This window comes from Lachnospira multipara LB2003 (assembly GCF_000702205.1).
Taxonomy (GTDB): Bacteria; Bacillota; Clostridia; order Lachnospirales; family Lachnospiraceae; genus Lachnospira; species Lachnospira multipara_A.
The window spans coordinates 1-57671 of sequence record NZ_JNKW01000004.1; the positions used below are offsets into that span (position 1 = coordinate 1).

At 33.6% G+C, this 57671-nt stretch carries 50 protein-coding genes, 1 tRNA gene, 1 rRNA gene and 1 riboswitch (1 of these 53 running past the window's edge); of the genes, 4 read left to right on the top strand and 48 right to left on the bottom strand.

The genetic code is table 11. The annotated features are described in order from the left end of the window. The 24 genes from T537_RS0102645 to hpf all read right to left on the bottom strand — a co-directional run. Positions 1-255: ribosomal RNA gene (locus T537_RS0102645) — 16S ribosomal RNA — on the bottom strand; the annotation flags it as partial. A gap of 232 nt (positions 256-487) precedes the next feature. Beyond that, positions 488-573: transfer RNA gene (locus T537_RS0102650), tRNA-Ser, on the bottom strand. Positions 574-996: 423 nt separating this feature from the next. Next, the gene (locus T537_RS0102655) at positions 997-1686 is read right to left on the bottom strand and encodes an LrgB family protein (RefSeq protein ID WP_330372420.1); all 690 of its coding nucleotides are present in this window, start codon (positions 1684-1686) and stop codon (positions 997-999) included. Positions 1687-1689: 3 nt separating this feature from the next. Continuing rightward, positions 1690-2040, bottom strand: coding sequence for a CidA/LrgA family protein (locus T537_RS0102660; protein WP_027438509.1), 351 nt, complete (start codon positions 2038-2040; stop codon positions 1690-1692). A 281-nt stretch (positions 2041-2321) separates the two neighbouring features. Further along, positions 2322-2570, bottom strand: coding sequence for a hypothetical protein (locus T537_RS0102665; protein ID WP_031556191.1), 249 nt, complete (start codon positions 2568-2570; stop codon positions 2322-2324). Then, a complete protein-coding gene (locus T537_RS0102670; RefSeq protein WP_031556193.1) occupies positions 2539-3231 on the bottom strand; it encodes a hypothetical protein in 693 nt (230 codons plus the stop codon). Before T537_RS0102670 ends, T537_RS0102665 begins: the two co-directional genes overlap by 32 nt. 69 nt (positions 3232-3300) lie before the next feature. Further along, a complete protein-coding gene (gene ispD, locus T537_RS0102675) occupies positions 3301-4002 on the bottom strand; it encodes a 2-C-methyl-D-erythritol 4-phosphate cytidylyltransferase (RefSeq protein ID WP_027437105.1) in 702 nt (233 codons plus the stop codon). A gap of 51 nt (positions 4003-4053) precedes the next feature. After that, the gene (gene tsaD / locus T537_RS0102680; RefSeq protein WP_051554848.1) at positions 4054-5121 is read right to left on the bottom strand and encodes a tRNA (adenosine(37)-N6)-threonylcarbamoyltransferase complex transferase subunit TsaD; all 1068 of its coding nucleotides are present in this window, start codon (positions 5119-5121) and stop codon (positions 4054-4056) included. Between the two features lie 78 nt (positions 5122-5199). Beyond that, entirely contained in the window at positions 5200-5775 is a 576-nt protein-coding gene (locus T537_RS0102685; RefSeq protein ID WP_027437103.1) for a DUF6715 family protein, read from the bottom strand. Between the two features lie 65 nt (positions 5776-5840). Continuing rightward, on the bottom strand, positions 5841-6752 hold the full coding sequence (locus T537_RS0102690) for a ribonuclease Z (protein ID WP_027437102.1): 912 nt from the start codon (positions 6750-6752) through the stop codon (positions 5841-5843). A gap of 13 nt (positions 6753-6765) precedes the next feature. After that, positions 6766-7218: a ribosomal protein S18-alanine N-acetyltransferase gene (rimI, locus tag T537_RS0102695; RefSeq protein ID WP_027437101.1), complete on the bottom strand. Its 453-nt coding sequence runs from the start codon at positions 7216-7218 to the stop codon at positions 6766-6768. 34 nt (positions 7219-7252) lie between these two features. Continuing rightward, the gene (gene tsaB, locus T537_RS0102700) at positions 7253-7960 is read right to left on the bottom strand and encodes a tRNA (adenosine(37)-N6)-threonylcarbamoyltransferase complex dimerization subunit type 1 TsaB (protein WP_031556196.1); all 708 of its coding nucleotides are present in this window, start codon (positions 7958-7960) and stop codon (positions 7253-7255) included. A 5-nt stretch (positions 7961-7965) separates the two neighbouring features. Continuing rightward, a complete protein-coding gene (tsaE, locus tag T537_RS0102705) occupies positions 7966-8397 on the bottom strand; it encodes a tRNA (adenosine(37)-N6)-threonylcarbamoyltransferase complex ATPase subunit type 1 TsaE (protein ID WP_027437099.1) in 432 nt (143 codons plus the stop codon). Continuing rightward, entirely contained in the window at positions 8378-8926 is a 549-nt protein-coding gene (locus T537_RS0102710) for a YcxB family protein (RefSeq protein ID WP_027437098.1), read from the bottom strand. Before T537_RS0102710 ends, tsaE begins: the two co-directional genes overlap by 20 nt. A gap of 162 nt (positions 8927-9088) precedes the next feature. Further along, entirely contained in the window at positions 9089-11386 is a 2298-nt protein-coding gene (locus T537_RS0102715) for a Tex family protein (protein WP_031556199.1), read from the bottom strand. Positions 11387-11635: 249 nt separating this feature from the next. Continuing rightward, entirely contained in the window at positions 11636-12955 is a 1320-nt protein-coding gene (locus T537_RS0102720) for an aspartate kinase (RefSeq protein ID WP_027437097.1), read from the bottom strand. A 26-nt stretch (positions 12956-12981) separates the two neighbouring features. After that, positions 12982-14202, bottom strand: coding sequence for a homoserine dehydrogenase (locus tag T537_RS0102725; protein ID WP_031556201.1), 1221 nt, complete (start codon positions 14200-14202; stop codon positions 12982-12984). Between the two features lie 71 nt (positions 14203-14273). Further along, positions 14274-14723, bottom strand: a complete 450-nt coding sequence (locus T537_RS0102730) for an ACT domain-containing protein (RefSeq protein ID WP_027437095.1) — start codon at positions 14721-14723, stop codon at positions 14274-14276. A 627-nt stretch (positions 14724-15350) separates the two neighbouring features. Next, on the bottom strand, positions 15351-16352 hold the full coding sequence (locus T537_RS0102735; RefSeq protein WP_031556203.1) for a CAP domain-containing protein: 1002 nt from the start codon (positions 16350-16352) through the stop codon (positions 15351-15353). 289 nt (positions 16353-16641) lie between these two features. Then, a riboswitch (cyclic di-GMP riboswitch) is annotated at positions 16642-16730 on the bottom strand. Between the two features lie 137 nt (positions 16731-16867). Beyond that, complete coding sequence (malQ, locus tag T537_RS0102740) at positions 16868-18454, bottom strand: 4-alpha-glucanotransferase (RefSeq protein ID WP_031556205.1); 1587 nt, start codon at positions 18452-18454, stop codon at positions 16868-16870. Between the two features lie 198 nt (positions 18455-18652). Beyond that, on the bottom strand, positions 18653-19141 hold the full coding sequence (locus tag T537_RS0102745; protein ID WP_031556206.1) for a chemotaxis protein CheW: 489 nt from the start codon (positions 19139-19141) through the stop codon (positions 18653-18655). 131 nt (positions 19142-19272) lie between these two features. Continuing rightward, positions 19273-20400: a peptide chain release factor 2 gene (gene prfB / locus T537_RS0102750; RefSeq protein ID WP_027437091.1), complete on the bottom strand. Its 1128-nt coding sequence runs from the start codon at positions 20398-20400 to the stop codon at positions 19273-19275. Positions 20401-20529: 129 nt separating this feature from the next. Beyond that, entirely contained in the window at positions 20530-23094 is a 2565-nt protein-coding gene (gene secA / locus T537_RS0102755; RefSeq protein ID WP_027437090.1) for a preprotein translocase subunit SecA, read from the bottom strand. 261 nt (positions 23095-23355) lie between these two features. Next, positions 23356-23886: a ribosome hibernation-promoting factor, HPF/YfiA family gene (gene hpf / locus T537_RS0102760; protein ID WP_027437089.1), complete on the bottom strand. Its 531-nt coding sequence runs from the start codon at positions 23884-23886 to the stop codon at positions 23356-23358. An 857-nt stretch (positions 23887-24743) separates the two neighbouring features. Here hpf and ymfI point away from each other — a divergent pair. Further along, positions 24744-25469: an elongation factor P 5-aminopentanone reductase gene (gene ymfI, locus T537_RS0102765; RefSeq protein ID WP_031556207.1), complete on the top strand. Its 726-nt coding sequence runs from the start codon at positions 24744-24746 to the stop codon at positions 25467-25469. Here ymfI and T537_RS0102770 read toward each other — a convergent pair. Next, a complete protein-coding gene (locus tag T537_RS0102770; RefSeq protein WP_051637144.1) occupies positions 25466-26398 on the bottom strand; it encodes a cation diffusion facilitator family transporter in 933 nt (310 codons plus the stop codon). The two genes, ymfI and T537_RS0102770, sit on opposite strands and share 4 nt — an antisense overlap. 145 nt (positions 26399-26543) lie before the next feature. Here T537_RS0102770 and T537_RS0102775 point away from each other — a divergent pair, with 145 nt between their 5' ends. Next, positions 26544-28016, top strand: a complete 1473-nt coding sequence (locus tag T537_RS0102775; protein ID WP_051637145.1) for a serine hydrolase domain-containing protein — start codon at positions 26544-26546, stop codon at positions 28014-28016. 64 nt (positions 28017-28080) lie between these two features. On the opposite strand, the gene T537_RS0102780 is transcribed toward T537_RS0102775, so the two are convergent. The 5 genes from T537_RS0102780 to T537_RS0102800 all read right to left on the bottom strand — a co-directional run bounded on the left by T537_RS0102780 (position 28081) and on the right by T537_RS0102800 (position 35120). Then, on the bottom strand, positions 28081-29289 hold the full coding sequence (locus tag T537_RS0102780) for a CgeB family protein (RefSeq protein WP_031556212.1): 1209 nt from the start codon (positions 29287-29289) through the stop codon (positions 28081-28083). Between the two features lie 41 nt (positions 29290-29330). Continuing rightward, a complete protein-coding gene (locus T537_RS0102785) occupies positions 29331-31295 on the bottom strand; it encodes an EAL domain-containing protein (RefSeq protein WP_031556215.1) in 1965 nt (654 codons plus the stop codon). Between the two features lie 197 nt (positions 31296-31492). Continuing rightward, positions 31493-32788 carry a 3-phosphoshikimate 1-carboxyvinyltransferase gene (gene aroA / locus T537_RS0102790; RefSeq protein WP_031556217.1) on the bottom strand — a complete coding sequence of 432 codons (1296 nt, stop codon included), beginning with the start codon at positions 32786-32788 and terminating at the stop codon, positions 31493-31495. A gap of 50 nt (positions 32789-32838) precedes the next feature. After that, the gene (locus tag T537_RS0102795) at positions 32839-34212 is read right to left on the bottom strand and encodes a citrate/2-methylcitrate synthase (protein ID WP_027437084.1); all 1374 of its coding nucleotides are present in this window, start codon (positions 34210-34212) and stop codon (positions 32839-32841) included. 251 nt (positions 34213-34463) lie between these two features. After that, a complete protein-coding gene (locus tag T537_RS0102800) occupies positions 34464-35120 on the bottom strand; it encodes a YcxB family protein (protein ID WP_027437083.1) in 657 nt (218 codons plus the stop codon). A 115-nt stretch (positions 35121-35235) separates the two neighbouring features. Between T537_RS0102800 and T537_RS0102805 the strand changes: the two genes are divergently transcribed. Beyond that, complete coding sequence (locus T537_RS0102805; RefSeq protein ID WP_155895222.1) at positions 35236-35997, top strand: SDR family NAD(P)-dependent oxidoreductase; 762 nt, start codon at positions 35236-35238, stop codon at positions 35995-35997. Here the strand turns inward: T537_RS0102805 and T537_RS0102810 are convergent. The 4 genes from T537_RS0102810 to T537_RS0102825 all read right to left on the bottom strand — a co-directional run bounded on the left by T537_RS0102810 (position 35994) and on the right by T537_RS0102825 (position 42668). Further along, complete coding sequence (locus T537_RS0102810) at positions 35994-37007, bottom strand: tRNA-dihydrouridine synthase family protein (RefSeq protein ID WP_027437081.1); 1014 nt, start codon at positions 37005-37007, stop codon at positions 35994-35996. The two genes, T537_RS0102805 and T537_RS0102810, sit on opposite strands and share 4 nt — an antisense overlap. Before the next feature lie 44 nt (positions 37008-37051). Continuing rightward, positions 37052-38389, bottom strand: coding sequence for a M18 family aminopeptidase (locus T537_RS0102815; RefSeq protein WP_031556219.1), 1338 nt, complete (start codon positions 38387-38389; stop codon positions 37052-37054). Positions 38390-38400: 11 nt separating this feature from the next. Then, positions 38401-39945 (bottom strand): hypothetical protein, encoded by a 1545-nt coding sequence (locus T537_RS0102820; protein ID WP_031556221.1) that lies wholly within the window; start codon positions 39943-39945, stop codon positions 38401-38403. A gap of 209 nt (positions 39946-40154) precedes the next feature. Beyond that, positions 40155-42668, bottom strand: coding sequence for an EAL domain-containing protein (locus tag T537_RS0102825; protein ID WP_031556222.1), 2514 nt, complete (start codon positions 42666-42668; stop codon positions 40155-40157). 212 nt (positions 42669-42880) lie between these two features. Here T537_RS0102825 and T537_RS0102830 point away from each other — a divergent pair, with 212 nt between their 5' ends. Continuing rightward, positions 42881-44158 carry a dihydroorotase gene (locus T537_RS0102830; RefSeq protein ID WP_027437078.1) on the top strand — a complete coding sequence of 426 codons (1278 nt, stop codon included), beginning with the start codon at positions 42881-42883 and terminating at the stop codon, positions 44156-44158. Between the two features lie 183 nt (positions 44159-44341). Here the strand turns inward: T537_RS0102830 and T537_RS0102835 are convergent, their stop codons facing one another. From T537_RS0102835 to rpsD, 14 genes are all read right to left on the bottom strand, one after another. Next, positions 44342-46147, bottom strand: coding sequence for a peptide ABC transporter substrate-binding protein (locus tag T537_RS0102835; protein WP_027437077.1), 1806 nt, complete (start codon positions 46145-46147; stop codon positions 44342-44344). 258 nt (positions 46148-46405) lie between these two features. Then, positions 46406-47392, bottom strand: a complete 987-nt coding sequence (locus T537_RS0102840; protein WP_027437076.1) for an ABC transporter ATP-binding protein — start codon at positions 47390-47392, stop codon at positions 46406-46408. After that, positions 47385-48377 carry an ABC transporter ATP-binding protein gene (locus T537_RS0102845; protein WP_027437075.1) on the bottom strand — a complete coding sequence of 331 codons (993 nt, stop codon included), beginning with the start codon at positions 48375-48377 and terminating at the stop codon, positions 47385-47387. The genes T537_RS0102840 and T537_RS0102845 overlap by 8 nt, the downstream gene beginning before the upstream one ends. Before the next feature lie 16 nt (positions 48378-48393). Beyond that, positions 48394-49467, bottom strand: a complete 1074-nt coding sequence (locus T537_RS0102850; RefSeq protein ID WP_027437074.1) for an ABC transporter permease — start codon at positions 49465-49467, stop codon at positions 48394-48396. 28 nt (positions 49468-49495) lie between these two features. Further along, entirely contained in the window at positions 49496-50425 is a 930-nt protein-coding gene (locus tag T537_RS0102855; protein WP_027437073.1) for an ABC transporter permease, read from the bottom strand. A gap of 537 nt (positions 50426-50962) precedes the next feature. Beyond that, positions 50963-51367 carry a 30S ribosomal protein S9 gene (rpsI, locus tag T537_RS0102860; protein ID WP_027437072.1) on the bottom strand — a complete coding sequence of 135 codons (405 nt, stop codon included), beginning with the start codon at positions 51365-51367 and terminating at the stop codon, positions 50963-50965. Between the two features lie 27 nt (positions 51368-51394). Further along, entirely contained in the window at positions 51395-51829 is a 435-nt protein-coding gene (gene rplM / locus T537_RS0102865; RefSeq protein ID WP_027437071.1) for a 50S ribosomal protein L13, read from the bottom strand. 193 nt (positions 51830-52022) lie between these two features. Next, the gene (gene truA, locus T537_RS0102870) at positions 52023-52778 is read right to left on the bottom strand and encodes a tRNA pseudouridine(38-40) synthase TruA (RefSeq protein ID WP_031556223.1); all 756 of its coding nucleotides are present in this window, start codon (positions 52776-52778) and stop codon (positions 52023-52025) included. Between the two features lie 9 nt (positions 52779-52787). Next, on the bottom strand, positions 52788-53588 hold the full coding sequence (locus T537_RS0102875; protein WP_031556224.1) for an energy-coupling factor transporter transmembrane component T family protein: 801 nt from the start codon (positions 53586-53588) through the stop codon (positions 52788-52790). After that, complete coding sequence (locus T537_RS0102880; protein ID WP_027437068.1) at positions 53585-54427, bottom strand: energy-coupling factor transporter ATPase; 843 nt, start codon at positions 54425-54427, stop codon at positions 53585-53587. The genes T537_RS0102875 and T537_RS0102880 overlap by 4 nt, the downstream gene beginning before the upstream one ends. Then, complete coding sequence (locus T537_RS0102885) at positions 54408-55286, bottom strand: energy-coupling factor transporter ATPase (protein ID WP_027437067.1); 879 nt, start codon at positions 55284-55286, stop codon at positions 54408-54410. The genes T537_RS0102880 and T537_RS0102885 overlap by 20 nt, the downstream gene beginning before the upstream one ends. Positions 55287-55512: 226 nt before the next feature. Further along, complete coding sequence (locus T537_RS0102890) at positions 55513-56049, bottom strand: bL17 family ribosomal protein (protein ID WP_027437066.1); 537 nt, start codon at positions 56047-56049, stop codon at positions 55513-55515. Positions 56050-56229: 180 nt separating this feature from the next. Then, positions 56230-57198, bottom strand: coding sequence for a DNA-directed RNA polymerase subunit alpha (locus T537_RS0102895; protein WP_027437065.1), 969 nt, complete (start codon positions 57196-57198; stop codon positions 56230-56232). Positions 57199-57414: 216 nt separating this feature from the next. Further along, positions 57415-57671, bottom strand: partial view of a 30S ribosomal protein S4 gene (rpsD, locus tag T537_RS0102900; protein ID WP_027437064.1) — the end only. The gene runs 337 nt beyond the window's last position; 257 of the gene's 594 nt are visible here — the last part of the coding sequence; its start codon lies off the right edge, out of view; the stop codon is at positions 57415-57417.

Genomic DNA, 57671 nt, shown 5'->3' on the forward strand with positions numbered 1-57671 from the left:
GACGCGGGTCCATCTTATACCACCGGAGTTTTTCACACTGTATCATGCGATACTGTGCGCTTATGCGGTATTATCAGCCGTTTCCAGCTGCTATCCCCCTGTATAAGGCAGGTTACCCACGCGTTACTCACCCGTCCGCCACTCAGTCAACAAATCGTCACCCCGAAGGAATCGTGATAAGTTGCTTCGTTCGACTTGCATGTGTTAAGCACGCCGCCAGCGTTCATCCTGAGCCAGGATCAAACTCTCATAAAAAGTTTTACCTTAGCTTAGTTCTGAACGAACTAGCTTATAGTTCCGTTTCCGTTTAACATTACTGTTATTAAGGATAATCATTTTTAAACTTATGTTTAACGATTGATTAACTCGCTTGAATTTTTTTCAAAGAATTTTCAAGGTTGTCATTCTGTTCAGTTGTCAAGGTTCTTATTGTTTATCAGAAGCAATCTTCCGACTTAGCAAAATCATTAAATCTAATGATTTTGAGCGGAGAGGATGGGATTCGAACCCATGCGCCCGTGAAGACAAACGGTTTTCAAGACCGCCCCGTTATGACCACTTCGGTACCTCTCCAGAACTTTTATTTTGTTTCTGTGTCGTTGCTGTATCGCAGCGACTCGTATATAATAACATCATCCATATTTTTTGTCAACACATTTTTCGTAATTTTTTTCGATTTTTTCGCATAATTTCTATACTTTACAAACTATTCTAATAAGCTATTTACTAGCGATATGTTTGTTTTTCTATAGATATATCACAAGAATGTGCCTGAAATGCTGATGAATACTGGCTTTGATGGCTTTTTCTTCTCTTTTTAGCCTTCTCTTCGTGTTTAGTTCCTATTTATTTTTTGTTCTATCCATATGTTTTATAAATATTAAAAAAGAAGGTGAAATTCTTATGTTTTCGCCTTCTTTTTGGAATTATTTTTTACTTTTTTCTATTTATTTTTCATTCTTATCTTATGTGCTATATAGGATTATTTACTCTTTATTATAGAATATTTGAGAAGATTGGGGCGATGATTACTGTTAATAGTCCTGCTATGGCTAGTGAAAGACTGCTTATTGCTCCTTCTACTTCTCCCATTTCCATTGCCTTTGATGTTCCCATGGCATGGGATGATGTTCCTATGGCAACGCCTTTTGCTATTGGATCCTCTATTTTAAAGAGTTTACATATCATTTCTGCAAAGATATTTCCAAATATACCTGTTATTATGATTGAAGCTATTGTTATTGTTATTATTCCGTTCATCTCTTCTGAAACACCTATTCCTATTGCTGTTGTTATGGATTTTGGCAATAGTGTTACATATGTTTCATGATTCATCTTAAATAATAGGCTGCAAACTAATACACATAGCATGCTTGTTACTGTTCCCGATAACACGCCTATTAAAATTGCTAAGCCATTCTTTTTTAAGCTTTCCATTTGCTCATACATAGGTACCGCCAAGCATACTGTTGCTGGTGTTAATAAGTAGGATATAAAATCCGCTCCTTCTGAATATGTCTGATAACTCATTCCTGAAAATGCCAAGAATACTATTATTAGCATTATTGATATTAAAAGCGGGTTAAATATTGCCACTTTTAGTTTTTTCTTTATTATTACTCCTATTGCATAGGCTACTAATGTTATTGTTACTCCAAAAAATAAGGATTCTTCTAATACTTCCATTATCTATTTATTGCCTTTCTTTATTATTAGCTGAGATACACTTCCTGATATAACCATTACTATTATTGTCGATGCTATTATTGTTACGCTTAGTGGTAACCAAATTCCTTTTATTAATCCCCATTTTTCTAATAGGCCTACTCCCGATGGTATAAACATTAATGGCATTACTTCTATTAGAAAGGTTGATACTTCCTTTACTTGATGCACTTTTATAATTTTGCTTTGTAATAAGATAAATAATATTATCATTCCGTATATGCTTCCTGGTATTGGCAAATCCACATAATAGTGTATTAATTCACCTACAAATGAAATTAAAATGACTATTAAGAACTGCTTTACATATTTCATTTTTATTTCCTTTCTTGTTATTCATATATATATTTACTAAGTAACTTATTGAAATTACGCTACACATATAGGCTTTTATGGTCCTTACTACATATGTTGCTATCATTATTTTAGTTACTTTTATGTTAAGCCAAAGAATTATAGTACTTATATTTATTAAATTCTAGATTAATTTTTTACAAAAATAAAAAAAGAATTGCCTACTTATCTTATGAAGTAAACAATTCTTTTTATTTATCATATACAATTTTAAAATTTACTGATTATACAGAGTTTGTTAATTACTGCTGTGTATTATTCTGATTAAATCCGCCAAATGTCTGCTGATTTGCCTGTGTATTAGGCTGCTGTGGCTGACTTGGCTGTGCATTAAACTGCTGTGGCTGGCCTGGCTGTGCATTAAACTGCTGTGGCTGACCTGGCTGTGCACCAAACTGCTGTGGCTGACCTGGCTGTGCACCAAACTGCTGTGGCTGCTGTGGCTGGCCTGGCTGTGCACTAAACTGCTGTGGCTGGCCCTGGCTGTGCATTAAACTGCTGTGGCTGGCCTGGCTGTGCATTAAACTGCTGTGGCTGACTGCCCTGGAGATTTGGATTGTACTGTGCATTAGCTGCGCCGTATCCTCTGTTGCTATTAATCATATCTGCAAATGGATTAAGATTAGGATTAGCTGGCATCTTATATACCATTGGCTTAATTACTAATTCGTTAATCCAGTATGATGCTGCTATTACTAATGTTAGGATGATTTCAAAAATCATTCCTACACCTACTTTGAATTTTACAAATTCTGACATATCAATGCCTAACCATGATGCTGTGCCATTATATGCTTCAATATATTCCTTAGCTTCTTTAACATCTGAATTTCCTACAATTATTGTTAATAGGATTAATACAAAACTTGCTAGGCATAATCCTGTTGCTACTATAGAAATCACTGGTGTTGCTTTTCCTAATGCTTCAAGAATAAATAACACAATTATTGCTACTAAAACTAAAAGTAATAATGCTCCGAAGAAATTATACTTTATTAAGCTATATGATTTTGATTCTAAACTACTGCTAGCATAAGACTTTAACATACCGCTTGGTACTACCTGATAAAACGGTACAAAAGAAAATAGTACTGCCAATACCGCTGCACACAAACCTACGATATTGGTTTTTTTAATATTAAATTGATTCATGAGACCTCCTCAAAACTTTATATTTTTCAATTAAATTATAGTGGCTATTATTTTTCACGTCAAGCATTCTTACTTTCTTCTAAGAAAGCATTCTGCTATCTTTAAGTCTTCTGGCGTTGTTACCTTGATGTTCTTATAACTTGACTTTGTTAAATATGGTTCTACCTTTCCAAAGGCTGATACTACCATTGCATCATCTGTAACGCCTTCTGTCTTACCTTCTTTATACATTTGTGTATAGGAATCATATACTAATTTTATTGTAAAACTTTGTGGTGTCTGCACCTGATATAATTTGCTTCTATCTGGTGTTTCTATTGCAAAGCCCTTATCGTCTGATACTTTTATTGTATCTTTTACTGCTACTGCTGCTATACTTGCCTTATATTTCTTGCAAGACTCCACACATGACTCTATGATTTCATTATCTAGCATTGGTCTTGCTCCATCATGTATCAAACATATATTAGTATCTGTAATGTCCTCAGTTGGTATCTTTTTTAAACCACTATACACCGAATCATAACGTTCTTTCCCAGCATAGGCTATTGCATATGCTTTTGTTATGTCGTTTTTATTCATTAGTTCTTTAATATAGTCCTCATATTCTCTTGATACTACTACTATTATTCTATCTATTAGTGGGCTTTCTTGCATTGCTTTTAAGGAATAATATATTACTGGTTGTCCTAAAATTTCTAAATACTGTTTAGGTACCTTGGCTCCCATTCTTGTTCCTTTACCACCTGATAGCACTATTGCATAGTTCATATTGTCCCCTTTTTAGATTCGTTCTTCTAATTTTAGATTAATTCTCCTAATCTAGATTCGTTCTCCTAATTTTAGATTTGGTACTGCATTTAGATCTAGGCCATGTCTTGTTCCCTTTATATATTCATAATATGCTGCTGCCCCTATCATTGCTGCATTATCTGTACAAAGAGCTGGTGTTGGCGAATAAAATTTAATTCCATTGGCCTCACATTCTTTCTCTAATGTTTCCTTTAGGCATGAATTTGCTGCTACTCCTCCTGCTATTGCTAGATTATTATAGCCGCTTTCCTTTGCTAGCTTTACTGCTCTTGATACTAAAGCATCTACTACTGCCTTCTGGAAGGATGCTACTAAATCTGCTTTATTTATTGTCTCACCCTTCATCTCTGCCTGATTTATATAATTTAGGACTGCTGACTTGATTCCACTAAATGAAAAATCATATGGTGCATCATCTACATGTGCTCTTGGGAACTGTACTGCATCTGGATTTCCTTCTTTGCTTAATTTATCTATCTTTGGTCCTCCTGGATATCCTAATCCTACTGCACGAGCTACTTTATCAAAAGCTTCTCCTGCCGCATCATCTCTTGTTCTTCCTACAATTTCGTATTCACCATAGTCTAATACCTTTATTAGATGTGTATGTCCACCTGATACTACTAATCCTGCAAATGGTGGTTCTAGCTCTTTATGCTGTATAAAGTTAGCTGAAATATGTCCTTCTATGTGATGTACTCCTACTAATGGCTTCTTTAGTGCCCACGCTAGTGCTTTTGCCTCTGCTACTCCTACTAAGAGTGCTCCTACTAAACCTGGTCCATATGTTACTGCTATTGCATCTATATCATCCCATGTCATATTAGCATCAGTTAATGCTTTCTTTATTACTGGATTTATATTCTCAATATGCTTTCTTGAAGCTATTTCTGGTACTACTCCACCGTATTGTGTATGGATTGCTATCTGTGTATTTATTACATTACTTATTACTTCACGTCCATTTCTTACAATTGCACATGCTGTTTCATCACATGAACTTTCTATTGCTAAAATAGTTATGTCTTTTTTATTCAATTCGTTTTGTTCTATATTTGTTTTTACTTCTTCGCTCATAATTTCTCCTAATTAATGGCATATTTTAGGCTTAGCCATTATTTATGGCTAAGCCTTTGTTATCTAAGTATTTTATTACTATTCCGTTTGATTATCAAGTTCCCAAAATAGTATCTTCCATTGTCCTAATTCATTTTTCCTTAGGGTATACTTATAATACGAACTTCTAAGGGTTGAGCCTTCTCTAAAATAATACAATACATGAAGGGATGCATATTGCTTATCTCCTATGGTTGCATATTTTAGTCCCTGGGCTGACTGTACTGTATAACTATTTATAAATATATCCGATGACTTAAATTCCTTTACTTCTTGCTTTAAGGATGTTAAAAATTCGTTATAAGTATTTTTCCCGTTCAATTCATCATCAAGTAGTATTCTTGCTTGTTTAGCCAAGCTATCCAGCTGCTCTTCTGTTGTGTCCTTGGCATAATAGCACTTACTTATTTCAGCATAGTTTTTTAATACTTCCCTTGGTGTATCTGGGTAATTTTTTACAAAATCCTTATTTATTAGCACTGTAGCTATATCATTTTTTGCTGTTTTTTCTATTGCCTGTTGTGTTATATCTTTATTGGCCAAATAAAAGTAATATCCCACTGCTGCTATAGCTAAAACGCCAACTATTATAAACGTTCTAAGATATTTTTTCATATATTCGCCCCTTTTTAGGATCTTCACGAAGTTATTCTAAAAATATAATATCACGTTTTTTATTATTAGTCATCCTCAAAATTCAATTCTATGCTTTGTTTATCTTTAGCTGCTATTACGTTAGGGAATATGTTCTTTATTGAATCTACATAGTCCCATGGTCTTACTAGGGATGGAGAATAATGGGTTAGCCACATTCTTTCAACATTGGCTTCTTTAGCTAACTTTGCTGCCTCTCTAAAGGTCATGTGCTTATATTCTCTTGCCTTATTATCTTTATCATTCTCTCCATACATTCCTTCACATATAAAGAGATCTGAATTTTGAGCATTTTTTACTATTGATGGTACTGGTCTTGTATCTGTACAATATGTGACTTTTATGCCCTTTCTTGCTCCTCCCATTACCATATCTGATGTATATGTCTTATCATCTATTACTACTTCTTCACCATGCTGTAGCTTGTTCCAGTAATGTACTGGAATTTCTAATTCTCTTGCCTTTACTGGATCAAATTTACCTATTCTTGGGATGTTTATTGTATATCCATAACATGCTACTGTATGGTTTACTTTAAATGCATCTATCTCATATCCATTTATTGAAAAATGTACCTGTGGCTCTGTTAACTCTATACATTTTATTTCAAATGGTAATTCTGGTGCTATTACTCTTAAAGAATTTACTACTCTTTGTAGCCCCTTTGGTCCTATTAATGTCAATGGTGCTGTTCTTTCTGAATTTCCTATTGTTAGTAATAGTCCTGGTAAGCCACTGATATGATCTGCATGATAATGCGTAAAGCAGATTATATCTATTGGATTGTAACTCCATCCTTTTTCTTTGATTGCTATCTGTGTTCCTTCTCCACAGTCTATTAATAAACTGCTGCCATTATATCTTGTCATCATGGATGTCAACCATCTTCCAGGCAATGGTAACATTCCACTTGTTCCTAGCAAACATACGTCTAACATCTTTATACCTTTCTTATCTTTCTTTTATTATTTTGGACATTATTATGGCATTTTCCACTGGTTTTTCATAGAAATTCTTTCTCATTCCTAAGGTCTTATATCCTATCTTAGTATAGAGATTTCTGGCATTATCATTACTTTCTCTTACTTCTAGTAAAAATGCATTAATTCCTCTTTCATGTCCTTTTTGTTCAAGCCATTTCATTAAGCTTATTCCTATTCCTTGATGTCTATACTTTGGATTAACGGCTACGTTGGTTATTTCTCCTTCATCAAAACTTTGCCATAGTCCTGCATATCCTGCAACTTCTCCGTCTTTATGAGCTACTATGTATAGTGTATTTTCGTTATTAATGGCTTCTAAAAATGAATTTCTAGACCAGGGTGTGCTAAATGTATTCTGCTCTATTTGGCTCACTTCATCTATGTCTTTTTCTTTCATAAATGCTATATCGATTAATTCCATTATAACTCCTATTCTACATATCTATATAAAGGGATTAACTTCTTTTTTTCTTGGCTTCTAATTCTCTTTCTGCCTGTGATGGTCTTAAATAATCTGGGCTTATATTATCCCCTGATTCTAATTTACCTTCTTTAGCTAAATCTAGAGCTCTTAGTGCTACTGAGCTTGCCTTATGTTTCCTATTTACTATACTTGCTTCTGTGTAGTTAATTTTTAAATTCTCTTTAAAGTAGTCTCTTGCGACTTCTATTCCATCACCTAAAAATACCACATCTTCATAATTATCGTTTAATTCCTTAGCCAAATCCTCTATTGCTATTAGATTTGTCTTTCTTAATTCCTTAAACTGTCCATTCTCAAATGTATATATTCCGCTATACACATGCTTTCTCTTGGCATCCATTATTGGGACTATAACTTTACTAGTTCCCACTAGGTTATAAGCTAATCCTTCTAATGTTGGCACTGCTATCATTGGCTTATCTTTAGATAAAGCTATTCCCTTAGCTGTAGCTACTCCTATTCTTAAACCTGTAAAAGAGCCTGGCCCTACTGAAACTGCTATTGCGTCTATATCATCTACTTCTGTTTCTGTCATTGCGCATATTTCATCTATCATTGGTAATAATGTCTGCGAATGTGTCTTCTTATGATTTATTGTATATTCTGCTATTACATTCTCCTCATCTACTATTGCAGTTGATGCTGTAATTGCTGAACTTTCTATTGCTAATATCTTCATTGTTATTACATGACCTTTCCATCAATTTGAATTAATCGATAATCGAAACCTTTACTTAAGTCTTTCTTGATGCTTATATAAATTGCATCCTCTGGCATTATTTCTTCTACTAGACTTGCCCATTCTATTAAGCAAACCCCATCTGAGAAAAAATATTCTTCATAGCCTATTTCATCCATTTCGTCCACATCTGCTATTCTATAAACATCAAAATGATATAAAGGAATTCTTCCTTCGTTATATTCTTGAACTATTGTAAATGTTGGGCTATTTATTGGTTCTTCTATTCCTAAGCCTTTAGCAAAACCTTGAGTAAATACTGTCTTACCTACTCCTAGGTCTCCTTCTAATCTATAGATTTCGCCAGCTTTGGCTTTTTTTCCTAATTCATAGCCTAACTCAAATGTTTCCTTTGAATTATATGTTTCCCTTGTCATGATTATTTACTACTTTCTTTAACTTTGATTCGTTAACTTTTATTTGAAATGGTTTTAATTTTGTCTTTGCTATATTTACGAATTCAAGAGACTTCTCATTCATTGTATCCACTGTTAATATATTAGCTCTTGTTGTATTTATATATATCAAAAGATTCTTGCCACTAAACTTTATCTTATAGATATTATCCCATGTTAAGTCTTCAGTCAACTGACCCTGACTTAGGGTTAGTTTTTCTGTTGTTACTTTATAGTGCATTGGATTTGCAAAAACTTCCATTTTACTTTGTTTATTAGCGCTTAAAATCATATTTAATATTGGATATAATCCAAACATTACTGCAAATAAATATAACATTAATGTATATGTTGTTGTTGTCTTATTAATTGATATGGTTCCAAACACCAAGAAAACTATACCTGCCACCACTCCAAACCAGCCATTAAAGCTATGGAAATTGTGATATAGCTTAAAATCTATCAAGTCTTTTTTGCTAACTTTACTGTCAAACTCTAATGCGTTAGTCACTTATTTGTCCTCCTTATGACTTTATACATGCTGTTAATATACTAGCATATTTTTAATTCCAATCGTATTAATTTTTACTAAAAAAGAGTAGAACTTATGTCCTACTCTTTCTTAATGTTTAGTTATTTGTTTACGTAGGAATCTTCCTCTTTATCAAATATCTTACTTATTCATAAACTTTGCTAAGCCGCTTAAGTTTAGGCCACCATTTTTATTAGATTTCTTTTTGAAATTTTTATTGTATGGCTTTTTAGCTTGATTATTCTTAGCTTTTTCTTTAAATTCAGCCTTTGCTTTTGCTTCGTTCTCATCTAGAATCATTGAAAGAGCTATTCTTTCCTTAACTGTATCTATTTCCATAACTCTTACATCTATTACGTCTCCTACTGATACTACATCAAGTGGGTGATTAACTCTCTTAGTTGCACTCATCTGCGAAATATGTACTAAGCCATCCTGGTGAACACCAATATCAACGAACACACCAAAGTCTATTACGTTTCTTACTGTTCCCTTTAAAATCATGCCTGGCTTTAAGTCATTAATATCCATAATATCCTTTCGAAGGATTGGCGCTGGCATCTCATCTCTTGGATCACGACCTGGCTTCTCAAGTTCCTTAATAATATCTTCAAGGGTAATTTCACCTACACCTAACTTGTCTGCCATTTCCTTAAGATTAGAAACCTTACTCTTAAGGTTTGTTAATTCGCCCTTTGTTATTGAGTTCACATCATAGCCTAAATACTCTAAGAACTTTGTTGCTGCTTCATAACTTTCTGGGTGAACACTTGTTGCATCAAGTGGATTATCTCCATCTGTTATTCTCATGAAGCCGGCACACTGCTGGAACGCCTTAGGTCCTAGTTTAGATACCTTAAGTAACTGCTTTCTGTTAGTAAACTTACCATTAGTCTCTCTGAAATCTACAATATTCTTGGCTACTGTCTTAGAAACACCTGAAATATATTCTAATAAAGATGCTGATGCTGTATTAAGATCTACACCTACTTTATTAACTGAATCTTCTACAACTCCTGATAGTGTTTCTCCTAACTTCTTCTGGTTCATATCATGCTGATACTGACCTACACCAATAGCCTTAGGTTCAATCTTTACTAATTCTGCTAATGGATCTTGTACACGTCTTGCAATTGAAATTGCACCACGTGCTGCCACATCATAATCAGGGAATTCTTCTGATGCAAGCTTTGATGCTGAATAAACAGAAGCACCTGCTTCGTTTGTAATTATGTAGTCTACATTAAAGCCATTTTCCTTAATAATATCTGAAATAATCTGCTCTGATTCACGAGAAGCTGTACCATTACCGCAAGAGATAAGATTAACATTATACTTCTTAATTAAATCTACTACTATCTCTTTAGCCTTATCTACCTGATTTCTTGGCTCAGTTGGATAAATTACCTTATTATCAAGTACCTTTCCTGTTGGATCTACTACTGCTAGCTTACATCCATGAGCATAACCTGGATCCCAGCCAAGTACAGTCTTACCTGCGATTGGTGGTTGTAATAGGAGCTGCTCTAAGTTCTTACCAAAGACCTTAATAGCGCCATCTTCAGCCTTTTCTGTTAAGTTAGATCTAATTTCTCTTTCAATTGATGGTGCAATTAATCTCTGGTATGCATCTTCGATAGCCTTCTTTAAATATTCTGTTGTATATTCGTTATTCTCAGTAATAATCTGCTTTTCAAGGTATCTTAAAATTCTATCCTCTGGAGCTTCAATCTTAACTGTAATAAACTTTTCTGCTTCACCTCTATTAATAGCTAAAATTCTATGACCTGGCATTGTTGCTACTGCCTCATTATAATCATAGTAATTCTCATATACAGACTCTGCGTCCTTATCCTTAGCAGCACATACAATCTTACCTTCTTTAGAAGTAATATCTCTTATATAAGTTCTATAATCTGCCACATCTGAAATAGATTCAGCAATAATATCAAGCGCACCAGCAATAGCCTCAGAAGTGCTCTTAACTTCCTTGCCTTCTTCTTCAGATAAATAATTAGCTGCCTCTTCTTCTACTGAGTGACTAGCCTTCTGTTCATAGATAAATGTAGCAAGTGGCTCAAGACCTTTTTCCTTAGCCTGTGTTGCTCTTGTTCTTCTCTTCTGCTTATATGGTCTATATAAATCTTCAACAAGCACTAAAGTTTCTGCTGCAAGAATGGCGTTCTTTAACTCTTCTGTTAATTTACCCTGTTCTTCAATGCTTGAAATAACAGATGCTTTTCTATCTTCAAGTCCTCTTAAATACTTAAGTCTCTCATCTAAAACTCTTAACTGTTCATCATCAAGAGAGCCTGTTACTTCCTTACGGTATCTTGCGATAAATGGAATTGTATTACCTTCATCAATTAAAGATACTGCAGCTTCAACCTGCGATACTTTAATTTCCAATTCTTCTGCAATCTTCTTATTAATATCCATGCTGTAATAATCCTCTTTTCAAATTGTCTTAGACATAAGTTTAAGCTTTTAAACTCAATATTAATAATATGTCAACTCGTATAATTATATCAATATATAAAATTTCTGGCAATAAAATTATCTTAATTTAAAAAGGCGAACCCCTAAAGGGGTCCGCCCATTTAACACATACTATTTAGGTTTTTCACTTTTTATTGTTAAGAAGCTAAAGCCACTAAGCTTCCCTTTGAGGTGTGCAATTAGTCTAAATTACGCTTCCTCTGGTACAAACACTCCATAAATAGTTCTAATTGCGTCCTCAAAATACTTGTTTCTAACACCAATTATGATATTAAGTTCTGAAGAACCCTGATCTATCATCTTAATGTTAATTTTTTCCTTAGCAAGCGCAGAGAAAATAGCACCTGCAATACCTGAATTATTCTTCATTCCTCGACCAACAACTGCAATTAAGCTTAGGTCTGACTCTAATTCTATTGTATCAGGATTAACTGCTCTATGAAGACCAGCAAGCACTTTCTGCTCTTTTTCAATAAACTCGTCCTGATGAACAAATACTGTCATTGTATCAATTCCTGAAGGCATGTGTTCAAAGGATATTCCGTTATCTTCAAATACCTGCAATACTTTACGACCAAAACCTATTTCTGAATTCATTAACTCTTTATCGATGCTAATGGAAACAAATCCCTTTTTACCTGCGATACCTGTGATCTTATAACTTGGGACATTACAAGTTGTTCCTACGATCATTGTACCTTTGTCTTGTGGTGCATTAGTATTACGTATATTTATTGGAATTCCTTCTTTACGTACAGGGAATATTGCTGACTCGTGAAGTACTGAAGCTCCCATATATGAAAGCTCTCTTAATTCTCTGTATGTAATTACATCAATTGACTTTGGATTCTTTACTATTCTAGGATCAGCAGCCATAAATCCAGAAACATCTGTCCAGTTCTCGTAAATATCTGCCTTTACGGCACGCGCAACAATCGAGCCTGTAACATCTGATCCACCTCTTGAAAATGTCTTGATTTTGCCATTAGATAAAGCACCGTAGAATCCCGGAATAACGGCTCTTTCTATCTTAGATAGCTTTTTAGATAAGTTATCATTAGTCTTTTCTGAATCAAATTCGCCATTCTTATCAAAAAAGATTACTGTTGCTGCATCAATAAATTCATAACCTAAGTATTCAGCCATAATAATACCATTGAGATACTCACCTCTTGATGCTGCATAATCACTACCTGCAAGATTTTCAAAATTTTTCTTTATAGTCTTGAACTGGTCTGATAGATTTAGCTTAAGACCAAGTCCCTTGATGATTTCGTCATATCTCTCCTTTATTGCCTGAAGAGACTTATCAAAATTCTTACCATTCTCTGCTTCTGCATAACACTTATAAAGCATATCTGTTACTTTAATATCATCAGAGAATCTTTTTCCTGGTGCAGAAGGTACTACATATCTTCTATCTTCTTCTGCCTTAATTATATTTCCAACTTTCTTAAACTGCTCTGCGCTAGCAAGTGAACTTCCGCCAAATTTAACTACTTTTACCATACTACTCCTTTTGTATACAGATTATCCTAATTTAAAACTGTATCATCTATCCTTATTCTTGAAATTACATCTAACTTAGCTGCTGCCTCGTTAAATTCCTTTTCTGTCATTTTTTCTGTAAAGAAGGCGAATTCATTATCTATTCCCTTCACTCTTATAACATTAATTTCATCATTAAATGCCTCTTTAGCCTTAGTTATATCTGTGCCTTTAACTCTAACAAAGAAGGCTCTTACTTCATCATCTGTCTTACCTAATTCTAGTTCTTCTTCTGACCAGAATACTGGTAATGCTCTATCTAGATTTCTTACACAATCAACTACATCTGCACATACAGCTGCTGCTGTTGGTAACTTACCTGCTCCTGAACCAAAAAACATTAAATCGCCTACCATATTACCATTAACATATATTCCGTTAAGTACTCCATTCACATTATATAGTGGATGATTCTTATCTATCATAAATGGTGCTGTTATGGCATAAATCTTTCCATCTTTTTCATAGCTGCTTGCAAGTAATTTAATAACACAACCTAATTCCTTAGCATATGCAAAATCTTCATTAGATACCTCTGTGATTCCTTCGCATGTTATATTGCTATACTTTACTGTCTTTCCTGAATAAAGAGATGTTAGTATTGCAATCTTTCTACATGCATCGTGTCCCTTAACATCTGCTTCTGGATTTCTTTCTGCATAACCAAGTTCCTGTGCTTCCTTTAAAACATCTTCATAAGAAGCCCCTTCAGTACTCATCTTAGTTAAGATAAAATTAGTTGTTCCATTCATAATTCCTGTTACCTTTAATATCTTATCTGCTGTAAGACTTGTATTAAGTGGTCTTATTATTGGAATTCCGCCGCCTACTGATGCTTCAAACTGGAAATTTACGTTTTTCTCTTTAGCAAGGGCTAAGAGTTGTGGTCCCTTAGCTTCAACTAATGCCTTATTTGATGTACATACGCTCTTACCTGCTTCTAAACATTTACTAACAAATTTAAAAGGTACATCAACTCCACCCATTACCTCGACTACTACATCGATTTCAGGGTCATTAACAATTAAATCAATATCATGTACTATCTTTTCTTGTATTGGATCTCCTTCAAAATCTCTTAAGTCCAATACACTCTTTACTTCGACCTCTTGACCTGCCTTTAATTTAATTGCTTCTGCATTTTTTTCTAAGACTTCAACAACACCTGATCCTACTGTGCCGTATCCTAGTACCGCAACCTTTGCCATTTACTTTTCCTCCTAATTTACAAATACTACATATCTATCTTATCTATAACTTAATGTTATCTTTACTACAATTATAAATTAGCTTCTGAACTTAATATCTTAAGATATCTTACTCCAGAAATTTTCTCTATCTCCTCAATCATCTTTGATGGATCTAATGTGTCTTCAAGAATTTCAACGCTTAGTGTTAAAGAAGCAACTCCGTTAACTGGAATTGTCTGGTGAATTGTTAATAAATTAGCCTTAAACTCTGCCACTGTTCTTAGTACAGTTGATAGGATTCCTGGTTCATCATTCATTGATAATACAAAGGTTACTGTCTTTCCCTTCACACTATCTCTAAATGGGAATATATCGTCCTTATATTTATAAAAAGAACTTCGGCTTATTCCTACTTTCTCTGTGGCATCCGCTACACTAATATTATTAGATTCTATTAGCTTATTAGCTTCTGCTACTTTAAGTAGTACTTCTGGTAAGGCTTTCTGTTTAACAACATAATATTTTATATTTTCATCCATAAACATCTACCCTATTTTTGTTTTTCTACGAAAGACAGTTGTCTTTCGTAGAAAGAATATAACATATTAATTTAAAGAATGCAAGGGAAATAGTTGAAAATAGCAAAAAAAATAAATATTCAAGACATAAATAATCCCCTCATGAAACGGGAGAAAAACATGAGGGGGAAAATTATATTTAAAAATAAAGGCTTACTTTATTTTTAAAACGTATTTAGTTATCCCCTAATCTCCTCTTTTTAATATATCCGGGGCTTATAGGGATGCCCCGGATCCTTAGGGGAGAGGGAGGCAATGAATGCTTAGGGGGACATTCATTGCTATATTCTATGTAGATCAAAGCGAGGGAGGGTGCTAAGACCTACATCTATCAAGCCTTTTTAGACTAAATAGCTAGTTAGTTGCCAAGCGACAGATTGTCTAATCAACGTTTGGGGACAAGAACAATTACTGCCGCTTATGCATTTTTAAAAATATTACTCAGTCTTTAATCCGCATATATTCTGATTAAAGCTTTATCTTATCGATGACTTTAGCTCTCCATTATGTGCGAACTAAGTTTCACCTTGTAGTCTTACAACATAACTGTTTATAGATAAAACCTAATTTTTAAACTTGGTTTATATGCTAATTCATAAATATTGCTACCCAATATCTCTTACCATCTGAGCCATCTGCTACACCTATACCTACTCTTGTATATGATGAGCTTACCATACAGTTGTAGTGTGCCTGTGAATTATGCCATCCTGATACAATTCCCTGTGGTGTTCTCTGACCCTTGCCCATTACTTCACCAAAGCTTCCATACTGTCCGTAGTAATAGCAGATTGTCTTAGCTTCTTTGTATGTATTTTCTGCTACTTCGAATGGTCTTCTATGATGTCCACCTGCTACTAAGAAGAATGTGCTATCTGCATTCTCTGCTGCTCTATGACTTGCCATTACTGTAAGAGTTGGATCGTATGCTACGCTTGCAACTCCTACGTTAGCTCTTTCTTGATTAATTAAGTCATATACCTGTGATATCTCTGAAGCATAAATGCCTGCATTACTTTGTGCCATTGCATAGTAATCATCATCTGTTTTTCCTGTTATTGATACTTCGCCTGTGTACTGTGCTTCCTCTACTACTGGCTCTGGAGCTGGTTCTGGTGCTGGTTCTGGCTCTGGTGCTGGTTGTGCTTCCTGTGCCTGTGGTGCTTCATATGCTGGCTGTGGTGCTTCATATGCTGGCTGTGGTGCTTCATATGCTGGTGCTTGTGTTTCCTGTGTTTGTGTGCTTACTGTTGGAGCTTGTGTTGTTTCTTCGATTGTTGGTGCCTGTGTTGTTTCTTCCTTACGTTCACTAGCAATTCCTGTTGAGCCTACGATTGCTCCATATCCAAGATTTGTCTCTGGCTCTGTGCTAAATGTTACATTACCAGTTCCTGTTGCTAGTTCACTCTCACCTGCTACCTTTTCAGAAATAGAGCCATCCATTGCTCCTGCAGCGGCTACATTAATTGATACGCTGTCCTTAGAATTGTTGCTTCCTGCAAACTTACTTGCGAATACGGCACCTGTGCCGATAATTGCAATACCTGTGAATAAAGATATCATTTTAATTTTTCCTCTAGAATTTCCCATAATAAACTCTCCCATTCTCTCCTAACCTAATACAAAAGTTACTTATGAGTCCTAGATAAACACATGTATGTGATAATATTAAGTTTTGCTTATCGGACTTCCATGTCTATTAGACCTCCATGTCTTTACATCCTGTAAAATCCCTACCTCCTTGTAAGGATTAGAAAACTTATACCCTACTCTTTAACCTTAGCTTTTGATGAATAAAAAAAGCACCCTTGCCGGGTGCTTAAACTTCACATCTAAAAATAACTAATTAACCTTCTAAGATTAGTCATTAGATTAAATAAAGTGCAACCGGCTGCCATTCCTTTGTTAAAAGGAGAAGACCCTTTGGCTTTGCGTCCCTAGCTTTCGCTAGGTTTGCTAAAGTATTTAGTTCTCTATCTGACTTTATTATATCATCTATATATTATAAGTAAATAGTACTTTAGTACTATTTTTATAAAATTCTATTATTTTCGGGTGTGAATTTATTATTTTTAAATATTATTGCACTAATATTAGTACAATTTCTATTTTTCTCTATCAAATACGCTTGCGTAATAGCGCATGGTATTTATGTGGCTTTCATTTAGCTGTCCTTTGGTTAATCGCCATTTCCAGTTGCTTCCTGTACTTGATGGCATATTCATCCTTGCATGATTATCAAGTCCTAGGATATCCCATACTGCAAAAATTGTCAAAACTGAAACACTACTATAGGCTGCTCTAAATACCTTATCTAGTATTTCATTTCTATCTCTTGTTCCTAAATAATCAAAGGCATAAGCTAATTCCTCATCTGATCTTTCTTTAAAAAATCCCATTATTGTTTCATTATCATGGGTTCCTCCGTATACCACACAATTTTTTTCATAATTATATGGCAGATGTGGATTGTCTCTACTTCCACCAAAGGCAAACTCTAGAACTTTCATTCCTGGATAGGCATTTTTGGTTAATAACTCATCTACTTCTGGAACATAAACTCCTAAGTCTTCTGCTATTAACTTCTTACTCCCTAGTTCTTCATTGATTGCATCTAATAGGGCTTGCTTTGGGCCTTCCCTATACTCTCCATTTATTGCTGTCTTATCTTTTTCTGGTACTGCGTAGTATTTTACTATGCCTAAAAAATGATCTATTCTTATTACATCATATAGATTTGTCTGCCATTTTATTCTATTTCTCCACCATGTGTAGTTATCTTTCTTCATCCTATCCCAATCATATAAAGGATTTCCCCACTTCTGACCATCTGCGCTAAAGTCATCTGGTGGTACTCCCGCTACCTTTGTTGCTACTAGGTCTTTATCTAGCTGGAACTGTTCTTGGTTAGCCCATACATCTACACTATCATAGCCCATATAAATTGGTATGTCGCCTATTATCCCTATTCCTTTATTATTGGCATATTCCTTTAGCTTATCCCACTGCTCGTAGAATTTAAACTGAATAAATTTCCAAAAATCTATTTCATCCTCAAGTTCTTTGGTCTTCTTGTCTAATGCTTCTGGCTTTCTCCTTCTTAAATCTTCTTCCCAGTCTGCCCATGATTTAAAATTATTATCTACCTTTAATGCCATAAATAATGCATAATCTGTTAGCCATTTACTTTTGTCTAAAAATTTTTCATAAGCGGTCTTTATCTTATCTTCTTTAACTTTTTCCTTAAATCTATTATAGGCTAGTCGCAAAATATCAAATCTATTCAGATACATTTTTTCATAGCTTACGTATCTTCTATCTCCTATAGTTGGATCTATATTTAGCTGATAGCGATTATTTAATGCATCTTCTTCGCTAAGTTTAATAGGTACAATCCCATCGCCCCAATCACGCGCAAGCACTTCTGATTTTAACAATAGTTTTTCTTCAATTAGCTTGTCTAAGTCTATAAAATATGGATTCCCTGCATTAGCAGAATATGACTGATATGGGCTATCGCCATAGGTTGTTGGACCTAGTGGAAGCACTTGCCAATACTTATGATTTGTCTTATCTACAAAATCTACAAATTCATACGCTTCCTTACCAAAGGTTCCTATTCCATAAGGGGATGGTAGAGAACTTACAGGCATTAGTATTCCTGCACTTCTAGTGAATTTACTCTTTATCATGTTTCACCTCTAACTCTAACTTCATTAAAGCTTGCGCAATCTAGTGCCCATACCTTTGTGATGCCACACTTCAATTGCCTTGGTTTATAAAGTTACAAAACAAAAGGACGAGACCAAAGCCTCGTCCCTTTTATGCCTCGAATTTAAGCTTCTCCTAACTTTCGTTAGACCAATATGAAACTTTTCTTGATTATGCACTCATTCCTTGGCTTCATTACTTGCCTTCTCCTTTACTTGATTGATTCTTGTTACCTCTTCTTTAGTAAGTAACTTATCTGTATCAAGTAATATTACAAGTTTCCCATTCATATTAGCTACCCTATCAAGGTAATCGGCTTCCTCACACTTGGCTAATTCTGGCATTGTTACTATATTTTCACTATCTACATCGCCTATTTGATGAACTGCATCTACTACGAAAGCTAACAAAGTGTCCTTTGTGCTTACTACAATGCTGCTAATTTCATCATTTTTTCCATAGCTTTTTTTGGGAAAGCCAAATTTTTTTCTTAGATCGTAGGATGGTATTACATCTCCTCTTAGGTTGATGATTCCATCTACATATTCCGTTGCATTGGGTATACTAACTACTTCCAATTGTTTTTCAATTGATTGAACGAGTTCAATATCGACGCCAAAGAGCTGCTCATTTACCGAGAACACAACTGGTCTTGTATAGCTTGCCATTGTTTTTCCTCCTAGCACTTGTGCAAAAGCTAAGGTTAACACCCTAACTTCCATCAATATTTAATTCTCCCGTTTCATATCAGTTAAATTATAACATATTTTTTTAGTAGTGAAAACATTGTGATAATAGTTTATTCTGTATCTCCTGCCTTGGCTCCTGTGCTTAAATATATCAAGTATGCATTAATAAATGGGTCTATTCCCCCATCTAATACCATCTGGGCATTTCCTATGTCTTTACCTGTTCTGTGGTCTTTAACCATTGTATATGGCTGCAATATATAACTTCTTATCTGGCTACCAAAATTAATATCTTTAACATCACCTCTTATTTGGGCTGCGTTCTTAGCATTGGCTTCCTGTGCCTGTAGATATAATTTAGCCTTTAACATCTGCATAGCTTTTTCTTTATTTTGATGCTGTGATCTTTCATTCTGGCACTGTACTACTATTCCTGTTGGCAAATGTGTAATTCTTATGGCTGAACTTGTCTTATTAATATGCTGTCCACCGGCACCACTTGCTCTATATGTATCTATTCTTAAGTCATCTTCATTTATTTCAATGTCAATATCTGTATCTATATCTGGCATTACATCGCAGGATACAAATGATGTCTGTCTCTTTCCTGCTGCATTAAATGGTGATATTCTTACTAATCTATGTATTCCGTGCTCTGACTTTAAATGTCCATAGACATTATCTCCCTTTATTTCTATTGTAACTGACTTTATTCCTGCCTCATCGCCATCTAAATAATCAATTACTTCGTAACTGCAGTCATGTCTTTCTGCCCATCTTGTATACATTCTAAATAGCATCTGGCACCAATCGCAACTTTCTGTTCCACCTGCTCCTGCATGTAGTGTAAGAATTGCATTACAATCATCATATTCTCCTGATAATAGTGTCTCTACGCGTAATTCATCCATTTTATCGCTTAAGCTATTTACTTCATCTGTTACTTCATCTACTAGGGATGCATCATCTTCTTCCTCTGCCATCTCTATTAGTGTCTTAGTATCTTCTAATTTTCTTTGTAATTCATCATATTTTTCAAAGCTTGACTTTAAGGTCTTTAGCTCTTTCATTGCCATATTGGATTTTTCTGGATTATCCCAAAATCCTGGAGATTCCATATCTGCTTCTAATTCTTCTATTCTCTTAGTCTTAGAATCCAAATCAAGAGATTCTTTTATTCTTTCTAATGGTTTCTCTAAGGATTCTAGCTTAAATTTTAATTGATCATATTCAACCATATTGTCTCCTTTCTTGTGCACTTTTATTGTAACAAACATATGAAAATAAAACAGAGGAATACTCAATCTAATTAAAAAGAATAATCCTCTGTCTTTATTAGTAAATCCTATTGGACTTAAATTTATTTCTTAAGCTCTACCGCAGCAATTTTTATATTTCTTACCGCTTCCACATGGGCATGGATCATTAGGGTAAATCTTCTTATCTACTCTCTTAACAGGTCCCTTTACTGATGGTCCTTCATCCTTATTAGTTCCTGTTACCTTAGCTACCTGCTCTCTTTCTACTTTCTGTTCAACCTTAACATGCATAAGGAGTCTTACTGTATCCTCTGTTATGCCCTCTGTCATCTCGTTAAACATATCGTAGCCCATCATCTTATACTGAACTACTGGATCCTTCTGACCATATGCCTGTAAACCAATACCCTGCTTTAACTGATCCATATCATCAATATGATCCATCCACTTTCTATCAATTACCTTAAGTAAGATTACTCGCTCAAATTCACGAATCTGTTCTGGTTCTGGGAACTGTGCTTCTTTCTCTTCATAAAGCTTTACAGCTTTTTCCTTAAGGTCCTGAATAAGTTCATTCTTAGTCTTTATATTCTCATCTGGATAAACCTTAGGCAATGGAATTGTAGGAAGTAATAATTCATTAATTCCTTCATAATCCCATTCTGTATATGCTTGATCTTCATTAACTGTACGATTTATCACACTTTCTACGAAGTTAGTAATCATGTTAATGATTGACTTACGCATGTTCTCTCCATCAAGAACTTTTCTTCTTTCAGCATACATTATTTCACGCTGTTCATTCATTACCTGATCATATTCAAGTAAGTGACTTCTTATACCATAGTTGTTAACTTCAATCTTCTTTTGAGCTGATTCGATTGCCTTACTTAACATCTTATGTTCAAGCTGCTCATATTCATCTACACCTAATCTATTAAATGTATTAATTAAAGTCTCTTGTGCAAAAAGTCTCATTAAATCATCTTCAAGTGAAAGATAGAATCTAGATTCACCTGGGTCACCCTGACGACCAGCACGACCACGAAGCTGATTATCTATTCGTCTTGAATCATGTCTTTCTGTACCAATAATTTTAAGTCCACCAGCTGCTCTTGCTTCATCATCAAGCTTAATATCAGTACCACGACCAGCCATGTTTGTTGCAATTGTTACTGCTCCATGTTGACCTGCCTGTGCTACGATTTCAGCTTCCTTCTCGTGGAATTTAGCATTAAGTACATTATGTGGAATGCCTTCTTTTGTAAGCATTCTACTTAGTAATTCTGATGTCTCAATTGTTATTGTACCTACTAAGACTGGCTGTCCCTTAGCATGTGCTTCCTTAACTGCTTTAACTACTGCTGCAAACTTACCCTTCTTAGTCTTAAATACTGCATCATTTAAATCTACTCTTGCTATTGGCTTATTAGTTGGAACTTCTACTACATCAAGACCATAAATGTCTCTAAATTCCTTCTCTTCTGTAATAGCTGTACCTGTCATACCAGCCTTCTTCTTGAATTTATTAAAGAAGTTCTGGAATGTAATTGTAGCAAGTGTCTTACTTTCTCTCTTTACCTTTACCTTTTCCTTAGCTTCAATTGCCTGGTGAAGTCCATCTGAATAACGACGTCCTGGCATAATACGTCCTGTAAATTCATCTACGATTAATACTTCATCATCCTTAACTACATAATCCTTATCTCTATGCATAAGATAATTGGCACGAAGGGCAAGGGTTACATTATGCTGAATCTCTAAGTTCTCTGGATCTGCATAATTATCAATATGGAAGAATTGTTCTACCTTATGAACACCCTGTTCTGTTAAGTTAACAACCTTATCCTTCTCATTAACAATAAAGTCGCCATCTTCTTCTATCTCTTCCTGCATCATATACTGCATCTGAGTTAATTCACCCTTATATTCACCTTGCTTTAACTGTCTTGCAAGTACATCGCAAAGTTCATAAATCTTAGTTGATTTACCTGACTGACCTGAAATAATAAGTGGTGTTCTAGCCTCATCAATAAGAATTGAATCCACCTCATCGATAATACAATAATTAAGGTCACGAAGAACTAACTGTTCCTTATAAATTGCCATATTATCACGAAGGTAATCAAAACCTAATTCGTTATTAGTAACGTATGTAATATCACATGCATATGCTGCTTTTCTTTCTTCTGGTGTAAGGTCATGTAATACAATACCTACCTTTAATCCAAGGAATTCATGTATCTTACCCATCCACTCAGCATCACGCTTAGCTAAGTAATCATTAACTGTTACTACTAAAACACCTTTCTCTGTAAGGGCATTAAGGTATGATGGAAGTGTACAAACAAGTGTCTTACCTTCACCTGTACGCATCTCTGCAATACGTCCCTGATGGAGGATAATACCACCAATAATCTGTACTCTATAATGTTCCATTCCTAAAACTCTTCTAGATGCCTCTCTTACTGTTGCATATGCCTCTGGTAAAATATCATCAAGAGTTTCGCCTTTAGCTAATCTATCCTTAAATTCTCTTGTCTTAGCCTGTAATTGTGCATCTGATAATTTGCCGTATTCTTCTTTATAAGATTCGACTTTATCAGCTATAGGTGAAATTCTTTTAAGCTCACGTTCACTGTGAGTACCAAAAATTTTCTGAGCTAATCCCATTTTTATACGCTCCTTATTAAATCCTCTAATACTCCGTTTCATTATAAAAATAACAAAACTAATATGGGAATTATATTATTAAAAAAATTCCCAACATGCTTGTAATTGTACCATTTTGTTGATTAGTACGCAAGGCATTTAGCTTGCTTGCTAAAACTGCCTTAACTACAATGTATGTCTTACAATGTAGTCTATTCATCAAAGAAAGGGCACGCCTTAGCGTGCCCTCATTAATCACCTTTATTAGTTAATAAAAAAATCCTAATCAAGTTCTGGTTCAATAAGACCGTATGTGTTACCCTTTCTTTTATAAACAACATTAACTTCTTCTGTTTCTGAATTAAAGAATACAAAGAAATCATGTCCTAAAAGTTCCATCTGAACACAAGCTTCTTCTGGATCCATTGGCTTAATACCAAATCTCTTAGTACGAATAATCTTTACTTCATCTTCATCTTCGATTTCCTTCTCAATGAATTCCTTAGTGAAGCTAGCACGATTATTCTGCTTATCAACAATCTTATTCTTATACTTCTTTAACTGACGTTCAATAACCTCTTCCACAAGATCAATTGAAACGTACATATCACTACTTACCTCTTCAGCTCTAATAATATTGCCCTTTACTGGTATAGTGACCTCAATTTTCTGTCTTTCTTTCTCAACACTTAATGTAACATTGACTTCTGTCTCAGGAGCAAAGAATCTGTCCAACTTTCCAAGTTTTTCCTCTACTGCTGACTTTAGACCTTCTGTGATATCAATATTTCTTCCTGTTATAATAAAACGCATGATGTCCAACTCCTTTACATTAGATTGTCGTGGGAAAAACAACTTCACATATCTTATTACTTTCTAGAACATCTTATAATTTATTCAATTGTAGGAAAACTCCTTATTATGTGAATAAATGCTACTATTGTGTTCTATAAAAACCTCCTTAACACAAATCCCATATGTAAGTTTCACGACTATTAGATACCTTTAGTATCTTTATGTGTATATTATATCATATTTATAACATTAAACAAGTTTATATATGTGAAGTTTATATAAAAGTTATTTTTTCTTATCAACATATTTTTCCCCACAGTGTTGATAACTTTTCAAAAATATTAGTACTAAAGTAATGCTATATTTTAATAAATATGACCATCGTCTTATATTGTTAAAAGTCAACTTTTTATTATATTTTCTCTACTTTTTACAATTTTTTGTTCCCTCTTTTTGGGGGATAAATGTAGGTTTAATATTGTGTAAAAGCATTGTGGATAAGGTGGATAACTTTGTGGTTAACTATAAAAAGCCTTGAAATAGCGGTGTTTCGGCTGTGGATAAGTCGAAAGTTTCCACATTGACTCTGTCAACATTTTTCTTAATTTTTTTACTAGTTAAGAGTTTTTTTGTTAAAGATGCACAAAAAAATAAAATTCAATAGTATATTTTGATAGTTTTAGTAGTTAAAATAAACTGCTAATAAATATTTTTCATATCTAAAGTCATATTTATCAACAAAAACTATCTTGATAAGTGTGGATAAGTTATCAACAATCATTATTGATATATATTTTTATGGCTATTATTTAAGCTTTTTGTTATAATCATGTGGAAATTTTATCTGAATTTATTCTAGAAAGGATTGAGTATATATGCATAATATCATTATCACAGGTGCTTCTAGGGGAATTGGCTTTGCAATTGCAAAGGAACTTGCAAGTGCTAATACAAATATTCTTATTAGCAGTTTTCACAATTCTAAGCTATTAGATGAGGCTAGGGATATATTAGCTAGCAAATCTAACAAAGTTATTTCTTTTGTTGGTGATATGGGAAATTACGAAGATGTTTCTGCTATGTTTGACTTAGCTATTAAAGAATTTGGCAGTGTTGATATTGTTATCAACAACGCTGGTATCTCTATTGTGGGTCTTTTTCAGGATATGACTCCAAATGAATGGCAGGAAATTGTAAACACTAATCTTACTTCTGTTTATAACTGCTGCCATTTTGCCGTTAAGGACATGCTTAAAAGACACTGTGGAAAAATCATTAATATCTCCTCAGTATGGGGTCTTTATGGTGCTAGTTGTGAGGTCGCTTATAGCGCTACTAAAGGTGGAATTAATGCCTTTACTAAAGCTCTTGCTAAAGAACTTGCTCCTAGTAATATTAGCGTTAACGCTATTGCCTGCGGCGCTATTAATACTACAATGAACGGACATTTATCAGATGAAGAGATTAAGGAGCTTTCCTTAGAAATCCCTGCAGGTAGATTTGCTGAGCCAGAAGAAGTTGCTATTCTTGTTAGAAAAATCATTGAATCCCCAAATTACCTAACAGGTCAAGTTATTCAATTTGATGGTGCTTGGATTTAATTTTTAAATTCCTCTATGTCTACTGGATCTACGTGAATACTTATATAGCAATTATATTCTGATGCTATTTTTTGCTCTATTTCATCTACACACTTATGTGCCTGAACTAGGGGTGTATTCTTATCTATTTCAGCATGAAGGGATACAAATTTTCTTCCTGGGCCATAGTCATGTACTATTAAATCGTGGAAACCATATACCATTTCCTCTGATAGTACAATTTTTCTTATTCGTGCTACCATACAGTAGTCTGGAGCCTGGCCAAGTAGTGGAGAAATTGTATCCTTTGTTGTTGATACTCCTGCTATTATTACTAAAACTGCCACAAAGGCACCTGCATATCCATCTAAGTTAAATCCACATATATCACTAAAAAGTAAGGATATTAAAACCACACTTGTGGATAATACATCACTTAGGGAATCCTTTGATGTGGCAATCATTACTGTTGAGTCAAATTTCTTTCCTAATCTTCCATTTATTACCGATAAGAATACCTTGAAAAAAATAGACACCACTAAGATTAATATTGATATATAACTAAATTTGATTGTCCTTGGATTTATTATCTTATTAACTGAAGTGTGAAGTAATTCTATACCCATTACCACTATTAACTCTGCCACAAATAGACCTGCTATATATTCTATTCTGCCATGTCCATATGGATGCTCTTTATCTGCTGGCTTACATGCTAATTTAAAGCCCACTAGGGTTATTACTGATGATGCAGCATCTGAAAAATTATTAATTGCATCTGCCATTATTGATACTGCACCTGTTAATAATCCTGCAACTAGCTTTAGTACCACCAAAAGTATATTAACTCCTATTCCTATAAATCCTATTAGTGATCCTACCTTGGTTCTTTTTTGTATTTCATCTAAATTATCATAATCCTTTATGAATATTTTCAAAAAATTGTACATTACCCACCTCTAATTAATTAAAAAGTTATTTAAAATATAATATAAGAATCCTTGAAATTCAAGGCTCAAAACTTGATTTATGTATAGTTAACTTATATAATTTACTTATGTAATGCGGGATTTTTATATATTGGAGGACTTTACAATGACTGATTTTTTTACTCATTCTACAAATGAAGATACTGATATTCCTAAAAAACTAATTATGAATTTTCAAAAACGTTTAGAAAAAGCTCATCTTCCTATGCATTCTATTATGATTATGAGACATGACAAATTAATATATGAATCGCACTATGCTCCATATACTAGGGATTCTCTTCATAGAATGTTCTCTGTAACTAAGTCTTTTGTTTCTCTTGGTATTGGTTTACTTGCTGATGAAGGTAAACTCTCCCTTGATGATAAAATTATTGATTATTTTCCTGACAAACTTCCACAGGGTGAAATTCATCCTTTCCTTAAAATGATGACAATTAGGGATATGTTACAAATGAAGTCTTGTCACAGATTTACAACATACAAAGCTAGTGGCTGTAATGACTGGTTAGGTTCTTTTTTTACAACTACTCCTACTCACGTTCCTGGAACTAATTTTGCCTATGATACTTCTGCTACACATACTCTAGGCATTCTTATTGAACGTTTAACTGGAATGAATTTTCTTGACTATTTAAGGCATAAATTTCTTGATGAACTTGAATTTAGTAAAGATGCTTATGTATTAAAGGATCCTTCTGGTTTAAGTATGGGTGGTTCTGGCCTTAACTGTTCACCTTACGACTTACTTAAGGTTATGTACTTGGTTGTTAAAAAGGGTAACTGGTTTGGTAAACAATTACTTCCTGAATGGTATATAAAAGAGGCTACTTCTTTTCATTCAGACAACTGGGCAAAATCTGATGTTATTGAGGAAATGCAGGGTTATGGTTACCAATTTTGGCTAACTACACATAATGGTTTTGCTATGTATGGCATGGGTGGACAGCTCTCCGTCTATATTCCAAAATACGACATTATCCTTATAACAACTGCAGATGCACAAGGACGTAAAGGTGGTGTTCAGCTTATATACGATTCTTTCTATGATGAACTAATTGATAGGCTTGATTCCTACGATTATGCAAAAGACCCCGTATCATATGATGAACTAATGGCTTATGCTAGTTCTAGAAAACTTGAAGTTATGCCAAAATTTACTGATAGATCTAGTAATTGTTATAATGATATCCTTGATAAAATTAATGGGCGTAAATACGAGGCTATTGGTGATAATGTGTGCACTGTTAAAAACTTTTCTATTGAGATTTCTGATGATAAGGAAAGTGGTATTTTTCATTACAGCAATTCTTTCGGAGACTTTTCTCTTCCCTTTGGTCTTGGAAAAAATATTATTAGTAAATTCGCTAATTACAATTTAAGAATAGCTGCTTGTGCTTCTCTTAGAACTTGTGATTTACTTGATATTAAGATTCAGGTTATAGATGAGGTTCTTGGAAATCTTTACTTTGCCCTTAATTTCAAAGACCCCTTTATTACTGTTATGATGAGAAAAATCGAAGAACACACCTTTAATGAATACGACGGTGTATTCTCAGCAAAAATAATCGAAGAATAATAAAAGACATACAATTATTTGTGTCAAATGCAAAGCGTTTCACTTATAATTGTATGTCTTATTTTTACATATACTTATTTTGTTTTTCCTTCTTAACTATATCTAAGATTTCCTCTATTCTTCTATCATAGCTATGTTCTTTCTCTACTTTCTCAAGTCCATTTTGTGCTATCTTTATTCTTTCTTCATCGTGTTCTAAATAGTAAAGCGTCTTTGTCACTGCCTCTTCTATTGTTGAATAACACTCTATTTCCTTACCTTCTATAAAGTAATCTCTTATTTCTATCTGTCTATTACTAAGCAAAAAGCCTCCGCTTCCAAGTACATCCCAAACTCTAAGGGGGATTCCACTTCTAATATTCCTTAAGGATATATTTAAGTTTATCTTAGAATTATTAAATACCTTAGGCATTGTTTTCTTATAATCCACAAAATCTTTAACTCTTACACCTCTTAATTTATCATCTGCATTATCTGTGTATAAATCCATAGTATATCTATCTTTAATAGCTGATGCTAATGCATTAATTGTTACTACTCTTTCCATATTGGCTAATTTAAAGCCTAAAAAGGTATTAGTAAACACTAATGCTAAATCAGAAAATGAACCTTCACTTTGAACAAAGCTTGTTGCCTCTAATAATTCTTCTAATATCTTTGGACTAAGACTTTCATCTATCAACTCCATCCCTGGAATAAATAGCTGTTCCTTTAATACCTCCATAAAGTAATCCCTTAATTCTTCTGGAAGTTTCCCTGCTATTGCATCAAAGGAATTTCTATGATACATACTTCCTACAAAGGACACATCTGATTTAAGCCCTGCATTAATTTCTTCCTTACTTTTCCTTTTTATTGTTTCTTGTAATCTAGCAGCATTTACTGCTAATGGTAAATAATAGACATGCTCTAATCCTAAGTCCTTTATTTGTATATAAAAGAACTTATCAAATATAAAAATGTAATTACACTTATTATAAATTGATTCATGAAAAAGTGATATTAGTGGTGAATCCACACTCCAGGACACATATGGTATCTGCAACTCTTCGCATATATTAGACACATGGGCAAAATAATTAAAGGAGAAGACTATATCTACTCCTTTAATTTTATTATAAACCTCAGCATAATTGTGAAATTTAAGCCCCTTATCCTCATCTATATATACTGATGCTTCCTCGTATTCTATTACGTTAACGCCTAAGTTTCTAAGACTTTCTGCTATGTCTTCCTGATTAAATACTTTCCAACGATAAAGCAAACAATTCATATTATCACCAATTTTTCACGAGTTTTCTTTAGTTTATTTTACTATTTTTCATTGAAATATTCAACCAGCTCTTCAATTGGTACTGGTCTGGCATAGGCAAATCCTTGGATATACTCAAATCCCTTTTCCTTAGCAAAACTACTCTGTTCTTCTGTTTCAACACCTTCTACCAAAGTAACAATTCCCTGTTTTTTTACTAACTCTATTATAGCCTCTAGCATTTCTTCTGTATATTTATTGCTTAATGACTTATAGAATATGGATTTATCAAATTTAATTGTCATAAAATTCTGACTTGTCATTCGCTCTAGATTAGAATAACCTGTTCCGTAATCATCTAAATAAAACTCTATTCCTGCATCTCTTAGTTTTTCTACATTTAGCTTTACTACGTCGTGTTTTTCAAACATTTCACTTTCTGTTATTTCTAATCGTATTTTATTACATGCTATGTTATATTTTTTTATTACTGACATTATATCTGAGAAAAATCTGCTGTCTGATAGTTCTGTTGCTGATATATTTATTGTTATTGCATCAAACTCATATTTACTATCATATTTACTTATAAATTCACAGACCTTTGTTACCATGCATAGGGTTAAGGTATGTATAAATCCTCTACTTTCTGCCAGTCTTATAAACATATCTGGTGGTATTTTTTGTCCATTTATTTCTAGTCGCATTAGAGCTTCTGCTGCCCTAAATTTCTTATCAGAAACCCTTAATATTGGTTGTGCATAGCAAAGAACTCTTTCATCTAAATATTTTTTGCCTTCTCTTATTTCTTCAAATACGCTTATTATCTGGCGTTCCTGGGCATATTTTTTAAGCTTATTATCATCTAAATATACAAATTCGTTTATATTGAATTCTGTTGTATAATTTTTTAATAGATGTCTATTTATTTCTTTTATGTCCTTTATTGATGTTATTAAACTGTTCTTTCTATAGCAAATTGCCTTGAAATATGTTATTTCATCAAAGACTGTGGTTGCATAATTCATGACCTTGTTTAACTCTGTCAAGAAAAATTCTAAATCCTCTGACTTATCTCCCCTACATATCTTCTTTACTACTACATAATCTGTAGCGTTTACTTTAAAGACTGTTGTGTGTCTTATCTTTCTATTTAGATAATTTACAGCATATGCCACGTGTCCATCAATTTTATTTACTATTTCATTGTCTAATACATTATTTAATTGCGGATACTTCACATATGCAAAATAAAAATCTAACTTTGCAAGTAATAACAATTTTATTTTTGATTCTAGGGATTCTTTATTCATACATCCTGTTACCTCATCCACTGGATTTGAATGAAATAGCATATAAAAAATTGTAAATGGCAATACATAAGTTACGCTTAATATAATTGTGTCTGAATTAACTATCTGAAATGCTAAAGCTAATGCATCTATTGGAATAAATATTAATATATTAATTAATACAAACCTCGATAAATTCTTTCTATTTAGTATTGAGCTTACAAAGCTTATTGTTGCTACTGATATTCCTTCTATGGCTAAAAATCTAAATAGTCCATCTATAAATACTCTATTAGTAACTTCGATTACTAAATAGCCTTTAAAATAGCAAATTAAAGCTGCTATAAAAAATTGCATCTGAAATATTATGCTTTGTATAATTATATTTTTCTTCTGAATTCGTCTATTAGGTGCTAACAAAACAATATACATCAATATTGATTGTAAAATATAATTATAGAATACTATTATTGCAAAAGTCAGTATGCTTATCTCTAAAAAACTTATTTGTGTGTCTCTTTCAGCTATAACACATAGATCTATTGTTAGTATTATCTCTGCAATAGATATAAACATACCTAATAAAACTAATGGATATCCAATCGAAATCCTTGGTCTTGTATATAACATAAAAAAAAGCATTACTATAGCAATGCCCAACATCAAGTATTCCGCTGTCAATGAATAATAAGAATATCCTCTTATATGGTATATCCCATAAATTAAAAATTCCATCTAATTATTCCTTCTCTTTTATTTAATTATTCTCCCATTATTTTTTATTATACTTTATGTATATATTTATTTCAAGTAATTGGAAACTACGGCGAAAAAAATACCAAATGGGATATTTTATAGATTTTTTCTATATTTTCCCATTTGGTATCTTGTTATAAATAAATTGTTAATAAAAATTTTAGATTTAGCTATGCTTACTGTCGACATGCGTAATCTAATACCTGGAAGTAATTCTCAAAAGTCTTTCCACAACATTCATAGTCGTCTATCTCTATTCCATCCACCACTAATCCTATTAAAGCAAATGCCATTGCCATTCTATGATCATCATGGGTTCCGACTACTCCTGGCTTAATCTTACCTGGTGTTATATCGATTCTATCTTCATATTCCTTAACTTCAATTCCTAGATTAGTTAATTCTGTTACTATACTCTTTATTCTATCTGATTCTTGAAGTCTTATATGTCCTATATTCCTTATTGTTGTACTAGTCTTAGCAAATGGTGCTATGGCTGCTAATGTCATTGTCTGGTCTGAGAAATCATTCATATCTATATCTATACCATTGAATTCTCCATTATATGGTCCTGTTACACATATGCCTTCTCTTTCCTCTGTTACTGCACATCCTAACTGCTTTAATACATCTAAGAATTTCATATCTCCTTGCATTACATTAGAATGTACATTTTTTACAAGGGCTCTTCCTCCTGTTATGGCTGCTGCTCCATAAAAATAACATGCTGCTGATACATCTGGTTCTATCTGATATGTACTTGATCTATAATGCTCATCTGCTGGTACATCATAAACGGATTCGTTATGGAATACCTCGCAACCAAACTGTCTCATCATATTCATTGTTATATTAATATATGAACCGCTTGTCTTCTTAGATGTTATCTGTACTTTTAATCCATCCTGTAACATTGGTGCTGTCATAAGTAGGGCACTTAAAAACTGTGTACTCTTGCTTATATCTATATATACCTTATTAGCTGGTATCTTACCGCCTACTCTTGCTCCTACTACCTTTACTGGTAAATGTCCTTTTTCTTCAAGATATGTAAAGCTAGCACCTAAGCTCTCTAATGCCTCAAACAATGGTAACATTGGTCTTCTCTTCATCTGCTCTGATGCATTTATTGTATATGTTCCATCTGATAGGGCTAACATTGATGTTAAAAATCTTGCTGCTGTTCCTGCACTTCCCACATCTATTGTTGCCTCTTTTTTAGGAATATTGCCATCGCATCCCTTAACTGTTACATATCTCTCTACTTCATTAACCTGCATCTTAAAGCCAAGTGATAATAGGCATGTTATAAAGTGTCTTGAATCATCTGAAAATAATACTCCATTTAGAGTACATTCTTCATTGGACAAGGCTGCAAGTAATAGCGCTCTATTAGTTACACTCTTAGAACCTGGTACTTCTACAACGGCATTAAAGGGATGTGTTATCTTTTTTATTCGTATTCTTGACATTAGAAAATTCTCCTAGAAACTAGTTATTTATATTTATTATTAATCCAATATTATCTCTCATCTATTGTTGTATATGGTCTATGATGACCTACATACTTATAAGCTGGACGAATAATCTTTCCTGCATTTACTAATTCCTCTAGTCTATGTGCACACCAGCCTGAAATTCTTGCTGTAGCAAACATTGGTGTAAACATTTCCTCAGGAATTCCTAACATAGTATAAACTAATCCACTATAAAAATCCACATTAGCACATACTGGTTTAAACATTTTTCTCTTGTTCATAATTAGGCTTCCTGCTTCTTTTTCTACTGTCTCATAAAGAGCGAATTCCTTAGTCATTCCCTTTTCTTTAGATAATTGCTTAGCAAAGCTTTTAAGGATTACTTCTCTTGGATCTGAGTTTGTATATACTGCATGTCCCATACCATAGATTAATCCTGCTCTATCAAAGGCTTCCTTATCAAGTATCTTGTTAAGATATTCTTTAATACTTTCTGTATCTTCCCAGTCTGATACATGTGTCTTAATATCTTCAAACATCTCTTGTACCTTAAGGTTAGCACCACCGTGCTTTGGTCCCTTTAGGGATGCTATTGATGCTGCTATTGCTGAATATGTATCTGTTCCTGATGATGTTACTACGTGAGTTGTAAATGTTGAGTTATTACCACCACCATGCTCTGCATGTAATACTAAGCATATATCTAATACCTTAGCCTCTAATTCTGTGAAATTTCCATCATCTCTTAACATATAAAGGATATTCTCTGCTGTTGAATATCCCTTCTTAGGATTCTTTATCATTAATGTTCCATCTAATCTAAAATGTCTAAATGCCTGATATGCATATACTGTTAATAAAGGCATCTTAGCTATTAGCTGTAAACTCTGTCTTAATACGTTAGGTACTGAGATATCGTCTGGATGCTCATCATATGAATATAAACTTAATATTGATTTCATTAAGGAATTCATTAAATTATCAGATGTTGCCTTCATTATTACGTCTCTAATAAAGGCTCCTGATAATTCCTGTAAATCTGTCTGTATACGTACGAATCTCTTTAACTGGTCTTCTGTTGGTAATTTACCAAATAACAATAGATATGTTGCTTCCTCAAAACGAAATCTATCTGTCTTAGAATTCTTTATTAGATCTTCTACATTGTAACCCTGAAAATATAATTCTCCATCTACTGGTATCTTTCTTCCGTTAATGCTTTGATTACCAAGTACATCAGATATCTCTGTTAGTCCTGTTAATACTCCATTACCATTACTATCTCTAAGGCCACGCTTTACATCATATTCTATATATAAATTCTGATCTATAGAACCAGAAGCTGTAACTTCCTTTACTAATTCCTCGAACTCGCTATTATCTACGGTTGTAAGCGCCATCATTTCCTGGTTGTTCATGGGCAAATCCTCCTTTATGCCTATATAATCACCCTGGTTCCTCATTATTAAGAATATAGGTTTCTTCTTAATAATCTCAGGGTGATTAGACAACTCCTCATTGTTGTCTGACATCATGTGATGTCCTTTGTATTATGCAGTAAAGTGGGGATGTTGTCAAGCAAATCCCCACTTTTTCTTTATAATATTAAGTTATTTCGTAATCGACTTTATTTTATTTTGTTTTCACTTAATTTAATAAGGCTAATTTTTTAATTATTGCTATTATTTATCTGCGACTGATGTTCTTCATTCTCTATATCAAGTTTTGTTACATATCTATCATCGATGCTCTCTTCATTTATTTGTAATGTATCTTTACTGTCTTTATTCTTAGTTTCCTGTCTTGTCTGTAATATGGCATTGGATAATTCTAGAAGATCTTTATCACTTCCTTCACTAAATCCTGCTCTATTTAGTGCTAAACCATTCTCATTGTTAAAAAAGATGTATATGTAATCACTATCTTTCTCTACTATATACACGTCTTTCCACTTTAATACGTCCACATCTTGTTCTTCATCTTCTACTTCTATTTCTTCTGAATCTATTGTGTACTTAAATTCTAAGCCTATCATGTTCTTATATAGATTATTAAAGCGTTTCTTGCTATCACTTTCTAATAAATACATTCCTATAAATAAAAATACTCCTGCTGCCAGTCCATAAAATACTGTTAAAAATACATCTTGCCTTTCATCTTGTGTTAGTAATAAGACCATATATCTTACAAATAGCATCAAAAATACTAATCCTGCAAGATTATATATTAACTTAAATCTCTTATATTTTTCATTTCGAAAATTGCTTGCTTTATTCAAACCTTCCAAAGTTTCTTGCGTAAAAACTGTACTGTTTTTTATTACCATTGCTTCCTCCAAAACTTTCTATTAGTTTCATGTTCTGTTATAATTTATTTAGTATTTAATAATTATTACTATTTTACCACATTTTTATTAGATTTGTAAGATTATGGAGGTTTATATGGGTATTGCTGTTATAACTGGGGCTAGTTCCGGTATTGGTAAGGAAATGGCTAAAATTCTTAGCCACAAAGGTTATTCTCTTATTCTTGTTGCTAGAAACAAGGTATTACTTGATGAGCTTAGTGCTACTCTTCCTACTAAGACTAAAACTCTTAGTCTTGACCTTAGTAAAAAGGCTGATATTTTTAAACTTGTTAAATACATAAAAAAGAAAAAAATCGATATTTTTATTAATAATGCTGGTTTTGGAGATGTTGGGGATTTTGATAAGACTAGCCTTTCTAAGGAACTTGATATGATTGATGTTAATATTAAGGCGCTTCACATTCTTACTAAAGCTGCCCTTAAAATCATGAAGAGACGAAACTACGGCTATATTCTTAATGTTGCTAGTAGTGCTGGACTTTTTTATGGCGGTCCTTATATGGCTACTTACTATGCTAGTAAAGCTTATGTAACTAGCCTTACTACTGCTATTAGCTCTGAACTTAAAGCTTCTAAATCTAATGTTTCTATTAGCGCTTTATGTCCTGGTCCTGTTAATACTAACTTTAATAATGTGGCTAATGTTAAGTTTGATCTTAGTGGCATTAGTGCTAGGGAATGTGCTAAGGTCGCTATTGATGGTATGTTTAAGAAAAAGCTTATTATTATTCCTACTATCTATATGAAATTAGCTGTCTTTGGCAATAAATTCTTACCTAGACAGCTATCTGCAAGAATTGTTGGTAAACAACAATCTAAAAAAATCTATAATTAGTGTTTTTTCCAAAAGGATATATGTTCCTTTTCTACTATGTTGGTGTTATTAAGAAGGACTTTTACTGCAAGTTTATATTCTTCCATTTTCTGGGATTTTTTTACTTGCTTTACGTCCTTCTTATCATCAAATACGTATTCCATATAGCACCACATTTCCTTCATTCTATGAATTGCGTGCTTATCTCCTGACATTATTTTTAGTCTTTCATTTAGGACTTTTTCATGGAATTTACTTAATTGTTCCTTATCTTTTTGTAAGTCCCTTACGTAATTAACAGGATCTTCTGCCTTTAATACATTTATTAATGCTGGATCTGCTACTAGACCTCTTCCTAGCATTATTGCATCACACTCTTTAAACTCTGTTAAAAAGTCTAAATAATCTCTTCTTGTAAATATATCTCCGTTATATACTACTTTGTTAGTGCTCATTCTCAGGGCATATTTAAAGGCTTCTTTATTTACTTCGTTCTTATAAAAATCCGTTCTTATTCTTGGATGTACTATTATTTCTTCTAGCTTATATTTATTATATACGCCTATTATTTCTTCCCAGTTACTTGCTGTATCTAGTCCTATTCTTGTCTTTAGTGATATTTTTATATTATTGTCCTGCACGTATTTATCTGACATTGTCTCATATAAGAATTTATCTAGACCTTCTATATCTCCTAAAAAGCCTGAGCCCTTTTTCTTTGATACTACTGTGCCTGATGGACATCCTAAATTTAAGTTAATTTCTTCATATCCTAACTCTTTATGAAGCTTTTTTATTGTCCATATAAAATCCTTAGAATTATTGGTCATTACCTGTGGGACCACATAGAGGCCTTTGTTGTTGTCCCTATCTACGTCTCGCATTTCTTTTGTTAAAAAATTCTCTGAACTATTTGGCGATATAAAGGGCGTAAAGTACTTGGCTATTTTTCCCTTGCCATATACCTGCTCATACGAATTTCTAAATGTATAATCTGTTAAACCTTCTAATGGCGCTAAATATATATCCATTTTATTTCCTATCTATCTTCTTATCTATCTTCTTATCTATCTTCTTACCTTAGTGTGATACTGCCATTTCTGTTAGTGTATATGCTTGTTTCATAAAATTTCTTTATGGCATCTATCATATATTTTGTATCTTTTATTCCTGCTGTCTCATATGGTGAATGCATTGATAACTGTGCCAATCCTATATCTACTGTATTTAATGATATATGTGCATTGGAAATATTTCCTAGGGTTGATCCTCCTGCTATATCTGAACGGTTGACATAAGTCTGTACTGGCACCCCTGCTCTTTTACATATCTCTTTAAATATACTTGCTGATATTGCATCTGTTGTATATTTCTGATTAGCATTATATTTTACTACTATTCCTTCATTTAGGTATGGTCTATTAGTTGGATCTGCCTTGTCTGTGTAGTTTGGATGTACTCCATGGGCATTATCTGCACTTATCATAAAGGAATTGGCTATTGATCTTTTGTAAGCTTCCATATCCTTACCACACATTGTTGCTATTCTTTCTAATGTATCTGTTAAAAATGTTGAATCTGCACCTTGCTTTGTTGTGCTTCCCACCTCTTCATTATCAAAGACTGCACATACATTAACACTTTCTCCATTGGAATTCTCTGCCTTTATTAGGGCATTTACACATGAATAAGCACACTGTAAATCGTCTAATCTTGGGCTTGATATAAATTCATTATCTACTCCCCAAATTGTTCCTGGCATTCTATTATATAAAAATAAATCTGCCCCTACTATGTCTTCTACCTGTGCTTCTGCTGCATCTGCTATTATCTTATCTAATAAATCCTTTGATTCGATTTCCCCCATTAGTGGTAACATGTCTTTTTGTGCATTATATGCTATTCCACTATTGGCATCTCTATTCATATGTATTGCTAGATTTGGGATTAGGCATAGGTCTCTATCTACATTCACTAATCTTGTTTCAAATGTATCTGTTTCCTTAACTATTACCCTTCCTGCTACAGATAATGGTCTATCAAACCATGGTGCCATTAGCATTCCACCGTATTTTTCTACGTTGGCTACTATGTATTTATTATCTGATACTATCTCTGGATTTTCCTTTAACTTAAACGCAGGTGAATCTGAATGGGCTGCTGTTATCTGGAAATTTGTAAAATCTACTGCTCCATCCTTTGGCAATTTAAAAACTATTATACTTGAGTCTCCTCTTGTTACAAAATAGCCCTTTGCCTGGCTTATATTCCATTCTTGATTCTCGCTTAATTCTACATAGCCCTCATCTTCTAAAATCTTAGCTAAATTATTTACTACATGAAATGCTGATGGGCTATTTTCTATAAATGTTAATAATTCCTTTGATGTTTCTAAAAAGCTTGCTTCTTCCATTTTTAATCCTCCTATTTATTCTTTTTAGGCTTAAAAATTGTAAATCTTAATGCTAATAATATTATTACAACTATTATAGCTGCTACTGGTAATACTATCTGCTTTATATCTTTTTCTACTTTAGTTGTTTCTGCTTTGTTACTAGACTCCTCTATTTGTGTTTCTTCATAGTCATAGTCTTCATATACTGTTCGTCCTGTTGTTATTTCTGTTCCTTTTCTTATGCCCTTCTGGTCTTTAGTTGCTTCTAGTTCTATCTCGTAATTCTCAACTGTCTGTGTTGGTAATACATAGTCTGTATTATATGTATAGCCTGTCTTGGCATATGTTACTGTTGTATAACCTGGTGTTACTGGTGTTGGCTCTGTTATTGTCTCTGTCTTTACTGAATCTGCATCTCCTTCTGGTAGTAAATCTTTATCGTATGTCATTACTTCATCTCTTACAAATTCATCGATGTTATTATAGCCTACTGCAAATGTCCAATTCATTACTTCTCCAGCTATGCCTTTACAATATGCTCTTCTATCTGTGTTATCTTCAAAAAATCTTATATATCCCTTTACGTCATTTCCTGTTATTACGCCTTCATTAACTGTTCCATATGGATATAGGATATACATTCCTACTAATCCACCACTATGTACGTATCCATGATCTGAATCATATCCCTTTATATTCACTCTACAGTCCTGTATATCAAAATATCCTGCTGATAGTATTCCTGCTAAGAAATTCTCATCTTTTACTTCTTTATCTGTATCTATTGATATTACTGTTACGTCTATATCGCAATTTGTGATTTTTCCATTTCCATAGCCTACTACGCCGCCGATTCCATTCATTACTGCACTTGTTTCTAGCTTATCTGTTCCATAAATCAAGCAATTTTCTATTTCTGCTTTATCTGCTATTCCTGCTAATATTCCTACCATCATATGGTCTGATGATGTTAGTTCTACCTTGGCACCTACTATTTTTAGGTTAGTTACTTTTCCTGTTAAATTACCAAAAAAGCCTGCTGCCTTAGTATCATATTTCTTATAATTGCCATCATATGTTACTGTTGTTATATCTGTTGCTGTGCTTACCTTTAAGTTATATAGTGTATATCCATTTCCTTCAAATTCGCCGTTAAAATTCCATGGCTTCCAATCTATTCCACTTAAATCTAAATCTGATAGTAGGGCATACTTTCCTGTTTCATTGCTTGCTACTCTTTGTAATTCCCCTACTGTTCTTATTACTGTATATCCTTTACTTTCTGCCTCTTCTTTGGTCATTGGCTTAAAGTCAGTTGTCTTATCTGTATACTTTACCTGCTTTCCTCTACATCTCTTGTTACTTGATGCTATGTCTTTTGGTCCATCTATATTAGTTGTTTTTTTATCTATATTGACTTTACTATCACACACTTGATGTAAGCTAGTTTCTTTATTTATCATCTTACTTACTTCATCTGGTAATTTATAAATTGCTGTTACTGACACTGCTAGTAATGCTAATGTACATGCTATTGCTTTTGCGTTTTCTTTTAATTTTGTTTGTTTTTTCATTTTACCCTCCCATTTTTTATTTTTCTAGTTTTATCTTGTCTTCTTTATAGGATTTCACTAAAAAAACACACCTTGTATTGTAACAAACTTTCGTATTTTTATAAACACCTTCCATAAGAAAAATGCTGCCATACACATTCACTTGTATGACAGCATTCATCTATTGAATAGTTGCCCCTATATGGGGTCCAACTTTTCATCATTATTATTTACTTGTGTACATCTGCTCTTATGACTTCTCTTATTAGATGTTCTATGATTTTTTCCATGTTCTCTACTTCCGAGAATTTTTCTGATTCTATGGTTAAATATATTGTACATGGTACATGGTCTATTCGACGTATATTATATACTTCTTCCTTTATCTCTTCTTGTAGCTGCATGTCCTCTTCATCTGTTGTTACTGACTTCAACACTACGAAGTGATCTCCTCCTATTCTTGCTACTGTTCCTGTTACTCCTACTACTTCTTTTATTTTATTTACCACTTCTTGCAGTACTCTTGTGGATAGCCTAACTCCATTACTATCCACAAAATGTCTGAAGTTTACTATGTCAATATAATATATATCAAAGTCTCTCCTATGCATTATATAGCTATCAATATAGTCTTGTACGGTGTCTAATAGTCCTTTCATATTAAGAGCTCCGGTTACTTCGTCCATATAGGAATCAACCTTTCCTAACATGTTATTATCTGTCTCCTCTACAAAATAACCTATTATTCCATCTATTTTACCATTTCTATAATATGGCATTTTACTTGCCCTTATATTTTTTATACTTCCGTCATTTATGCATGTTCCATGCACTCCATGGGTCTGTATTCCCCTCTTTAAAATATCTTCTTCGTCATCCTTGAATTTTTCCGGGTCTACGTGCCATCCCATGTCCTCATCATTTTTCCCTATTATGTTATCTACTGACTTTATATTATAGTAATCCAAAAAGGCTCTATTTACACCTACAAATCGTCTATTCTTATCTTTCCAGAATAATCCTATATCTGTATTAGTTGTGAAATTCTTCCAAAGAGATGACTCACTAAATGCTACATCGTCTTCCTTTATTCCGTTTAACATTCTCTCTAGAGGCATTCTTCTTACTATCTCATCTTCTAATTCCACTATACAGGATAATAATTTGTCCTTTTCTTCGCCTTCGTCTTTTACTAGAAATCCTATATGCCAATTATAGCCTTTTCCTATCTTTTTAGCTCTAAAATACTCTACTAATATATTCTTTTTCGATTCTTTTAGTCTTTCCTCAACTGTAGACAAATCGTAAAAATTTCTTACAGTTTCTTTATCTATTGGATATACATTTCTATTGCAAAATTCTTCTATATGACTTTGGGCATCTAAATTATTCGCTTCTCTATTAACAATGCTCTTTTTAAAGATGCTCTCTATTGTGTAATTCTTTAAGTCTATTATATCCACTATATCAAATAAACTATACAATATGTCTCTTTCCTTAAAGCGATTATATTGTCTTAAAAAATCTGTATTATTGCTTACATTTTCTATCCGATATGCATATGTTCTTCTTTTTCCTTCTTCTGCTAGCTTAAATAATCGCACTAAATAAAAGCAGCCATTTACTATTCCGTCTGCCTTACTTTCTTTTCCTGTTTCATCCACTGTATAAATCATATATTTCAATTTTTTATGAAATTCATGTTCTCTATCCAGCAATTTTTCTCTCATTTCTTCGATGCTCTCTATTCCTAGTGATCTTATTTCTTTTAAAAACATCTCGTTATAATACTTAAATCTAAGTGTTTCGTTCTCCACCTCAATCAAAGATAGAGCATCTACATAGCCCATTATATCTATTGTCTTATTTTTTATATCTTGATACTCTGTTACTGGTTTACTACTTAGAAGATTTATTTTGGCGATTTCGTCGTTATATCTCATATCGATATTTTTCTCTATCTTATATCCTCGCTCCTTTAAATATTCCTTTACATCTCCTCCTGGCATGGGCTTTGCTATGTAATAACCCTGTAGCTTATCGCATCCTATATTTGTTAAAAACTCAAGCTGCTCCTTTGTTTCTACTCCCTCTGCTAAAGTTTTTATACCTATTGTCTTTAGCATATCTATCATAAATTTTACGATTTGTTTTGACTTTACAGAATCTGTTTCCACAAACTTCATATCTAATTTTACTACGTCAAAATCAATATCTTTTAGCATATTTAGTGTTGAATACTCACTTCCAAAATCATCCATCCACACTTCATAGCCTTCTTCATGCAGCTTTTTAAACTGTTCCTTCATGAATTCCTTGTTTTTTCCAACTGCTGACTCTGTTATTTCAATGTTTAACATTTCTCTTGGTACGTTGTATTTCTTGAGATTTGTATTTAAAACTTTATTTATATCAACATCTTCAAAATCATAGCGTGAAAAATTGAGGGAGACTGGTAACATATCTTCTCCCTTCTCAAATGCCACACTATACTCTTTACACATCTGCTCGATTAAATATGTATCTAGCTTATAAATTAATCGCTCTTTTTCTAGTACTGGAACAAAATCACCTGGAGATATTATTCCTAATTTAGGATCTATCCATCTTGCTAGACCTTCCATTGCACATATTTCACCTGTCATTGATCTAAGTATTGGCTGATAATATAGTTTTATATACCCCTTATTAATTGCATTGTCTATGTTATCTAACACATATCTCCTTGCTTCTTTTTTATCCATAAACGACCCCTATTTTTTGTTTTTTTACACGATCTCATTTGTAATTATAATTATAGCATTTATTTATTTCTTTTACAATAAGATGTAGTTCTGTGCTTATTTTCCTTTTTATGCTATTATCGTAATGTTAGTAATTCTTATTCTAATTGGAAACTGTCTATTCGTAAGTTTATCAATTAATATAACTAGTTTTATTACTTTAGGAGGAATATATGATTTTAATTAAAAATGGTAGGGTTTGCGATCCTGTATCTAATACTGACGATTTACTTGATGTTCTTATTAATGATGGAAAAATTGTTAAGCTTGGGAAAAATTTAGATGCTCCTGACTCTTCTACTCGTATTATTGATGCCACTAATCTTGTTGTGGCTCCTGGTCTTATGGATGCCCATGTTCACTTTAGAGATCCTGGTTTTACCTACAAAGAAGATATTATTTCTGGATCTAGGGCTGCTTGTAGAGGTGGCTTTACTTCTATTGTTCTTATGGCTAATACTAAGCCTTGCGTTGATAATATTGAAACTCTTTCTTACTGTTTAAATAAAGGTGCTAGCACTGGTATTCATATCCATCAGACTGCTAATGTCACTTGTGGCATGAAGGGTTTAGAACTTGTTGATATGGACTTGCTTTCCCAAAATGGTGCTTGCGGTTTTACTGATGATGGTGTCCCTATTATGGATGAGAAAATCCTTTATAACGCCCTTATTAAGGCTCATGAGCTTAATTTGCCTGTTGCTCTTCACGAAGAAGATCCTTTATTTATTAAGCAAGCTGGAGTTAACATGGGTGATGTTTCCAAAAAGCTTAATTACGGCGGTGCCTCTTCTACTGCTGAAGACATTATGGTAGCTAGAGACTGTGTTCTTGCCCTTGATACTAAGGCTTCTGTGTGCATCCAACATATTAGTTCTGGTAATTCTGTGGATATTGTCCGTTCTTTTAAGAAGATGGGTGCTGATATTCATGCCGAAGCTACTCCTCATCATTTTACTCTTACTGAAGAGGCTGTTCTTAAATATGGAACTAATGCTCGTATGAATCCTCCTTTAAGAACTGAAAATGACAGACTTAAGATTATTGAAGGTATTAAAGATGGTACTATTGACATGATTGTTACTGACCACGCTCCTCATTCTAAGGAAGAAAAATCTAAGGAGCTTTCATGTGCTCCTAGTGGTATTACTGGCCTTGAAACTAGTCTTGCCCTTGGCATTAAGTCCTTAGTTAAAACTAAAGAAATCTCCTTAATGAAACTTATTGAGCTTATGAGTACTAACCCTGCTAAGTTCTACAGAATGACTCCTGCTTCTGTTAGTGAAGGGGCTAATGCTGATATTGTTATCTTTGGTGAAGATTCATTATGGACTGTTAAGGAAGAGGAATTTGCCTCTAAAGCTTCTAATTCTCCTTTTATTGGCTGGGAATTACCTGGTAAGGTTTTCTATACTATCTGCGATGGTAAGCTTGTATATGAAGCTAATTAGTCCTTAATATTTAATTTTAATTTTTCTTTATCTTGCTTATAAAAAAATTTTAACAAAATAAAATAAAAAGGCCTAGAGGTTTACTTTTAAGAAAGCTTGTGTCTTAACTTTCTTAAGGTTTTCCTCTAGGTCTTTATTAGTTTATAGCTACAATTTTGCTATTTAAAGCTACATTGTATTATTTTACTTATATGTTACTTCTGAGAAGAACTTAAATCCAAGTGGTGTTTCAAAGAAACCGTCTACCTGATTGTTTAACATATATGGATCTGTATAGAAATAAAGTGGTGTAATACAACCTGTTTCCATTAACTTATCCTCTGCTAAGTGCATTAACTTATAACGTGTTTCCTTGTCTGTGCATGACTTGATTGTGCTGATAAGTACATCATATGTCTGTGCCCATGTACCATTTGTTACATTTACATTATATCCATAAGGTGTTAAATCTAATGAATAAATTGCAAGTGAAGCATGGTCTCCCTTACCAAACTGGATATCATTGTTACCTGAAGCTGTTGTCCACATATCAAGGAATGAAATTGGATCATTATAATCTGCTAACCAACCATTTCTTGCAAGTGAGTAATCACCGCTCTTACGTGTTGTTAAGAATGTTGCCCATTCCTGATTCTGTAACTGAACATTAATACCTACGCCACTAAATGCGTTCTGGATATATTCACCAATTGCCTTATGTCCTTCTGATGTATTATAAAGGTATGTAAGTGTTGGTGCATCTGTGAACTTCTTACTTGATTCATCAAATGTATAATACTTCTTTAATGTCTCAATTGCCTTATTGTAGTTATCTGTATATGAATCAGATGCTACATTATAATATCCTGTATAGCTTTCATGTCCTGCATTATCGCTGAATTCTGTCTTACCATCTGCATCTGTAACACCTCTTGCTACAAATGATGATGCTGGAACCTGTCCAGCCTGTGTAATATTCTCAACGATATAATTTCTATCAATTAAAAGACTTAATGCCTTTCTAATATCAGCTTCTGCTACTGCCTTATCAGCACCTGTAAGTGTTGATGAAGCTGGTAATAATCCTTCATTTACATTCCAGCATGCATAGTATGTACCAAGCTGGCTACCTACGATAAATTCATCGCTGTAGTCCTTCTTTAACTTAGGAATTTCATTTGTTGGTACATCATCAATAAACTGCCAGCTACCATTCTGGAAGTTTGTTAACATATTATTAGTGTTATCTGATAAGTAGAAATTAATTGTTGGCATCTTAATCTTATCAGCATCATAATAGTCGTTATTCTTCTTTAATGTAATAACTGAGTTATGGCTCCAGCTATCAAGTGTATATGCACCATTACTTACATATGTACTTGGGTCTGTTGCCCAACTTTCATTAGAAACAACATCTTCTCTTACTGGGAAGTATACTGGGAATGCAAGTAATTCATTCCAATATGGTACTGCGTTATTTAATGTTACAACTAATGTCTTATCATCTGTTGCATGTACATTAAGCTTTTCTGAACCTGTTGCATTGTCTGCCCAGATTTCATCATAACCATCAATTACATCAAACATATAGCCATAGTCTGCTGCAAGAGCAACTGATGTAGCTCTGTTCCAAGCATATTCATAATCCTTTGCAGTTACATCTTTACCATCTGACCACTTTAAGCCATCTCTAAGTGTATATGTGTATGTAACTGTTCCATCTGCGTTCTCTACGCCTTCAACTAATTCTTTAGCAGCATCGGCTACAACAACTACTGTTCCATCTTCTTCCTGATCCCACTTTGCAAGTCCTGAGAAAAGGTGAGAAAGCATTGTTCCTCCATCAACTGCTGAATTAAGTGCCGGATCTAATGTCTGTGGTTCTGAAGCAATACAAACATTGATCTCGTCCTTGTTCGCAATTGTTGACTTCTTGCTAGAGCAACCAGATACTAGTGTTGTTGCTACTAAGCCAACTACGAGTGCGAGCGACATAAGTCTCTTCTTCATAAATCTTTTCCTCCTTAAGGTTATAAATGTGTTTATCATAAAAGTCTATGGCTTCTAGCAGATAAATCCACCATAGAACTATATGATCCAATTTAAACTTTTAATTTAAACCTTATCCCCTTTGATTTAAACTATTTTCCTAAACGTAATCATTGTATCATATATTTAACTGTATATCAAAACTTTATTTTATATATGTTGTGCCAGCTAAGTGGCACAACATATTTTTATTTATTTATAATTTATATTATTTATAATTTAGTTAATTTCTGCCACTCTATGACATGCTACAAAATGTCCCTTTGAAATTTCCTTAAATTCTGGCATGCTCTCTGCACAAGCGTCTGTTGCATGAGGACATCTTGTTCTAAATGGACAACCACTTGGTGCATTTAGTGGACTTGGTATATCTCCTGATAACACGATTCTTTGATTTTCTCTTGCTATCTTCGGATCTGGAATTGGTACTGCACTCATTAATGATTTTGAATATGGATGCAATGGTCTTTTGTAGATTTCATCTGCATCTGCTAATTCTACCATTCTTCCTAAGTACATTACTGCAATTCTATTACTTATATGTCTTACTACTAATAAGTCATGTGCAATGAATAAATATGTTAGATTTAATTTATCCTGTAATTCCTCAAACATATTTATTACCTGTGCCTGAATTGATACATCAAGGGCTGATACTGGTTCATCACATACAATAAATCTTGGATCTACTGCTAGAGATCTTGCAATACCGATACGCTGTCTTTGTCCACCTGAGAATTCGTGAGCATATCTTGATGCATGTTCACTATTTAATCCTACGTAAGACATTAATTCTAAGATTCTGTTGTGTCTTTCCTCTTTAGACTTATACATCTTATGAATATCTAGTGGCTCTGCAATAATATCTGATACTGTCATTCTTGGATTAAGTGAAGAGTATGGATCCTGGAATACCATTGTGGCATCCTTTCTAAATTCCTTAATATCTCTTTTTGTCTTAATCTGCTTTCCATCAAACCAGATTTCTCCAGCTGTTGGCTTATATAGATTTAAAATTGTTCGTCCTACTGTTGTCTTTCCACAACCTGACTCACCTACTAAACCTAATGTTTCACCTTCATTAATTGTAAATGACACATCATCTACAGCCTTTAGAGGCTTTGTCTTAAATGCCCCTACATTTATGTTGAAGTACTCTTTAAGGTGCTTTACCTCTACGAGTGGCTTATTATTATCATTACTCATTAACAGCACCGCCTTCCTTTAATTTCTTAACGTTCATCCAGCATGCAGCCTGATGATCTGCATCAATCTGCATTCTTTGACATTTTTCGCGTAAACAAATCTTTAATGCCTGCTCACATCTTGGTGCAAATGCGCATCCCTTAGGCATATTTAGAAGGTCAATTGGTGTTCCTGAAATTGGCTTTAATCTCTGTCCTGAATTACTTTCTGTTGGTATTGAGCGCATAAGGCCCTTTGTATATTCATGACATGGATTATAGAATATTGCATCTGCTGTTCCCTGCTCACAAATTGAACCTGCATACATTACAATTACTTCATCACACATCTGTGCTACTACACCTAAATCATGTGTAATCATTATAATTGCCATTCCAAGCTTCTTCTGTATTGTCTGCATCAATTCAAGTATCTGTGCCTGAATTGTTACATCAAGAGCTGTTGTTGGTTCATCTGCAATTAAAATATCTGGTTCACAAGCAAGTGCCATTGCAATCATTACTCTCTGTCTCATACCACCTGAGAATTCATATGGATACTGTTTCATTCTCTTCTCTGGTTCATTAACATTAACAAGTCTAAGCATTTCTATTGCTCTTTCTCTTGCCTGTTCTTTATTACGATCTGTATGAAGTAATATTGCTTCCATTAGCTGTTTTCCAATTGTATATGTTGGATTTAAGCTTGTCATTGGGTCCTGGAAGATAATTGAGATCTTATTACCTCTAATTGTCTTCATTACCGATTCTCCGGAATTAACTAATTCCTGTCCTTTATATTTAATTGATCCAGAAACAATTTTTCCTGAACCTGCTAATATCTGCATTATTGAATATGCTGTTACAGACTTTCCGGAACCTGACTCACCTACAATACCAAGTACTTTGCCTTCGTCAAGGTTAAATGATACTCCGTTTACTGCCTTAACTTCACCGGCGTCTGTAAAGAAAGATGTATGTAAATCTTTTACTTCTAATAAACTCATTCTAAACGCCTCCTGTTTACTTATTTAATTTAGGGTCAAATGCATCTCTTAATCCATCACCAAATAGATTTAGTGATAATACGATTAATGAGATTACAACAGCTGGAATTACCATTCTATATGCATATGATGAAATACCATTTAATGCATCTGATGCAAGTGAACCTAATGATGGCATTGGAGCATTTACACCTAATCCTAAGAATGATAAATAACTTTCTGTAAAGATTGCACTTGGAATCTGTAGTGCTGTTGAAATAATTACTAAGCTTATGCAGTTTGGTAATAAGTGCTTTAAAATAATCCACTTTCCCTTTGCTCCTGCTGCTCTTGATGCTAATACATATTCCTGCTCTCTTAGTGAAAGTATCTGACCTCTAATAAGTCTTGCCATTGATACCCAATATAGTAAACCGAAAACGATAAACAAACTTATCATATTAGATCCAAGTTTCTCTAGGGCTGTTCCTTCTAATGCTGATGATAATGTTACCTTTAATACTGATGATAATAAAATTACCATTAATGTATCTGGTAACGAATAGATTATATCTACGATTCTCATAATAAACATATCTATCTTACCACCGCAGTATCCTGAGATTGATCCAATTGTAAGTCCAATTATTAATACAATTATACTTGCAAAAAATCCTACTGCTAGAGATATTCTTGTACCATATACTACTCTGATAAAGTAATCTCTACCCTGTGCATCTGTACCAAAAATGTGTGGGAACACCTTCTGGCCTGCATCTATCTTAGCTAATTCTGTTCTTCCATATTCGAATGGCTTTAAGTTATTAAATGATGCATCCACTGGCTGTCCAGGGATATTTCCTAACATTGTGTCATACTTATATGGCCAAACCATTGGTAAGAATATAGCTGCTAATGTTATTATTATGATTATGAAGAAACAGACTGTTGCTACCTTATTCTTTAAGAGTCTCTTTACACCATCTTTAAAAAATGTTGTTGAAGGTCTCATTTGAACAACATATGCTTTTTCTTCATCTGTTGCCTGATTAAAATCATCTGCCATGAAATTTTCCATGTCGATTTGATTATTAAATGGATTCTTCGACATATTTATTATCACTCCTTATTTCCAAATCTTATTCTAAGTTAATTCTTGGATCTACAATCTTATACAAGATATCACTTATTAAGTTCATAACTACGATTAAAGTAGCAAGTACGATTGTTGTTCCCATGATCATTGTGTAATCTCTGTTGGTAATAGAATTTACAAATGCTCTACCTATACCTGGTACCGCAAAAATCTGCTCTACTACTAATGATCCTGTTACAATACCTGCTAGCATTGGACCAAAATATGTAATTACTGGGATTAATGAATTCTTAAGTGCGTGACCAAAGATTATCTTCATTCCAGATACACCTTTTGCTCTTGCTGTTCTAATATAATCCTGTCCTAATACATCTAACATTGATGATCTTGTAAGTCTTGTAATATAAGCCATTGGATAAAGTGATAATGTTACTATTGGTAAAACCAAACCATTCTCTGCTGCACCATTTGCTGGGAATATTCCTAATTTTATTGAGAATAATGTTAATAATAATGTTCCCATGATAAATGATGGCATTGATACGAATGCTGTGGTAATTACCATGATAATTCTATCAAATATGCTATTTCTTCTAAGTGCTGCTATTGATCCTAATACAACACCTATAATTAATGCGATAAATGCTGCTGCAAGTCCTAATTCTGCTGATGTAGATAATCCGTCTACGATAATATCTACTACATCTCTACCTTTCTGCTTTAGAGATGGTCCAAAATCAAACTTTGTAACAACATCCTTTAGATAAGTTACATACTGTGTGCCTAGTGGCTTATCCAATCCATATTTTGCCTCTAATGCTGCCTGTGCTGCTTCTGTCATTGACTTTTCGCCTTGGAATGGACCACCTGGTACCGCATGCATTACAAAGAATGTAACTGTAATAACTACCCATACAGTTACTGCTGCTAATAACAGTCTTTTTAAAATGTACAGTAATGTCTTTGAATTCATAATTAACAACTGCCTTTCCGATTTTTATTTGCTATTAAAAAATCCCCCGTTAGGACCAAAAATAAATAGCATCTCATTCACTCAATTAATAAATTACAAAATACCTTTATTAGCATTTGTTCTCATCAATTATTTAATTGTGAATGTATTAAGTAAATGTGTTTGTAAATGTGTTATTTTGTAAAATATGTTTTGATTTGGTAAATGACTTTTGTCTTATGCGTATTTAACGCTTTAATCGGTTAAAGTACTTTGATGTAAAATTACGCAAGGATGCTAAGCCATGCATCTTTGCACATATATCCCTCAGTACTAAATTATAAATTACAACCCTCGCTCTTTCCCCAAAGAGCAGGATCTTCTTTCGTTTCATAGGTCTTGAAACGTCATTTTCCATCCTTCTCTACATCAAAGGTTGTTAATTTTAAGTTTTAATAATCTAAGTTTTTATTTATAGCAAAACAGCGCCCACAGCTAAGGTGTGGACGCCATTGTCTGCTTTTCTTATCAATAATATTCGTAATATATCTGAAAATATTATCTCTTTGAGAACTGTGGAGCACGACGAGCTGCCTTTAAGCCGTACTTCTTTCTTTCCTTCATACGTGGATCTCTTGTTAAGAATCCAGCCTTCTTAAGTGATGGACGATATTCGTCTGAATCTACCTGAAGAAGTGCTCTTGAAATACCATGTCTGATAGCACCAGCCTGACCTGTTGTACCACCACCGTGTACGTTAACTAAAACATCGAACTTTTCAGCTGTTTCTGTAAGTTCTAATGGCTGTCTAACTACAACCTTAAGTGTTTCAAGTCCAAAATATTCATCAAGTGATCTCTTATTTATTGTAATCTTACCTGTACCAGGTACTAAATATACTCTAGCAATACTGCTTTTTCTTCTACCAGTTCCGTAGAACTTTCCGTTAGCTTTCTTTGCCACTGTTATTTCCTCCTTATATTATGCCTATTAAAACTTTAATACTTCTGGCTTCTGAGCTGCCTGCTCATGTTCTGGGCCTGCATATACGTGAAGCTTCTTGTACATCTGACGTCCTAAAGGTCCCTTTGGAAGCATTCCCTTAACAGCTAATTCGATAACTCTTTCAGGAGTCTTATTCATCATTTCCTTAAGAGTTGTTTCTTTCATACCACCTACGTAGTCTGAATGTCTGTAATAAATCTTCTGATCTAACTTCTTACCAGTAGTCTTTACCTTAGAAGCGTTGATAACGATTACGTTGTCACCACAGTCAAGGAATGGTGTGTACTCAGGCTTGTTCTTACCTCTAAGTACAGCAGCAACCTGTGATGATAAACGACCTAATGTATAATCTGCAGCATCGATAACATACCATTTTCTTTCGATGTTAGATGCACTAGCCATAAATGTCTTGTTACTCATGGTTTCCTCCTAAATTGCTTTTAATGCACTTTAAATGTTTCATTATTATTATCAAATACTTCTCCGGGGCATTGGCTAAGTATTCATAATCTATAATCATGACGATATTACACGCCACATTTAAGAATTATATAACACAAGGCCTAGTGTGTCAATGGATTTTTTCTTTTCATTTGTATGTATTTTTCTTTGTTTAGTATTCTATCTTAATTAATGTTAAGCCTTGTGGTGGTGCGGTTTCCCCTGCTTTTGTTCTGTCTTTTTTATCTAGCATTTCCATTACGTAGTCTGCCTTATATCTTCCCTTTCCTACTCCTACTAAGGTTCCTGCTATTATTCTTACCATGTTATAAAGAAAGCCGTTTCCTGTTACTCTTATTATTATTTCGCCCTTATATTTTTCTTCTGTTTCTTCTTTTGCAATTACTTTTATATCATATATTGTTCTTATTGTTGTTTCTGCCTGTGTATGAACACTTGCAAAACTTTTAAAATCATGCTCTCCTATTAGATAATTTGCTGCTTTTTGCATCTGTGCTATATCTAATTTTGCTGGCACATGCCATGAGTAATTTCTTTTCTTTGGTTGCATAAATTCTGTGTTCATTATGGTGTACTCATAGGTTTTTATTGTGTCACAATGTCTTGGATGAAAGTCTTTATCTACTTCTTCTGATTTTTGCACTTGTATATCCTCTGGCAAATACCTATTTAATGCATAGCTAAATCGTTCCCCGGGTATTGTACTTTCTGTATCAAACACTGCTACGTTACCTAGTCCATGTACCCTTGCATCGGTTCTACTTGCTCCTATTACATGTATTTCTTCTTTTGTTAATTGTTTTATTGCTTTGTCTAATTCTGCTTCTATTGTTGGTGCATTGGGCTGTATCTGCCAGCCACAATAATTGCTTCCATCATAGCTTACAACTAGCTTTATTCGTCTCATTTGACTCCTTTATAATACTATATTTAATGTTATACATATCCCTAGATACACTGCCATTGCAATGTATGCCTTATAATCTGCGCTTTTATAGCGTAATGGTTTCATCTTAGTTCGTCCATTAGATCCATGATAACATCTTGCCTCCATTGCCATTGCTAAATCATCTGCTCGTCTAAAAGCTGATATAAACAGTGGCACTAGTATTGGCACCATGGATTTTGCTCTTTTTATTATATTTCCTGTTTCAAAATCTGCGCCTCTTGCCTGCTGGGCTTTCATGATTTTGTCTGTCTCATCTATTAATATTGGTATAAATCTTAATGCTATTGACATCATCATTGCTATTTCATGTACTGGTACTTTTATTACTCTTAAAAATCCCAATCCTTTTTCTAATCCATCTGTTAGATTATTTGGCGTCGTTGTTAATGTCATCAGTGATGATCCCATTATTAAGTATATTAATCTTATTACCATGTATACGGCTGTTTGTAGACCTCTATCTGTTATTGTTATTTTCCACACCTTTAGGATTACTGTTCCTGGTGTTAAAAACAAATTAAACATTGCACTTATTAATATTAATACTACTATTGCTTTTAGGCCTCTTATTATAAATTTAAATGGCACTTTTGATAATTTTATTACTGCTATTAATGCTATTGTTGCTACTAGATATATCCATATATTCATTCCTAAAAATAGGGATATTATAAATACTAATGTTCCTAATAGTTTTACTCTTGGATCTAAGCTATGTATTTTTGATTCTGCCTGATAGTATTGTCCTATTGTTATATCTCTAATCATATTGTCTCCAAAATACTTTTCTTTGCTTCTTCTATTGTTATTGCGTCTGTTCGCACATTAAATCCTGCTTCTTTTATATCCTGCATTATATATGTTACTTGTGGTGCTGCCAGACCTATTTTTTCTAGTTCTTTGTAATGTTTAAATATATTTCTTGGCGTATCGTCATATTTTAATATTCCATCATCCATTACCATTATTCGATCTACATGAGCTGCCACATCTTCCATGCTATGTGATACTAGGATTATTGTTATATTTTTCTCTTCTCTTAGTCTTTTTAAAATTGCAAATATTTCATCTCTTCCCCTTGGATCTAGGCCTGCTGTTGGTTCATCTAATATTAATACTTCTGGCTGCATTGCTAGTACTCCAGCTATTGCAACTCTTCTTTTTTGGCCTCCTGATAAATCAAATGGTGAGTGATAATATAAGTTCTCATCTAAACCTACTAGCCTTAAGCTTTCAAATGCTCTTATTTCACATTCTTGCTTTGATAAGCCTTGATTTTTGGGCCCAAAACACACGTCCTTAAATATTGTATTTTCAAAAAGCTGATGTTCTGGATACTGAAATACTAATCCTACTTTGTTTCGTAAATCTCTTAAATTGTAATTTTTATCATATATATCTTGTTCATCATAATATATATGGCCACTTGTTGCTTTATATAATCCGTTTAAATGCTGTATTAGTGTGGATTTTCCTGAACCTGTATGACCTATTAATCCAATAAATTCGCCTTTTTCTATTACAAAACTTACATCCTTTAGCGCTTGTCGTTCTAGATTCGTACCTTGTTCATATATGTAATTTATTTTATCTACTATTATCGACATTTCTTTCTTCCTTTATTCTTTTTAATTCAGAAATTAGCTCATTACTATATAGAATCCCTGGTCTTATATCTAAGCCTTCTTTTCTTAATTCATAGGCTAATTCTGTTACCTGTGGCACGTCTAATCTATATTCTTTTAGCCTTTCTACTTGGCTAAATATCTCTCGTGGTGTTCCTTGCATTTGTAATTTTCCTTCATGTATTACAAACACCTTATCTGCTTCTATTACTTCTTCCATATAATGTGTTATAAGTATTATTGTTACTTTTTCTTGTTCATTTAATTCGTGTAACACTTTTAACACTTCTTTTCGTCCATTTGGATCTAGCATTGCTGTTGGTTCGTCTAAGATTATACATTTTGGTTTCATTGCTACTATTCCAGCTATTGCTATTCTTTGCTTTTGGCCTCCAGAGAGTTTTGTTGGATTGGCATTTCTATACTCATACATTCCAACGGATTTCAAGCTTTTCTCTACTCTTTCCCAGATTTCATTCTCTGGCACTCCTATATTTTCTGGACCAAATCCCACTTCTTCATCTACAACTGTACAAATCATCTGATTATCTGGATTTTGAAAAACCATTCCAGCTCTCTGACGTATCTGTAGTGTATTCTCATGCTCTAGGGTATTCATTCCGTCTACCCAGACACTTCCCTCTGTTGGGCTTACTAACACATTTAAATGCTTCGCAAATGTAGATTTCCCTGAGCCATTATGACCTAATACTGCCACAAACTGTCCCTCTTCTATCTCTATATTCAAGTCATCTATGGCTTTATTGATACTCTCTACATTTCCTTCTTCATCTCTTCGTATATATTCAAATGTCAAGTTTTTAGCCTTAACGATACTCAATTTTCTTTCCTCACTTTATCTTTTCTTATAATGCTAAGATTTCTTTTTAACCTTATTTCATCATATTTCCATAATCAATCGTTATTTAGTTTATCACATTTTATCTATTATATACACTTTTATCATCTCTTTTAATTAGCTTTTTATAAATTTAAGTTTAAAAAAAGCGGATATGCTTTCGCATATCCGCTTCATAATTTCTTCGATTTATCTATAGAATCTTGAATTAGATTAATTCAAGAAGTACTTCCATAGCTGCATCGCCCTTTCTTAAACCGATCTTAACGATTCTTGTGTAACCACCCTTACGATCAGCGTACTTAGGTGCGATTTCATCAAATAACTTGTTTGTAAGGTCAACCTTCTTTGTGTTCTTCTTCTTACCAGCTGCTTCTGTAGGTACTTCAGTAACTGTGTAAAGAACCTTATCCATCTGCTTTCTAGCATGAAGTCTTGAAGGCATATCCTTCTTGATTTCCTTATCAACTGTTTCGTAAACTGTAACCTTCTTACCGTCTACAACTTCCTTAACTCTCTTACCGTTAGCGTCCTTCTTAGCTACCTTAGCCTGAACTGTAACAGTTTCAAAGTTATCCTTTTCCTTAACAGCTAATGTGATAAGTTTTTCAGCAATCTTGCTAACTTCCTTAGCTCTAGCCTCTGTTGTTACAATCTTACCATTTTCGATAAGAGCTGTAACCTGATTTCTTAATAATGCTTTTCTCTGGCTAGATGTTCTGCCAAGCTTTCTGTACTTTGCCATTTTAAATTCCTCCATTTGTAACATCAGCACACGCGCGTTGGTCTTATAGCACCAATGTTCTCCTACAAATTAATAGTTACGCAACTTCTCACTAAGGATAAGTTGTTCCACCTCTCGCACGCGCATAAGGACTTACTGCAATCAGCGATATATTAATACATAAAATATGTATTAAGCAAATTATTCATCACTTGGCTTAAGATGTAAATTTAACTCCTTAAGCTTAAGTAATACTTCGTCTAATGACTTCTTACCAAGGTTTCTAACCTTCATCATATCATCAGGTGTCTTATTACATAATTCTTCAACTGTATTGATACCTGCTCTTCTAAGGCAATTTGAAGAACGAACTGATAATTCAAGATCTTCGATACTCATTGAAAGCACCTTAGATGATTCGTCTTCCTGTGGTTCAACCATAATCTCTGCCTTAACTGCATTCTCAGATAAGTTGATGAATCCCTTTAAATGTTCTGATAAAACCTTAGCTGCTAAGCTTAAAGCTTCATCTGGAGCTATTGTTCCATTTGTAAAGATATCAAGTGTTAATTTATCAAAATCTGTATCCTGACCTACACGAGTATTCTGTACAGACATATTAACTCTTTCAACTGGTGTATAAATTGAATCAATTGCAATTACACCTGCTGCTGCATCTTCTCTCTTATTCTTTTCTGAACTAACATAACCACGTCCGTTAGTAATTGTAAGTTCCATAGAAAGCTTAGCTTCTGGACCATTAAGATGTGCAATTACTAAGTCTGGGTTAATAATCTCTATATCAGGATCTACCTGAATATCAGATGCTTTAACAACGCCTTCGCCTGTGAAGTCAATATGTGCTTCCTTAGGCTCAACCGAGTTGCCGTTATTCTTAATAGATAACTGCTTAATATTCATTACGATCTCAGTAACATCTTCCTTAACGCCAGGAATTGAACTAAATTCATGAAGTACACCATCAATCTTAATGCTGCTTACTGCTGTACCAACTAAAGATGAAAGCATAATTCTTCTAAGAGAATTACCAAGTGTTAAACCGTAGCCTCTTTCAAGTGGTTCAACTACAAATCTTCCAAACTTTCCGTCTTGTGACTCTTCAGCCATCTCAATTTTTGGCATTTTGAAATTGAAATCTGCATCAACCATTATTGCCCCTCCTTATTGGGTATTTAAGTTGTATATATAGCGTTAATCAAAGCCAAGACATGGTCCTACTAGCTTTGCTCGCATTATACTTTTAATATGATTCAAAAAATTTATATCTTGAATTATTATATCATATAAAGCCACATAAAAGCCAGCAGGTATGGATAGTTTTATAAAACTTTTCCATAACGCTGCCTGGCTTTGAATTACGCAATCTTACTTAGAATATAACTCGACGATAAGCATCTCATTTACTGGTACATCGATTACTTCTCTTGTTGGAAGAGACTTAACCTGACCCTTAAGAGCTTCTTTATCTGCTTCTAACCACTCTGGTACTAATCTACCATTTGTAGTTTCAAGTACTTCCTTATATCTTGCAGAAGACTTAGACTTTTCTCTTACTTCGATTACGTCTCCAGCCTTTACTAAGTATGAAGGAATGTTAACGCACTTACCGTTAACTAAAATGT

Bases quoted from the DNA above. Each gene is read 5' to 3' on its own strand.
- T537_RS0102655 (WP_330372420.1), bottom strand. From the start codon at position 1,686: ATGGAAGTATTAGAAGAATCCTTATTTTTTGGAGTAACAATAACATTA.
- T537_RS0102660 (WP_027438509.1), bottom strand. From the start codon at position 2,040: ATGAAATATGTAAAGCAGTTCTTAATAGTCATTTTAATTTCATTTGTA.
- T537_RS0102665 (WP_031556191.1), bottom strand. From the start codon at position 2,570: ATGCACAGCCAGGGCCAGCCACAGCAGTTTAGTGCACAGCCAGGCCAG.
- T537_RS0102670 (WP_031556193.1), bottom strand. From the start codon at position 3,231: ATGAATCAATTTAATATTAAAAAAACCAATATCGTAGGTTTGTGTGCA.
- ispD (WP_027437105.1), bottom strand. From the start codon at position 4,002: ATGAACTATGCAATAGTGCTATCAGGTGGTAAAGGAACAAGAATGGGA.
- tsaD (WP_051554848.1), bottom strand. From the start codon at position 5,121: ATGAGCGAAGAAGTAAAAACAAATATAGAACAAAACGAATTGAATAAA.
- T537_RS0102685 (WP_027437103.1), bottom strand. From the start codon at position 5,775: ATGAAAAAATATCTTAGAACGTTTATAATAGTTGGCGTTTTAGCTATA.
- T537_RS0102690 (WP_027437102.1), bottom strand. From the start codon at position 6,752: ATGTTAGACGTATGTTTGCTAGGAACAAGTGGAATGTTACCATTGCCT.
- rimI (WP_027437101.1), bottom strand. From the start codon at position 7,218: ATGGAATTAATCGATATAGCATTTATGAAAGAAAAAGACATAGATGAA.
- tsaB (WP_031556196.1), bottom strand. From the start codon at position 7,960: ATGAAGATATTAGCAATAGAAAGTTCAGCAATTACAGCATCAACTGCA.
- tsaE (WP_027437099.1), bottom strand. From the start codon at position 8,397: ATGACAAGGGAAACATATAATTCAAAGGAAACATTTGAGTTAGGCTAT.
- T537_RS0102715 (WP_031556199.1), bottom strand. From the start codon at position 11,386: ATGGATATTAATAAGAAGATTGCAGAAGAATTGGAAATTAAAGTATCG.
- T537_RS0102720 (WP_027437097.1), bottom strand. From the start codon at position 12,955: ATGGTAAAAGTAGTTAAATTTGGCGGAAGTTCACTTGCTAGCGCAGAG.
- T537_RS0102725 (WP_031556201.1), bottom strand. From the start codon at position 14,202: ATGGCAAAGGTTGCGGTACTAGGATACGGCACAGTAGGATCAGGTGTT.
- T537_RS0102730 (WP_027437095.1), bottom strand. From the start codon at position 14,723: ATGGATGAAAATATAAAATATTATGTTGTTAAACAGAAAGCCTTACCA.
- T537_RS0102735 (WP_031556203.1), bottom strand. From the start codon at position 16,352: ATGGGAAATTCTAGAGGAAAAATTAAAATGATATCTTTATTCACAGGT.
- malQ (WP_031556205.1), bottom strand. From the start codon at position 18,454: ATGATAAAGAGTAAATTCACTAGAAGTGCAGGAATACTAATGCCTGTA.
- T537_RS0102745 (WP_031556206.1), bottom strand. From the start codon at position 19,141: ATGGCAAGCTATACAAGACCAGTTGTGTTCTCGGTAAATGAGCAGCTC.
- prfB (WP_027437091.1), bottom strand. From the start codon at position 20,400: ATGGTTGAATATGATCAATTAAAATTTAAGCTAGAATCCTTAGAGAAA.
- secA (WP_027437090.1), bottom strand. From the start codon at position 23,094: ATGGGATTAGCTCAGAAAATTTTTGGTACTCACAGTGAACGTGAGCTT.
- hpf (WP_027437089.1), bottom strand. From the start codon at position 23,886: ATGCGTTTTATTATAACAGGAAGAAATATTGATATCACAGAAGGTCTA.
- ymfI (WP_031556207.1), top strand. From the start codon at position 24,744: ATGCATAATATCATTATCACAGGTGCTTCTAGGGGAATTGGCTTTGCA.
- T537_RS0102770 (WP_051637144.1), bottom strand. From the start codon at position 26,398: ATGTACAATTTTTTGAAAATATTCATAAAGGATTATGATAATTTAGAT.
- T537_RS0102775 (WP_051637145.1), top strand. From the start codon at position 26,544: ATGACTGATTTTTTTACTCATTCTACAAATGAAGATACTGATATTCCT.
- T537_RS0102780 (WP_031556212.1), bottom strand. From the start codon at position 29,289: ATGAATTGTTTGCTTTATCGTTGGAAAGTATTTAATCAGGAAGACATA.
- T537_RS0102785 (WP_031556215.1), bottom strand. From the start codon at position 31,295: ATGGAATTTTTAATTTATGGGATATACCATATAAGAGGATATTCTTAT.
- aroA (WP_031556217.1), bottom strand. From the start codon at position 32,788: ATGTCAAGAATACGAATAAAAAAGATAACACATCCCTTTAATGCCGTT.
- T537_RS0102795 (WP_027437084.1), bottom strand. From the start codon at position 34,212: ATGAACAACCAGGAAATGATGGCGCTTACAACCGTAGATAATAGCGAG.
- T537_RS0102800 (WP_027437083.1), bottom strand. From the start codon at position 35,120: ATGGTAATAAAAAACAGTACAGTTTTTACGCAAGAAACTTTGGAAGGT.
- T537_RS0102805 (WP_155895222.1), top strand. From the start codon at position 35,236: ATGGGTATTGCTGTTATAACTGGGGCTAGTTCCGGTATTGGTAAGGAA.
- T537_RS0102810 (WP_027437081.1), bottom strand. From the start codon at position 37,007: ATGGATATATATTTAGCGCCATTAGAAGGTTTAACAGATTATACATTT.
- T537_RS0102815 (WP_031556219.1), bottom strand. From the start codon at position 38,389: ATGGAAGAAGCAAGCTTTTTAGAAACATCAAAGGAATTATTAACATTT.
- T537_RS0102820 (WP_031556221.1), bottom strand. From the start codon at position 39,945: ATGAAAAAACAAACAAAATTAAAAGAAAACGCAAAAGCAATAGCATGT.
- T537_RS0102825 (WP_031556222.1), bottom strand. From the start codon at position 42,668: ATGGATAAAAAAGAAGCAAGGAGATATGTGTTAGATAACATAGACAAT.
- T537_RS0102830 (WP_027437078.1), top strand. From the start codon at position 42,881: ATGATTTTAATTAAAAATGGTAGGGTTTGCGATCCTGTATCTAATACT.
- T537_RS0102835 (WP_027437077.1), bottom strand. From the start codon at position 46,147: ATGAAGAAGAGACTTATGTCGCTCGCACTCGTAGTTGGCTTAGTAGCA.
- T537_RS0102840 (WP_027437076.1), bottom strand. From the start codon at position 47,392: ATGAGTAATGATAATAATAAGCCACTCGTAGAGGTAAAGCACCTTAAA.
- T537_RS0102845 (WP_027437075.1), bottom strand. From the start codon at position 48,377: ATGAGTTTATTAGAAGTAAAAGATTTACATACATCTTTCTTTACAGAC.
- T537_RS0102850 (WP_027437074.1), bottom strand. From the start codon at position 49,467: ATGTCGAAGAATCCATTTAATAATCAAATCGACATGGAAAATTTCATG.
- T537_RS0102855 (WP_027437073.1), bottom strand. From the start codon at position 50,425: ATGAATTCAAAGACATTACTGTACATTTTAAAAAGACTGTTATTAGCA.
- rplM (WP_027437071.1), bottom strand. From the start codon at position 51,829: ATGAGTAACAAGACATTTATGGCTAGTGCATCTAACATCGAAAGAAAA.
- truA (WP_031556223.1), bottom strand. From the start codon at position 52,778: ATGAGACGAATAAAGCTAGTTGTAAGCTATGATGGAAGCAATTATTGT.
- T537_RS0102875 (WP_031556224.1), bottom strand. From the start codon at position 53,588: ATGATTAGAGATATAACAATAGGACAATACTATCAGGCAGAATCAAAA.
- T537_RS0102880 (WP_027437068.1), bottom strand. From the start codon at position 54,427: ATGTCGATAATAGTAGATAAAATAAATTACATATATGAACAAGGTACG.
- T537_RS0102890 (WP_027437066.1), bottom strand. From the start codon at position 56,049: ATGGCAAAGTACAGAAAGCTTGGCAGAACATCTAGCCAGAGAAAAGCA.
- T537_RS0102895 (WP_027437065.1), bottom strand. From the start codon at position 57,198: ATGGTTGATGCAGATTTCAATTTCAAAATGCCAAAAATTGAGATGGCT.